Below are 57,671 nucleotides of genomic sequence, written 5' to 3'. Positions count from 1 at the left end.
TCGGCTTCCAGTGCTTTAGTTTCATCCCAGGTGGTAGGTACCTGCGTAATAAACTCCGTACAATCCAGATTTCTGTAATATAAAGTCGGGTTATCTGCAAGCATTTGGATCCCACTTTCAAAAACCACAAACAAAGCCATTTGATAAGCACGGGTTCCAATACTTGCCGCATTAGGCCTTTCCGCCTTATATACTTCCGGCTGCATGCTCAGCATGGCGCCAGGTGTATAATCCATTGGGCCAACCGCATTTCGCATAAAAGGCAAATACAAACTGTTGTCAGGAAGCGTACCGCCCATCTGTTCCATTCCCCTCACCCCTTCGTAAGAAATCACATTTGGATACTTGTATTCTAAACCCGAAGGCTTAAAGGCACCATGAAAATCGACCAGCAACTGGTGTTTTGCCGCTTCCTTAGCTACACTTTCATAGTAATTCACCATCCACTGGTCGCTTCTGTCCATAAAATCGATTTTCACCCCTTTAATTCCCCACTCCTGGAAAGTCTTAAATACATCCATATGGTTGTGGACGGTGAGCCAGGTTAGCCACAATACAATTCCCACACCTTTTTCTTTTCCATAACGGATCAGCTCATGGACATCAACCTTTGGATTAGGGGTAAAAGGATCTGTTGTACTTTTAGCCCAACCTTCGTCCATAACGATATATTTCAATCCAAATTTGGCCGCAAAATCTATATAATATTTATAGGTCTCCAGGTTATATCCCGATACAAAATTCACATCAGGACCATAAGGAGCGGCATCATTCCACCATTCCCAGCTGGCTTGTCCTGGCTTGATCCAGCTTGGATCTTTAATCTGAGACGCGGAGGCCAGTTTAAACGTCATTGTATTCTCTATTAATTGTTTGTCGCTAGAGGTAATCACAAAATATCTCCATGGAAAACTCCTTGTGCCTGTTGTTTTGGCAATATAACCAGCTTCCTTCAGGATCTTTTGACTACGGTCTCCATCTTCACCAAACTCCAAAGGTACTTTTGGAAAGGCAGACAGTAAGCCGTTATTTCCAGTCCCTTTAAGGAACATTCCTGGATAGTCAGAAAGATCTGATTCACTGATCAGGATCTTATAGGCTTTCCTTGTGTCTACCAGCATTGGTAAATTCGACATCTTGTCTGTGGCTTTCCAATCTTTTGAATTCACCTGGCTGTAAGCTTCTTCATAGGAGGTTTTAAAACCTCCCGGCTGCTGTACATGGAGTAAATAATCCTCAGAGAAATTCACCACGAAATCTTCGTTTATAACATCAATTTGTCCTTTTTTACGCGTTAAAAACCGATACGCAAGCCCATCATCAAAGGCACGAAATTCTACAGAATAGTCGCCCTTAAAATTCAACACCAGAGAATTGTAAGAATTATTGACCGCATTGAATTTCAAAGGCACATCCGGTTTCAAGACATCTGTTCCATTGCCTTTTTTGATGCTCTGTAGCTTGGGGTTTTGTCCAAGTGTGCCCTCATTTAGTTTTAAGCTCAGATAATTCTTCTGCATCAGGCTTTCCTTATTGATGGCTACAGAATAATAGATTTTATCTGAAAGTGACACTGAAACCTGGATCGTTCCACCAGGAGATTGCAAAGCAATTTGCTTTTCCTGTGCCTGTACGGCAACAGACAGCGAGAGTAAGGTAAACAGGATTAATCTTAATTTGTTCATAAAGTGTTATAGGTTATCATTTATATGTGAGTGTTAAATTACTATTCTTCAGTCCGATCTGGAAATGGAATAGATTGGTAATGTTTAAGTGTTTTAGAAGGCGGCTTCAATCCGCTTGGTATGGCCCCTTTGGAGAAACTCTGAAAATACAATACCGAACCGTCACGCCACCAGGCAGCTTCCCTCTCTTGTTCTGCCAAAAGTTGTTTAATCTGTCCAAAGCGCTCCTGATCAATTTTTCCGGATAGCTGGTCCCATGTCCGCTGCATCTTTTGTACAGAATCTACACCAGAATAGTATTCATGTACCAGCTCCTCCCAAAGTATCCTCCCTGATGGCATTTTATAATTCCAGGGTACATGATGAAACCAAAGCAAAAAATCAGATGGACAAGTTTTAAGGTCATTGAACCTCTGTGCAACGGATGGAAAATATTGACTAACAGCATTACTCCCCATACTTGTTCTGTCTACGCCGATTCCAATGGCATCAGCCTGGTGATAGTCGTGGGCATTCCATCCTGGTATTTTATCCCATGGCCCGGGTCCATAATGGGTTCCCAGGTTCATAATATGATTTAAACCTAAAGGCATCATATACTTCACCGTATTCTGCCTGGAGTTGAGCATATATTGCAAGGTCGGGGCAATAAATGACCGGTCCAAGGTAAATGTCATTTTTAACCAGTCTATTGCAATACTGGCAGAACTCTGGTCAGAATTCCATGCCAGACGTCCAAAAGCATACCAGTTGGCCTGTGCAAAAGGGTGCCCGGTCCAGTTCAGGTCGCTACCTATATTTGCTACACCTGCAATTCCCGACAATTGATGTTGCTCTTGCGTACCTTCTACAATTTTAGCTACAGTGGTACCTTTGCCCGCAGCATAAGTATCTGAAGTAAGTGTCTCTTTGAATAATGGTGCAAGATAAACCAGGTGCGTTGCAAAACCAAGGTATTCCTGAGTAATCTGGAACTCCATCATGAGCTGTGTTTTTGGCATAGCACCAAACAACGGGTGAAAAGGTTCACGAGGTTGGAAATCAATCGGGCCATTTTTTGGCTGCAGAAGTACATTCTTTTTGAACATCCCATCCAGTTTTTTAAATTCAGTATACGCTTGTTTAGACCTGTCCTCACCTTTTATGTTCTCATAAACAAAGGCACGCCACATCACAACCCCCCCATGAGGTGCCAGGGCATCAGCAAGTAAATTTGCCCCGTCTGCATGTGTTCTTTTATAATCTTGCGGACCAGGCTGGCCTTCTGAATTGGCTTTCACAAGGAACCCTCCAAAATCAGGAATATACTGGTAAATCTCGTCTGCTTTGTCTCTCCACCACTTGATCACTGCTGCATCCAGAGGATCTGCTGTTTTAAGACCACCTATTTCAATTGGAGCACTAAACCTCGCTGTAAGATAAACCTTGATTCCGTAGGGTCTGAATACATCAGCCAGTGCCGCTGCTTTTATCAGATATTCTCTGGTTAGGCTTTTGGCACTTGCATTCACATTATTCAACACAGTCCCATTAATTCCTATAGACGCATTTGCACGCGCATAATCCGTATAACGCTGGTCAAGGTAGCCAGGCAAACGTTGCCAATCCCAAATGGTATAGCCTGCATAACCTCTCTCAATCGTACCATTCAGATTGTCCCAGTGGTTAAGTACCCGCAGTTTAATCTTAGGTTGCTCCCTGAGCTTAAGATTACGGATGTCTTGCTGCGTCTGCATGAGCCTTAAAAAATGATAAACTCCGTAAAGCACGCCCACATCCGTATTTCCGGAAATACGGATGCAATTTTTGTTATGGATCTGTATAGATGTAATTTTATAGCCTTCGGTTCCAACGTCCATTGCAGACTCCGTTCCTATAACCAGGCTTCCACCTTTAGTTACTGAAGATTCCCTTTTCAGGTTTAGTCCAAGCATGCCATGGATGCCAATATTTAACTCCTGATAAGCTGCCTTTAAAGTAGCGGAGTTGTTAAGTACGACCAGGTGCTTCAATTCAGACAGGTATCTCTGTTTTATAACGGGGTTCTCGATGAATTTATACCTGAGCCACAGATCGTAGCCGCTCTCTGCATAACTGCAAAAGCAAAAGGAAATAAAAAATAAGGAGAATAAGTATTTCTTCATATTCATTCAATTAAAGCAACAGCACTCCATAAGACCGGAGCCTGTCCATGCATATCACCTGTGATTCTTTTTCTGTTTAAGTAGTAATCTCTGCTGTTTTCCTTATTTGTTCCCTGGCAAACCTCTTTAACATCGCCGTTCGCATCAATGTAGGATGTTAAGGCAATCCAGGCTTTCCTGGCTATAGGCCCATAGATTTTTCCATCCAGCCAACCACGTTTTACTCCTGTGATCAATGCATAGGTAAACATTCCGCTACCAGAAGTTTCCGGCCATGCCTCTTTATCGTCAATCAGTTGCCGCCACATTCCATCGCCGGTTTGATACTTTTTCAGACTGTTCATCATTTTCTGATAGGCCAAAAGTATCGTCCTGTAATCCGGATTATTTTCAGGTAATGACTTTAGTAATTCCGTCATTCCAGCAGCCATCCAGCCATTTCCCCTTCCCCAAAAAAAAGGTACATCAGGTGCATGGTAAAACAAACCATTTGGACGTTGCAGTTGCCGGAGATAAACCACCATTTCATGCGCCGCCCGGTTAATGTATTTCACATCTCCTGTGGAACGGTAGGCTTGTGCCTGCAGATTGGTGATCATATACATGTCATCAATCCACATCCTAGTTTGCCAGCTAAGGCCACTGTCCAACAAGTTTTGATAGGTTTGTTTAGGATTCTGTGGCATTGTCCATTGCTGGTCCGCAAACCATCTGCCCATATCCATATATACCGGATTTTTAAATTGCATATACAGTTCCAAAGGGATAGAACCGAAGATGGAAGGATCAACATGGTCGGGACGCGGTTGAAGATTCTTCTTTTCATAGAGAAGTGGTCTGAACCTCAGATCCAGCAGCTGGCTCAATTTAGTTTCCTTTGCAACACCTGTAAATTTCAAGGCTCCATACCAGGTGCAAACTTCAGAATATGTGATAGCACCGGGCGGTGTTGATAATCCAAAATTGCTAAACTGGCTCTCCAGGTAATGATTTGTTAAGACCATTCCAACCTTACGGGGATCACTATGCTCTGGCATGTCCCTGAAAAAATCTTTCTGCGCCCTGGCAACATAAGCCATACCACAAAAAATGAAAGTCAAAATGATTGTATATTGTAGTTTAAACATGTCTGATAATTATATTTTACCGGTTATTGCTTAAGGTGAAATGCTGATGTTTTCTGCAAATGAAATGTCTGTGATGTTCATCTCTTTAAGACTTGAAGCTGAATTCGGGTTGCCAGGCATCCTGATGTGCTCAAAATGTATATCCCTGAATTGATGAGCTGAGTTGAGTCCTTTAAGCTTTCCAGGAGACTGACCTGCATCCCTGATGTTAACATTTTTGACCTGAACGCCCGAAACAGGGCCACTTCCCTTATGGTCTCCATTTTGCATAAAGAAAACTGCCCAGGTACGGTGATCGTCGTTCTGGTAACTTAAATGCTCTACATCTATATCATCAAAGATAACATTGTTCACCCCTGCCGTGCCCCATTTATGATGGATACCTATCGCAACGGCAGCATCATAGACTACGCAGTTCTTAAAAGTAATGTTACTTTGGTCCTGCATCACACCCTGGCCAATTTTATAAGCATAACAATAGGTCCAGGACAACAGATTGTCAAATGTAATATTGGTTTGAGGCTTAGCCGTACCTGGCCAATTACGGCACAGATCTGTATTTTGGGTCCAGGTCTTAGTAGAAAATGGATCGTCCAAGGCAATGCCTATGGCATGTTCTACCTTCACATGATCAGATTCCATGACGTCAATACCATCGTTCTCACCCATATCAAAACGGTTAAAAAGCTTGAAATTCCTAAAAACAAGATTTTTAGATCTTGTTGGAATAATGGCCCAGGATCCCGAATCCCTGATCAGCAGACCGTCCAGAACAACATTTTCTGAATGCATAACAGCGAGAATATTACTTCCGATATTCAGATGCTCGGTAGCATATTTCCCATTACCATCCAGGGTGCCTCGTCCGTATATTTTAACATCATGCGTACCACTGCCTGTATAGATCCACCAGGTGAGATCTCGTTTCTGAGAAGCCTTATAAGCATTTACCGTAAAATCTTCCTTTTTTCCACTAAATAACAAAACCGCACCACCTTCAAGGTATAAAGAAGTATTACTTTTCAATTGCAGGTTTCCAATAGGATAAACTCCGGCCGGAACATATACAGTTCCCTTTCCACCCGGTGCCTTTGAAGCATCATCTATTGCCTTCTGGATTTCTTTCGTAGCCAGCCCTTCCTGATTTGGTTTAACACCATAAGGTTTGCTGGTAATATTAAAGATTGTTTTTCCTGACGAAGCTGGTCGATCTTTCTCAACAGCATCAGCTGCAATAACCAACTCCCTTAAATTGTTAATTTTAACGATCAAATAATCTCCTTCTTTCAAGTAAAACTTCAGTTGATTTCCAGATAGAATACCTTTGATTTCCTTTTTTTCAGGGCTAATGCGATAACTGATCACTACCTGCCCTGGTTCTAAGGCCACCAAGGCTTCTGCCTTCCCAGCCGACAGAGAAAAATGAGCATAATCATATTTACTGTTATAGTTTACTACAGGTATTTTTTTGCCATTGACCTCCAATGTAAAAAAACTGGAGGCATGGTAAATGCCAGGCATGGGATAACTATAAATTTCAGCTGTACCCGGAGGTGCAGCTGAAATTTGAAAGGGCGTCAGGAAGAGTAAAAAGCTCAATAATTCTAAAATTTTCATACTTTCTAAACTTGATTACCAACCTAAGTTCTGTGGATATGGAGCACCGGCGGTTACTGCATTGATTTGGGACAACGGAATTGGCCTTAACACATGGAAATCCTTAATATTGTTTTTAGCCTCAAAATCATCATATTTTCGTACCCTTTCCAATAGTTTTCCTGTTCTCACTAAATCAAACCATCTCACGTTCTCTGCAAACAATTCCCTTGATCTTTCGTCGAGTATAAAATCAATGTTGATGTCTGATGCAGAGATCTGCATTTGTGCCTGTTTTCCAGCGGCCGACGCCCTTGTTCTTAAGGTATTGACATAACCGGCCGCCGCTTCATTTTGACCAAGTTTAAAGGCTGCTTCTGCCGCCACCAGATAGGTCTCTGCAAGTCTGAAAACCATAATCGGACGGTGCGAATTTTCGTTTACAGTGAGACGGTTAGGATCCAGATATTTCGTCATTGTTGGAAATATACGGCTGTCGCTGTAGTTCTCCGGGGTAAATACATAGAACTTTTTCTTCTTGATTTCTTCTATCGTCATATTGTAACCAGGCATAAACAAAGCTGTATCACCAGTTTTAACTACAGGGTTAGGTAAAGTATATGAAACACCGTTTACTTTAACTACATAGGTCCCCGTCCCGTTTGGGTTTATTGGCTTAGAAGCTTTCCAGACAGACTGGAAGGTCTTATAATAACGTACGTCATTTACTTTATCGGCAAAGGCAGTTTCATAAACCCATTTGGTTGCTCTGAACCAGGCATAAGAACGGCCGTCATTCAGGTTACGTTCACCTAAATAAGCATCATATGGACACACATATAGGTGGTTCCAGGTATGGCTACCGCCGTAGGTGAGATCACGGGAATATTGTACATTAAATAGCACTTCTTTATTGTTCTCATTGGTCGGTTTAAAAACATCCCCGAAATCAGGAAGCAGTCCTAGGTTTAGAGCAGAAGACTGGTCTATTAAACCCTTAGCCATATCCAGTGCATCCTGAAAATCCGTTGCAACAGCCGCACTGGAATATCCCCTGGTCAAATAAACTTTAGCCAAAAGATGTTTTGCCGCGGCTACGGAGGCCCTACCCTGCTGTAATGCATTAAGCTGCGGGCTCGGCGAAAGGTCGGTGATACAAGATTTTAAATCTGAAATGATAAAGTTGTATACATCAGCTTTGCTGTTACGAACTGCTGCACTGGTTGGGCCGCTGGAATAGTTTTTATTGAGTGTTACATCACCAAACAACTGAACCAACGTAAAATAATAGAAAGAGCGCAGGAACTTTGCTTCTGCAATCTTTTGCTTTTTTGCCGCCTCAGTTATTCCGGTAAGATTGGCACCAAAGTCTACCAATCCATTACAGGTATTGATCCACTGATAGCAATTGTTCCAAATAGAATTGGAGAATTCATTGGCAGAATTAAAAGATACGTTGTAATTGGCCACATTAGTGGTCCTGTTACCATTGGCAATCCTCAGTTCATCTGTACCAATGTTGGTAAAAGCTTCTAACCCTTCTTCTGGACCATATAAACCTCTTAATCCTCCATACGCAGCATTTAAGCCACTCTCAATACCCTGCGGGGTAGAGAAAAAATCTTCTGTTAATTTGGAGTGATTTTCTTCTATAAGTTCTTTTTTACAACCTGCATAAACCAAAATAACGATGATTGCGGCTATACTATATATTATCTTTTTCATGATCTATCTGTATTAAAATGAAACATTGATTCCGAATAACACGGAATACAAGGATGGGGTAATCTCATCGATGGCATTATTTGTTTCCGGATCCAGGCCATGTGCATCTTTCTTATAGGGAGAAAAGAATGTAAAAGGGTTAGATGCCGTGGCATATATCCTGGCCGATCTCGCACCAATCTTCTTTAACACATCCGGTTGGAGCGTATACCCAAGGGTAATGGTTCTGATTTTTAGATAGGAAGCGTCAAACAAGTCTAATGTAGACCGGTATGCCGGGGTTTGCAGAGATGAATTGGGCTTAGGCCAATAGTTAACCACGTTGTCTGGCGTCCAATAGTCTACATTAAGATTATTATAACCACCTTGCAAGGTATTTGACCAGCCCCCATGAATTCCTGATTTTAATTTTCCTCCTGATTTGAAATAGGTTACAAAAGAAAAATCAAAATTTTTGTAGGCAAATCTGTTGGTTACTCCCCCTTCAAAATTAGGTTGTCTGGCACCTAAGATCACCCTGTCATCTGCCGTTATTTTTCCGTCGCCATTCGTATCCGCTACTTTGACAGTACCCACCAGTGAATTGGTGCCTTTTAAATAAGCATCTGCACTACCCACCAGACCATATTTTAAAGCCAAGCCAATATCTTCGGGTGTATTTTGCCATAAACCAACACGCTGATAATCAAAGAAAACTCCATTTGGAGAGCCTACAAACCACGAGTTGGCCAGATCTTTAGTAACCCCTGAAGCTAAAGAAGTGATTTTGTTCCTGTTAAAGAAAACATTCACATCCGTTGTCCAGCTGAACTGTTGATGTCCATCACCTTCAAAATTAACCGTACTAAGGTTAAACTCCATCCCGTTGTTTTGGGTATTGCCTATATTGTTCCGGATTTGTCTGTAACCTGAGGTTCTTGGAAGGCTTTGATAAAGAAGGATGTCACTTGTTTTCTGCTGATAATATTCTATCGATCCAGTAATACGGTTTTTAAACAAGCCATAATCCAGTCCGAAGTTTAGCGTGCTGGTATATTCCCAGCCCAGGCTTGGATTTGCCGGATGATCAGCATCGGGATAGGTACCCTGAACATTCGTGCCTCCATAATTGTAATAGATATTGGTTAGCCAGCCCATAGTTTCATACGCCCCAATGGCCTGATTTCCTACCCTTCCATAGCTCGCCCTGAGTTTAAGTGCAGAAACAGACTTGCTATTTTCCAAAAAGCTTTCACGGCCCAGGTTCCATGCCACAGCTGCCGAAGGAAAGGAATGCCATTTATTTCCGGCAGCAAGTCTGGAAGACCCATCCGAACGCATGGTCACGGTTAACAAATACTTATCTTTATAAGTATAATTCAAACGCCCCATATAAGAAAGAATGGCATTCTTGGTAAAATCACCGCTACTGGTGATGCTGGAAGCATATTTTGGATTATAGTATTGAAGATAATCTGCTGGTATGTCCCGGTAGCTCACGTCGCTCACTTCAGAACGGTTTTTCTGTAAACTATATAAACCAGTAAAATTAATCACATGATCTTCCGCTATAGTTTTATCATAGGTCAAAATATTTTCAATGGTATAATTGTAGCCTGTGTAATGTCTGTTGTAACCATAGTTTTGGGTTCCCAGCTGTTTAGTGGTATTGCTGGCATAAAATTTACCCTGTGTTTCCGGGCTGATCTCTATTCCAGTATTTAATTTGTATTTAAAACCATGTGTAAAGTCAACATCAATATAGGCCGTAGTAAATGTACTCAAGCGTTTCACATCGTCTGCCAATGCACCAGGCACAAAATCAGATAGCGGGTTCCAGACGTTTTGATTACTTCCCGGCAAATAAGTGGAAAGCGTACCATTATCCAGATAAGGTTTAGAGAAAGGGCTGGCCTGTAAGAACTGGCTCACCGGATTTAGATTCGAGCCTTTTGTAAGATTATAACTGTTCAGTGAACTCAAACCAACCTTAACAAAGCGCCCAAGTTTATGGTCAATACTGAGTTTTGCCGTATAGCGGTTCATGCTTTGGCCAGGATAGATCCCTCCTGCACTATAATAGCCCAGAGAAACATCATACTGGGTAAGATCTGTTCCTCCGGAAACTCCAACTTGATGATTGGTCAGTAAGGCAGTCTTATACAATAAATCCTGCCAGTTGGTATTTGTTCCCGCTTTGTAAAGGGCATATTCCGTTTTATCTGAAAAAACCGTTTTATTGGCATCATCAGAAACTAACGCGGGATCATCAATTCCGGTATAGGAACCTGGAGCAGAACCATTGATCTTTGCCCATTTCCTCATTTGTAGAAACTGATTGGCATCCATCACATCGTACTGTCCTAATGATTGGTTAAAACCTACATAACCACTGTAATTAATAACAGGTTTTCCATTCTTACCCCTTCTTGTATTGATCAGTACAACCCCGTTAGCTCCTCTCGAACCATAAATTGCAGTAGAAGAAGCATCCTTTAAAATAGATGCAGAAACGATATCGTCCTGACTGATGTCGTTCAGATTACCATTAAAAGGTATCCCGTCCAAAATAATAAGAGGATCATTTCCCGCGCCCAAGGATCTTTCACCTCTGATCCGTATGGTTGGTGCAGCACCGGGCTGGCTATTTCCTCCACTTTTTTGAATAGACAGACCTGGCGCGCTGCCTTGCAAAGCTGTAGCAATATTCCCCGCAGGGATTTCCCTGAGCTGTTTTTCACTAATAGAAGAAACAGAACCCGTAACATCAGATTTTTTACGGGTACCGTAACCGACCACTACAACATCAGCCAGTATCTGCTCGCTTTGTTTCAGTGAGATATTGATTGTTGTTCTACCATTAACAGCTACCTCTTCCGAAGTATAACCGACATAAGAAACCACCAGAATGGCATTTTCAGATGTCCGGATTGAAAAATTCCCTTCAGTATTTGTAGTAACTGCCTGTTGACTTCCCTTTACTTTAATGCCTGCACCCGGTATGCCCTGTCCCTTTTCATCAGTTACCTTACCAGATACAACAATAACTTGCTTCTCGGCCAGCTCTGCAGCTGTATAGGGCCGGAGTACAACCACATTCTTGTTAATTGAATAAGTAAAAGGCTGCTCGGCAAAACACTTCTTCAAGACCTCCATAAAAGGCTCGTCTTTAACGTCTAAAGTAATGGCCTTTGCTTTTCCAAGGAGAGCATCGTTAAAATAAAAATTATAATCCGTTTGCTTCTTCAAAGATTCGAGAACCTTTTCTATAGGCATACGGTTCGCATTCAGGGTCACTTTTTGGGCAAAAGTACTTGCCCTGCTTTGAAATATGATGACCAGCAGAAACATACAAATAAATTTCATTCTCAGCAGAAATTTAAAACGCAAGGATCCAGATACACCCCATGCAGTTGTGTTAAATAATTTATACATTTGGTTAGTAAGATTTAATGACTTGTTATATGAAATGGGTTGATAATGCTTGCTATTGGCCAATTGGCCTGAAGATCCGGAGGGCTCAATCTCCGGGTCTTTTTTAGCTTTTATTGATTTGGTAAGATTTTAGTCCATAACGTATATCCTCCTTCCCTGAATCTTGAAATGCACTGTTCCAGTCATTTCCATGGTCTTTAATACTTCTGTTACCTCACCGAACTTTGAGATCGTACCGCTATAGCGGTTATCCAGTTGCTGGCTTTGATAAACAATGTCTACGTCATACCATCTGGATATTTTATTTAAAATAGAGTGGATATCTTCATGAACGAACATGAAGAAGCCATTTTTCCAGGCAATCGCTTCCTCAACAGGTACATTTTTTACAATGATATCTCCCCTTTCCTTTTCCAACACAGATTGTTGTCCTGGATGCAGTAAAGATTCTTGTCCGTTGTAGTGAACGCGTACCGCCCCCTCCAGTAAGGTTGTACTGATTGCACTTTCATTTTCATAAGCCATAACGTTAAAATGAGTACCTAGCACTTCAACTTCCTGAAGCACAGTCTTTACTTTAAATGGATGCTTTCTGTCCTTTGCAACCTCGAAATAAGCTTCACCCGCAAGCTCCACACGTCTTTCGTTACCCGAGAACTCGGATGGAAATTTCAGCGAGGACAATGCATTTAGCCAAACCTGTGTACCGTCGGGCAGCAAAATTTTATACTGCCCCCCCCGGGGTGTACTAAGCGTATTTATAAGAGATCTGCTTACAGCTTTTTGGCCACCGGCAGAATAAACCAGTTGCCCATCTTTAGTTTTGATAATTTGTATACCAGAGCCGTTAATAATTTTTCCCGGCTTTGCATTATCCAACACAATTTGTTTTCCATCAGCCAGTGTCAATAAGGCTTTATCCGTGCCAGGTTTTATAAGGTTTGTCCGTTCCTTGTGAGTAGAAGCTGTTAATTCGGTTTTTGTTGATTTGTTCATCATAAACCAGCCAGTTCCAATGGCAATAAAAAGAACAGCAGCAGCAGAAAAGATGCGATATAGATATTTCACCTTGGGATTTTGGACTTGTCCGGCAAAAATTTCCTTTTTGATATTGGTGCGGATTCGTTCTTTAACCAGGTTACTTTCATCCATATGTTCAGCCAACCATTCTGTTTGCTGATTGGATTGGCGATCATATTCTTCCTGAAGTTCCTTACGCTCCGGCTCACTTATGGACCCGTTTAAATACTTTTGTATAAGAGTGTTCAGCTTATCCTCATTCATTATTTATATCTGGCTTATATAATGGAAGTACCATAAAGAGCAGTTATCCCTTAGTCCAGATGAAAAAAAATGATTAATTAATCGTTTTAGCTATAGGCTAAAGTAAAAACAGAAAACCAGCATCTTTAAGTGATCCCTTTAAGGTTTTTAATGCTTTGGTAAGGTGCGCCTCTACCGTTTTTTCAGAGATGTTCATTTCTCTGGCAATTTCAGGATTATTTAAGCCCTGAACCCTGCTGTAGTTAAACACCATCCGGCATTTCTCCGGTAACTGTTCTACCACGCCTCTGAAATATTCTTCAAGAAACCGCACCTCGATCCGTTCATCGTCAGCAATTAAAATATCTTGCTGATAGTTCTCCATTTCTATTTGCTTACGCCGTTGCTCCCGCTGTTTATACTTATACACTGAAAATTTAACTGCAATAGCAAAGTAGCCAGAAAGGGAGTGAATAGAAATATCCTTCCTTCTCTTCCACACACTAATAAAGACATCCTGAACAATACCTTCAGCAACTTCTTTATTTTTAACATGGCTATAAGCAAGAGACAGGAGTTTCAACCAGTAATGATCGTAAATCTTCGTAAAGGCAGATTCACTTCCCGAAATTAATGCGGAAATGAGTTCTTGTTCCTGCTCGTCCTTCTCTGAAGAAGACATATTATACCTGGTTTAGCTGCATACGAATATATAAAATTATAATACAAGTGTGACCAAACGCACATTAATTTTGTGATCTGAATCCTTGAATAAATAGGATTCAATTAGGGAAATTTGCATAAAAAAATGAAAAATGAAAAGATGGTGAATACCTAATTAAAGATAAAATTGTTGCCGGTTTTACAAATAGCGAAGAAGAGGCAGGTCAATCTACTAATTTGGTTCCCTTTTCGCTAGAGAATATGCTCAAAGATAGAGGAGCTAAATACGTAAAAGGTAAGAATTGGGAACCTTTTGTCGTACAGGATGGCCTTTTGATTACAGGTCAAAATCCCACTTCTGCTGAAGTCGTTGCCAAAAAAAATAATTTCCATACTATCGAAATAAATAGAGCGTTTTCTTCTAACAAAAGTAAATCCGTCGGTTATTGAATTACCTACGGATTTACTCTGTTGACCAAATGAACCATACACCAACGGGAACCACCCGCTGGCATACCAAACTTAATTTTCAATCATAGATCGCATCTGAATGCTTTTCTTCCTAAAAACCATAGGCGCTGATTTCACCAAGAGTCATATACTGGTTATTACCCGCAAGGCCCACAAATTTTAAATACCGGCCCACTGGGGCACTTGGCATCTGAAAAATCTGCTCTCCATTAATTAAGTTATTGAAGTTAAATTCGCCCAGGCTGGTCCAGTTTTGATTGTCTGTACTGAGAAGAAACTGAATCCGTGTAGGCGCCCGGTCATCTCCATTAGGAGTATCAAAAAGTGTTCTCCATACACCAAAACGCGAGATAGTCCTAACTACCCCCATATCAATAGTAACGTAATGAGGATAAGGTGACCCATTAGTATGCCAGCGCGTCGCATCAGTACCGTCAATAACATTTTTAGCGGCATTACTTCCGTCTGAATATTGATCTGAATAACTAATTACGCTCCAATCCTTTTTATCAAAATTGAAGAAGCCACTTTCAGAATACCCAGTATAAAAATTATCAATACTTAATGAATCTGGCTTAAACATTGTCCTAAACTGATAACCCGTTCTGGGCTTAATATCTGTAATTTCAGAGGTGGGTAAATTTGTAGGGAACGATTTAATTTTGACATTCCCGTTAACATCCAAGTATTTAACTTCTGATGCAAATGCACCATTTGAAATATCTGCACTGCCCCAATTGATGATGATCTTACCTTTTGCATCTACCAGAGTAGAATTCACAGGTCGCGTTAGCAACTGTGACTGGTAATTTTCGCCATAAGCCCCACCAACAACCTCTACCGGTATAGAAGAATTGCCTCTTGTATTATAAGTCCTTATCACAAAAGAATAGCTTCTTTCAGCTAAATGATCTATAATTACACCAATCGTATCACCAATAGGTGGAATAGCAACCACTACAGAATCCATAAAATTATTCCAGAATATTTTGGCTTTAACCACGTCAGGATCGGCCCCCCTGAGCCAAGTAACCTTTACCCTGTTCAGCCCTGGATAAACTCTAGGTGAAGTTGCCTTTCCAGCATAGACCAAACCTCCCGGAACCACAAATTCTTTATAAGTATCATCCATTTTTGTACAGGCTGATAAAACAGTGGTTATTATAAACAATAACATCACATTGTACAATATTTTTTTCATCATATTTGTTTTTACACTGAATAACTGGTTTTAATTTATTCGACGATCTGCCCCCATAGAGTGAGCTCCATAATCACTACCTGCCCCGAACTGCTATAGGTTTCCAAAGATTTCAAGCGAAGGTAGCGTACGGGAGGAGGTTGTGTTTCGAAGTTAAAATCTGCACCAAGATTAACAGCATAATTGATATCCTCTGCCGTTTTCTGGCCCAAAGGCAGGCCAGAGGGTTTTAATGTATTAAACGTTCCCAACTTCGTCCATTGCGTCCAGCCCCCATCCGGATCCGGAGAATTAGACCCCCAGAGTTCAAAAGTTTTTAACCCTGATCCGATATAACAGTGAAAATTCTGTTCCATATATTGTTTAAACCTGCTCAATAAGACTTTTTTTCCAAGATCAATCGTAATCCACTGAGGTAAAGACGATGCATTCGACGAAGCATAAAGCCTTTTGTCAGCTAAACCATTCCAGAGGTTTGGTATACTATAACCAGGGTCTGCTATTGCAGTCTGATCCGTTGGGAGAACCAATGGCTTCCAAGTTGACTTTGGAATCTCGATCTCAAACTTAGGCGTGAGCGACTTGACCAAAGTATCCGACTTGTTATTCCATCGGTCTCTGATAAATAAGGCAAATTTTTGTGGTTTTGATTCAAAACCACGTGCTGCAAAATTACCCGAAACAGCTGCAGTATAAAAAGTTGCAACGGTAACCAATTTGCCATTACCCGTTGTATCTCTCATCACTACAATAGCCAGATCTGCCTTATCCGGATTTTTAAATGAAACGTTTACCCCCCCAAAAGTTGCTGTAAAATCTGCAGTTTTAAACACAGACCTTACAGGTGGTGTTTTGGGCGCTACACCCACCAGAATGGGTTCTGAACTTTTTTCATTCTTGCCAATGCTAAACAGCTGAACTGTATGATTTAAGGTATCACCAAAGCCAACCAATCGAAGTGTATCTGTATATCTTGATGATTTAGCCTCTCTAAACACCCCTGGCTGTATTTCATATACTGCTTTTACATAAGCAAGGTTCTGGTCTGCAGGAAGTTTATAGGTCAGTATTGCTCCCCCAGGTGTTGGATCAACCTTCACGCCACTAATTTGAGCAGGTGCAGGTAAATTGGAATCAACAAAATCCAACCTTCCTTCTTTCGAACAGCTGTACCAGAAAAAGGCCAGCAGTAAACCTCCGATAAAATATATTCTTTTCATTTTCTATTTTAAATAAATGATCAATGTTTAAATGATATAACTACCACCCCAGGTTTTGAACCAGATTTCTGTTTGTTGTGATATTGCTTTCGGCTATAGGCCAGAAATAGTCTTTCGTTCCAAAGCTCTGGTTGAAAACTACAGTAGTCCGGTAAAATGCATCAGCTGTAGTTTGCGACAAGTCCCAACCCTTAATAGGACTGTTGAGTTCTTTCACTGATTCCTTCCAGCGGCGTAAGTCCCACAAACGCTGAGATTCAAAGGCCAGTTCAATCAGTCTTTCCTGATGTATAATGGCTCGCATTCCTTCCTGATTTGTATACTTTGAAGGATTAGTAGAGTAATTGGACCAGGATACAGCAACACCATTTAAACCGGCACGTTTTCTAACCAGATCAATATATTTATTAACTTCAGGACCAGGTCCCTGCGCTTCATTTAGCGCTTCTGAATATAAAAGATACAAATCAGACAGGCGAAATAAAGGATATGGATAATCGGTTACAGAGTAATCATTAGAGGAGGTTACCACATTTTGAAAATGGATCAATTTCTTAAGGTAGTATCCCGTTACAGTATTAAAGCCGTACTTCCCTTTTCCATTTTTCTGTTTGAACTTTCCTTCAAGAAAAAACAAATTCATATTGTCTTTGTCATCATAACGTCCCTGTCCGTAGTAAATCCCGCCATCAAAACCGAGATCGGCATAAAATCTGGGTTCCCTGTTAAAATGAAGTCCTGCAGTCACATACCCGTTGTGGATATATAATTTATCACTATTCCCAGCTGTTTTTAAGGCATACCTCCCTGCATAATCCCAGGTTTTATCTTCATTAATAGGTACTCCTTTATCGGTATAAAACATTTCTGCGATTTTTAGAGGAGGTGAAAGCTCCCCTCCGGTAACTACCCCGTCAAGATACCTGGCATCCCACCAAGTGGAGATCAATTTTTGCAAATTGGCAGTATTAGATTGTGTATTAGCCCAAATAATTTCTTTGTTCCACTTTTCAGTAACACTATTTCTAATGCTCAATTGCGTTCTGATGGTATCAGTAAGGTTATATTGCTGAAAAGATGGATTGTAAACATACAGCATCATCCCTTGTGATTCACAGAGATCTATAGCTGTTTTGCAAGCCCTTGCTGCAAGCTCCCATTTGGTTTTGGAATAGGTTAAATTAAAGAGTGCCGTTCCATTCGAATTTTTCAAACCCGTCTGATCCATATTGCCGTTGAATAATGGACTCGCAGCGGTAACAAGCACCTTGGCCTTTAAAGCCATGGCAATTGGCCTGGTAATGCGCCCTGCTTCGGTTGAAGGACTAATAATCGTATTGGGAAGTCCTGGACCAGCCTCATCAAGAAGCTGTGCGATGTAATTAAAACAAGAATCCACAGGATCGCGGAATACTTTAACCTCATTTACATTGGCTGATATGGGCAAGTTATTTTTGATTAAAGGAATTGGGCCATACATCCGTACCAAACTAAAATGATAAAATGCTTTAAGAAATTTGACCTCTGCAATCCAACGCTCTCTTTCTGTTTCCTGCATATCAGGTACCTGTCTAATATTCTCCAGGAAAATATTACAGTCTCTGATCCCTTGGTAAAACGGCGTCCAGCGATCTCCCAATGGCCCTACTTTACTTTGAAAACCTTTAGCCATATTCAGATATGCACCACGTTCAGGAATCTCCCAAAGCTCATCACCACCTACCATAGCTGGATCATCACTTAACTGCCCACTTTTAGGCATAAAGGAGTAACAGGTAAATAAAAATTTCATCGCCTGAGAACGCATTGTAAAAGCATTATCAATGGTGGCTACGTTGTCTGGCACAACATCCAGGAATTTTTTACAGGAACTAAACCCAGCTGCAAAGGCTAGAAATAAGGTCCAGAATAGAATATATTTTCTCATAAATATCTGATTTACTTCAATGAAACACTTAAACCAATGTTAAATACCCGCTGGATAGGATAGCCAAGACCATCTCCACCCATTTCCACATCCCACAACTTAAACTTGCTAAAATTGAGCAGGTTGCTAGCGTTCACATAAATCCTAAAACTTGAGGTGCGGAGCCTTTTTTGAATTCTATCTGGAATTCTGTATCCCAGTTCAACCTGCTTCAAACGTAAAAAAGAACCATCACGCATAAACCAGGTACTGGTTTGACTATTGTTACTATTGATGTCTGGGCTTAACCTTGGCCAAAGGGCATAAACATCCCTCGAGTCTTCCGACCAATGGCTATCGGCATAAGCCTTAAGCAATTGGGTTTGATTGTTGAAGGGCGATGTAGCCACCGGGTCTATCCAAAATGATTCGTTAGCCAGGCCCTGAAAAAAAGCAGAAAGATCAAAATTTTTATAGCCAGCAGAGAAACCAAAACCATATACAATTTCCGGTAATCTAGGATTTCCGATTGGTACTTTATCTGCTTCTGTAATCTGTCCGTCACCATTAACATCAGTATATTTGATATCACCACCGCCATAAGGTCCGAAATTCTGTTTAGGGGAGTTCAAAGCTTCTGCATTATCTACAAAAAGACGTTCTGCGATATATCCGTATTCCTGATAAATTGAGTGGCCAATACGGCTGCGGTATTTTTCATCAAATACGGGCTCCTCGTAAACCGTGAATTTACTTTTTGCATAGGTAAAATTTCCCGTCGCAGAAAACCATAAATCCTTATTAATATTCTGTTGATAATCAATGGAAACATCTATTCCCTTGCCCGAAGCTTCACCTACATTTGACCTCACATCGGCAGTTAAACCCATAGTAACAGGAATAGAGGCCCGAGACATGAGAATATTTTTACGCTGCTCAGAATACACATCAGCCGTTAGTTTCAATTTATTGAACAAGCCCAGTTCAAGAGCAAGGTTCGTTTTAGTTGACCTTTCCCAGGTGATATCGTTATTTGCATATCGAGATATATTTACACCGTTTAGTCCAAATGATTCTCCCTGCCCGTTTCCAAAAACAGCGTATCTTCCTCCTGCGTTCATGTTCACATTAGAGAGGTAGAAAAACCGATCCGATGGCGACCCAATAGCATCATTTCCAACAAAACCATACGTTGCCCTTAGCCTGAGGTTATTAACAACCGGTTTAATTTTTTCAAAGAATTTCTCATTAGATATACTCCAGGCCAGCCCCACTGAAGGAAAGAACCCAAAGCGGTTTTTCGCCGCGAATCTTTCTGAACCATTGTAACCAAAGTTATACTCAAGATAATAACGACTGTCGAAGTTATAGGTAGCCCTACCAGACACACCAATGTTTCTGAATGGAAGTGATTGCTGGAGGTCACCAGCATTTGCATTGATATTGTTTTGCAACATATAAACCAGCAAGCCACTAAATCCATGCTTTTTATAGCTGGTACTGTAATTTAACATCGATTCCATATAAAAAGTAGAATTGAGCGTTTTTCCTCCTTCCGAGTAATCCAGGTATTCTGTAGCAGAATTTTCATTTATGTTAGTTATAGAATAGGTGTTAGCAGCTGGATCATATCCTGAAAGTGTATAGAAATAAGGATTGTAGGCTCGTCTTACATCAAAATAAGAGGAGCGATTGGTGTTCATCATGGTCCGAAAAGAGAGACCTTTAGCAAAGAAAGATAAGTCCTGTTTCAGTTCTAATTGTGCCAACATTAAAGACCTTGAAGAATTCATATAACCACGGGTCAGATCGGCATAAGGATTGGTGTATCCCCCGCCCTCATAATTACCATACATGATGTGTTTCACATAAGAATGAGCTGCATCCACAGGATAATACTCGGGAAATAATACTGGATTAGTACGCATCACTTTGCGGTACATTTCTGCTCCCCCGTCTAGTGGACCAGTGTAGTCGTCAAAATTTCCGCTCAACCGAACAATCATCTCTGTTGATTTGGTTAGATTGATAGTTACATTGGAACGAAGCGAATAACTGGTCAGGTCAATATTATTGTTAAAATTATTCCTCCCATCTACCTTTAACATTCCGTTGTCTTTGTTTAAGGAGCCCGAAACAAAATATTTGGCTACTTCACCCCCTCCAGTTACGTTCAGGTTTGCACGCTGATTCATCGTATAATCCTTAAAAACCAGTTTTCTCCAATCGTTGGCCGGATAAATAATTGGATTAATGCCAGCTGCTGTATTTGCTATTTTTTCATCACTATACAATGTGGTCCCCAAAGGATTACGCGTCAGAATAGCTTCATTCGACTGCCTCATATAAGTAATTGGATCTGCAAGTTCAATATCTTTTGCCGAAGTGGAAATTGAATTTTCCAAGCGCAAAGTAATTTCAGCTTTACCTACTTTCCCCTGTTTGGTGGTCACAAGGATCACCCCATTGGCCCCTCGTGCGCCATATAAAGCGGTTGAGGTTGCATCTTTCATGATGGAGAAACTGGCAATATCATCGGGTTGTAAACGCGCAAGGTCTGTAGTCGTCAACTCCATCCCGTCAATCAGGATCAATGGCGAATTCTTATAACCAAAAGTAGTTACCCCGCGAATAAAAAAGTCTGCATTATCTCTCCCTGGTTCTCCACTACGTTGGAAAGCAATTAACCCTGCTACTCGTCCTGCCAAAGCAGTAGTCAAATTACTGGATGGAATTTTAAGCTCTGAGATCTTAACAGAAGTAACTGCACCAACAAGATCCGTTTTCTTTTGAGTTCCAAAAGCAACTACAGCAACTTCATCGAGCGCATTTTTAGGATCTGGCAGAAGCTTAATGTCCAGTACACTTCTCTCTCCAATAACAACCTTATGACTAATATAACCAATAAAGGAAAAAAGGAGTACATCCGTATTTTTATCAATCTTGATGGTATACTTTCCATCCGAATTTGTGATCGTTCCCCTTTCTGTACCCTGTATCTTAATTGTTACTCCAGGCAATACACCTCCTGATTCGTCGAAGACAACACCGGTAATTACCCTTTGCTGTTGTTTTATATCAATACCCTCCGTTTTCCCATTCTCTCTCTCTGCAAACACTGCAGTACTGAAGACCAAGGAAAAGAAGAGCATAAGCATTTTTTTCATACTTTTACTCCTGTTTAAATGTGAATAGACCGCAGTCACAGAATTCCTGGTACCATCCGCGTTTTCTGTACTGCTATAAAATTATCTGCATTTGAATAGATCTTTTTATAGTTCCCCTTACCCAAAATAAGGGGAGCATAAAAAGACATTCTTTCTAGGTAGGTGATTATTTCATATACACCCTCCTTTCAACTTGTTTTTTTGAACATTTTCTGGATTTCGAGAAATAAAAAGAATAGAGTATTCGAGCCATAATTGAGAAGCCTGATTCACTGGCTTTGAGCGATCAAAAGGGTTAAATATTTGGTTGGTTATAACAATAATAAAGCAAACTATTTGCAGTGGCAACCTGCTCTGTCCTGTTCAACTTATAACTTGTACAACAATCACTTAGACAGAAACCACTATCAAATTCTTACAAAGAATAAAGAGATAGCAACTACGTTACTATCTCTTTGAAAAACACCTGATTTTATTAGGTGTATATGATTAAGTTTAGACGGAGCGTTTGTTTACGCACTCTTATACTTAACAAGATATTACAGCTTATTCTTTTCAGCTAGTTTCTCTGCCGCTTCTATACTAAATTTATGATCAACAAGCAATTGCAAAATCTCTTCGTTTAAGTTGTCCGGCGAGGTCATCCAAACCAATGTATTATTTTGAACAATAAAAGTTCTTGGAATGCCAAATGTACCAGATGGCTTAATCCAGTTTTTATGGAAATCGCTTGTCACTTTACCTCCTGAATATCCAATGCGGAAATCCATCATTTTTTCATTTTCGGCAATGAATTCCTTCACTTTATCAAGGTCATCTTCCCACACGTCTTGAGCAATAAAAATAATCTTATTTTTAAATTTGGAGTTCAGTTCACTCAAATGCGGCATGGCTGCAATACAGGGCTTGCACCAAGTAGCCCAAAGCTCAATTAAATAAATCTTATCCTTTTCAAATTTCGTAACAGGCGCTCCCTTAAGCCACTCCACCGTTGGATACTGGTCCACTTTTTCATTCACATCCAAATAGGCAACCTGGGCAGAACTATTAAAGGCACAGAATAAAAGAAAGAGCACTGTTCCAGTCACTTTAGTTATTGTTTTCATGTTTAATTTTTTAGTTTTCATTTTTTCAATATCTGGCAGCCAATTTTAAAGCCTCATAAGCATTCACAATTCCACCACTTATACATACCTCCGTAAACGGCACAATCACGCTAACCTTTTTCTTTTTCACTTGAACATCATGACCAACCTTAACCACAGATTTCATAATGATTTCCTTCACCTGAACGGCGGTTAATTTTGGATAATAAGATCTGATCAGTGCAGCAAGTCCGCTAACCACAGGCGCAGCCATACTTGTGCCATCAAGCGCTTTATAATTTGATCCAGGCATTGTAGAATAAATACCAACACCCGGAGCAAATACATCCACCCTCGTCTTTCCAAAATTAGAAAATGAGGCAACAAGCTTTTCATCATCTTGAGCATTACTTGCGCCAACATTTAACCAAGCCTGTGCAGTGTCCCTGCTATTGGAATAAAATTTATTAGGAAAATAATCACCCTCATTATCTAAATCCAATCCATCATTACCGGCTGCATGGATCAATAAAACATCCTTAGACATCGCATACCGTACCGCCTCATCCACCCGGTCCTTATTTGGAGAGTAACGCTTCCCAAAGCTCATGTTAATAATCCTCGCTCCCTGGTCTACCGCATAGATAATTGCATTCGCCACGTCTTTATCTCTTTCATCTCCATTTGGAATTGCCCTTACATTAATGATTTTAACATGATCAGCTACCCCATCAATCCCGATACCATTATGCCTTACCGCACCAATAATTCCAGAAACATGCGAACCATGACTTGCATCAGGCCCCATCACATCCGTACTCCCATAGGTATTTTCTTTAATATCGCTAATGTGGTCTCCAACCAAATCTCTTGGATCAAAAGACAAATTTAAAGCATAGTCGTACTGCTCTTTCTGGTGTTTTATAACATCACTCAATTGAGTTCTAAAACCTTCCAGGGTAAGCGTAGAATCTTTTTTAAATTCATTCAAAATCATCGCTTTAATAGAGCTTTGAAGTTCTGTTAGTGGAACATAGGACTTTAAATCATGGAGCGTTGGCTTAGATTTTCCAATCTCTTCAAATATCGTATCGTATAAACCGTTTCCTGATGTATTAAAAATTTTGTTTTGCTGGTACCGGTCAGAACCACTTTAATTTCAACCTTATCTGGAGATAATTGGTTCGATTTTACATCATCCGTCTTCCACTTGATTTCTTTAAGACCATTTTTCTCCCAGATTTCATCAGCCCACATATCATCAATACGATGCGGCGCCCTCCATAAGTGAAGTCTTGGGCCGCCATCCTTTGCAGGATATTAACATGGTCTTTATCGAGTTTTGAAAAAGTACCAATTTCCTTGTCAAATTCAATCTTAAAACTATTACCACCTATTGTGATTGTTTTTTCTGCGTCCACATAATTCATCGGTTGCAATTCATCCGGATCCGCAGCAAGAGCTGGTGATTTAACAGGCAATTGTAATTGTTTATTAGCCATTTCAAAACCTTTTTTAGCCCACAACTCATCAGTCGTCGTAGCAAAAGCAACCCTAAGAAAATACTCTGCCCCTGCCTTCGGACGGCCCACATTATAAGGCAGTTTAACATTCGCTTCCTCCCCTGGTTTCAACCTAACTGAGCCAAGCAAACCCGAAGAAATGATATTCCCATTTTCATAAAGTTTCCAATTGCCCTGAAAACCACTAAGATCAATAAACTGATACCCTAAATCCGATTCATTTCAGTTAAACTATCATTATTATAATACAAAAATATCATTTAAATTATTATAATAATAATTACTTTTTGAAGATTTTTGCCCTCACAATAACGACTAAAAAAATGGAATACAGAAAATTAGGAAATACAGAATTAGAACTATCAGCAATTGCTTATGGTGCATTTGCTATTGGCGGTACCATGTGGGGTGGCAACGAAAAAAAAGATTCTATTGAAGCCATTCATGCCTCTCTAGATCATGGAGTAACAACACTTGATACCGCACCTTTCTATGGCTTTGGCTTAAGCGAGGAAATAATTGGCGAAGCCCTAAAAGGAAAAGACAGAACCAAAGTACAAATACTTACCAAGTTCGGGCTAGTCTGGGATAAAAGTAATCAGGATAAAGGAGAGCATTTCTTCGACATAGAGGACAATGGAATAAATATCAAAATCTATAAATATTCATCTAAAGCCAATATCATCAAAGAAGTAGAAGAAAGTTTAAAGAGATTAAACACAGACTATATTGATCTTTTACAACAGCATTGGCCTGAAGCAACCACTCATATCTGTGAAACAATGGAAGCCATGGAAATATTGATCCAGCAGGGTAAGATCCGTGCGGCCGGAGTTTGCAATTATAACCTTAATCAATTAAAAGAAGCTTCAAAAACCTTAATCCCAGCCTCTAACCAACTCTATTATAGCATGCTAAACCGAAGTATCGAAAATGAGATGCTTCCTTACACAATTGAGAATAACATAGGTGTTATTGCGTATAGCCCAATGGAAAGAGGACTTCTTTCCGGTAAATATTTCCAAAACGAAAAATTACAAGTTGATGACCACGGAAATGATTATTTCGGTCAGTTTGATCTGGATAAAGTAAAAACATTTTTGGAAGCCATCACACCAATTACAAAAGACAAAAATGTATCCCTTTCGCAACTTGTACTACGATGGACCAGCTTACAACCAGGAATCTCAACGGTTCTTGCGGGAGCTAGAAACGCAGATCAGGCCATTGCCAATGCACAGGCTTTAAATATAAACCTTACAGCCGATGAAATACAGATGATCAATTATCATCTTTCAAAAATTTAGCAGCGACAATAAAAACAGGAATATCCAGTAATAAATTAAAAAAATCTATGTTATTTACACCATATAAACTAGGAAACCTAAATTTAAAAAACAGAATTGTTATGCCACCTATGACCCGTTCCCGTGCTGGAAACGGTGAAGTAGCAACAGAACTGATGGCAGAATATTATAGCCAAAGGGCGTCTGCAGGATTGATCATTTCTGAAGGAACCCAGATCAGCAGGCAAGGACAAGGTTATGCCTGGACCCCGGGAATCTATTCCTCAGTACAAATTGAAGGATGGAAGAAAGTTACTGATGCTGTTCATGCAAAAGGCGGAGTAATATTCGCCCAACTATGGCATGTAGGTCGCGTCTCACATACATCTCTTCAACAAAACGGCCAGTCGCCGGTTGCACCATCGGCCATCATAGCAGAAGGCGTAAAAGTATTTGTTGATCCTAAAGGGAAAGGTCCTGAAGGTGGTGCAGGAGAAATGATACAACATTCAGCTCCAAGAGAACTCACCATTCCTGAAATCGAGGAAATTATACAAGACTTTACAAAAGCAGCTAAAAATGCAATTCAGGCAGGATTTGATGGAATTGAACTTCACGGAGCAAATGGCTATCTTATAGAACAATTTACCGATTCACAGACCAACAAGCGCACAGATCAATATGGAGGCTCCCTTGAAAACCGTCTACGCTTCTTGAAGGAAGTTGTAACCGCAGTGGCCGGCGCAATAGGAAAAGACAAAGTGGGCGTACGTCAGGCACCACTCACCACATTAATGGGGGCAACGGATGACAATCCCGAAGAAACCTATATTGCTGCTGCCAAAATTCTGAACGAGATCGGCATTGCGTACATCCATATTGCAGAAGCCGATTGGGAAAATGCACCAGTAATGCCTATAACTTTTAAAGAGGCCTATCGAAAAACTTTTAACGGAACCTTAATCTACGCCGGAAAATATACAAAAGATCGTGCCGAGGAAGCAAGAAAAAATGATTGGGCAGATTTAATTGCTTTTGGCCGACCTTTTATAGCAAACCCCGATCTTCCGTATAGATTGGCAAACGACCTTCCCTTAAATATCCCCGATAACAGTAAGTATTTTGGAGGAACTTCTCAAGGCTACACAGATTATCCCTTCGCAAAAAAGAATTGATTTAGTAATTTAATCCAGGGCAGCAAACACTGCCCTTTTCTAGTTGCCAAAAACCATTAATGAAACCTATTATGAGAAAGAAAAATGAAATACCAGTTCTTACTTCGCATTCTTTTCGAGATGCTTATTTCCAGGGGAGCACTGAAATTGATCGTCAGGCAGCAATACGGGAAAGCGTATCTCATTTTGAAATTCACAGAAGAGATGATTTCCGTTATAAATGTAAAGAAACAATCGCCTCTAACCGATTGGATTTTTACCTGGTTTTTATCGTCACTGGTGGCGAAGGCATCCATACTTTCGGAGACCAGGAATATTACTTAAAACCTGGAATGCTATGTTTTGTCTCCCCAGGACTAATCACATCGTGGCAAACGACAGTAGACGATCATGCCGGTTATTTTTGTGCATTTACCTCCGATTTCTTCCAGGTTGGTCTAATTGATCAGGAAGCACTTTCCCATTATCCATTCTTTCAAAGCAATGGCAGTGCAGTGCTCAATCTAGATCAGGAACAAACCCAATATTTTAACAACCTATTTATTGAAATTGAAACTGAGTACACTGCAAACAACACCTATAAAGCAGATTTATTAAGAGCGTTAATAAATGTACTATTTCAAAAAACATTAAAACTAGTTGATCACGACAATGGCCGTTGTCTGGTAGAAGCAGGAAATGCAGCCCAGCGAATCACAAAGGATTTCATCCGGTTGTTAAACAAGGATTTTACTCCTATCCTTTCCCGCAATTTAACCACAGTTAAAAGCCTGGCAGAATACGCCGACCAACTTTTCATGACACAGAACCATCTAAATGATTCGGTCAAAGTAATTACCGGAAAAACACCCGGAGAACTGATCCGGGAAAGAATACTGAAAGAAGCAAGGTTATTGTTATGCCATACTACCCTTAGCATCACCGAAATTGCATTTCTGCTTCAGTTTGAAGATCCTTCTTATTTCGCCAGGTTCTATAGAAAAAATTCAGGAATCAGCCCTAAGGAGCAGAGAAATCAAGAAAACCCCATGTAAAGTACCGGTTTCTCCGAAATCTATCCTAGCCTACCCCCTGCTGCTGAAAGTACCTTTGTGTTGTCGATTTAAATAAAAGAAATCAATAAGATAACATAAAAACAAAAAGGTATGAATACAGTAACTAAATCCATTCCGGCCACTGAAAGTCAAGCCGTTTATGATCAAAAAAAGAAAGGACTACCTGCAGCCTTATGGGCATTAACCATTAGTGCCTTTGGCATCGGAACCACAGAATTCGTTATTGTCGGCTTACTGCCAACAGTAGCAACCGATTTAAGCATCACCATTCCTTCGGCAGGGCTACTGGTCAGTCTATATGCCATTGGTGTTGCCATCGGTGCACCAATCCTAACTGCACTAACCAGCGGTATTCCACGTAAAAGACTCTTAATAGGAATTATGATCTTATTTATCGTAGGAAATGCCCTTGCCTCATTTGCACCAGGTTTCTACACACTGGTTATCGCCAGAATCGTTACAGGTTTTGCGCATGGGGTATTCTTCTCTATTGGATCTACAATTGCAGCGGCGCTGGTGCCTGTAGAAAAAAGAGCATCCGCAATCTCCATTATGTTTGCAGGACTAACAGTCGCCATCGTTACAGGAGTTCCTTTAGGCACTTTTATAGGTCAACATTTTGGCTGGAGAGCAACATTTATTGGAGTTGCATTACTAGGCATTGTCGGCCTTATTTCAAGTATGATCCTTGTACCTTCAAATCTAAAAAATGAAAAAGCGGCTTCACTAAAAACGCAGTTAAAAGTTGTAACAAATAAACGTTTATTGTTGGTATACTTAATGACCGCATTGGGTTATGGCGGTACTTTTGTTGTCTTCACCTACCTATCTCCTATTCTTCAGGAAATCACAGGCCTAACACAATCTATGGTAAGTCTCATTCTACTACTATATGGAATCGCCATTGCAATTGGCAATCTTGTAGGAGGAAAAGTGGCCAACAAAAATCCACTAAAAGTGCTGCTCTGGATGTTTGCATTAGAAGCTATCGTGCTGTTAATCTTTACCTTTTCTGTCCACAACACCATTTTTGGTCTCATTACTCTATTTATCATGGGGGCACTTTCCTTCGCAACTGTACCCGGGTTACAGTTACTCGTAGTTCAAACTGCAGAAAAACACCTACCAGGAACAGAAGATGTTGCCTCAGCATTCAACATCGCAGCATTCAATATAGGCATTGCTATAGGTGCCTACATTGGTGGACTTATTGTATCCTCATCACTAGGCCTTGGCGCAACACCCTGGGTAGGAGCCATATTTGTTCTGCTAGCTATCCTTGTTACGCTATACAGTTCCAGAATCAGCCGTAAATAATCGAGGGTCTTACCACCAGCCCCATGAATCTAAATCTTGTAAACAATTTCGATATCTATAAATAATAATTACACCATGAAAAAATTAGCATTAACATTTGCTGCCATACTAGGTTTATTGCAAGCCACAAACACTTTCGCACAATCAAAAGCCAAACTGGAAATTGTCTCAACATTTCCTTCCGAACGCCCAGGTAATGTTGCCGTTTCCCCCGAAGGCAGGGTATTTGTAACCATGAGTGCCCTGGGTGAAAACAAATACATGGTAAAAGAAATCCTGTCAAGCGGAGAAGCTGTAAACTTTCCAGATACCACATGGATCAAAAAACCAACAGGTCAATCTTACAAAGGGATCAACTCCACCATAGGTATCAATGTTTCTTCAGACAACATTCTGTGGGTATTGGATATGGGGAACAAGGGTGCAACCCCTAAACAAGCACCCAAACTAGTAGGCTGGTATATCAAAACGCGTAAACTTGCCCACGCCTTTCCATTACCAGATGCTGTACTTCGTCCAACCTCATTTCTTCAGGATTTTGTGATTGATGAGAAAAATAATGTGGCAGTAATTGCCGACATGTCCCTCGATGGACTTATAACTCCCCCATTCCCGGCTTTCGTAGTTATTGATCTAAAGACAGGTTACGGCAGAAGGGTGCTAGAAAACCATACCACATTCCAGTCACTAGATGAACCAGCCATCATCAACGGCCGCAAAGTAAGCCATACCTATCCTGATGGAAGTATATATGAGCCAAAGTATCCACTAAACCCAATATCTATCGACAAGGAAATGAAATGGATTTACTATGGCGCTATGGGAGGTCATCAGATCTACCGCATTCCGGCAGCAGCTGTTGCAGACGAAAGATTAAACAATGAACTATTGGCCGCACAAATTGAATCTTACGCAAAAAAGCCAAAAACAGATGGATTCAAGGTAGGCAATAACGGAGAAGTCTACGTAACAGACATTGAGCAAAATGCGGTTGGTATTGCTACGCCTAAAGGCTACACCATTCTTGCACAGGACGAAAAATTACTATCATGGCCCGATGGCCTGGCATTATCCAAAGATGGATACCTGTATATAGTAGCAAATCAACTCCACAACACAGCCTGGTTAAACAACAACAAGGACGTTAGTAATCCTCCCTACTATGTATTGCGAATCAAAATAAAATAAAATGTCATTAAGGTTCACCATATCCACACGGCGTGGTGAACCTTTAAAATATTAAAATCATGAAAATCAAATTACAGGCAATTATTCTTCTGTTTGTTCTTTCACAACTCACATTTAAGGCATCTGCGCAATCAAGAGATACCACTTACAAACCTATTGAAACACATCTGCAGATTAAAAGCATGCATCTGTGGAGAGGTCTTGAAATTACTACATCACCCTATTTACTAGGCATTGTTAATTTTACAGACAAAAGCGGAAATTTTAAAATTGGAGCACGTGGAAGCTCGGGCTGGAATGGTGAATATAGACAGATAGATTATTTTACCTCTTATCAATACAAAAATGCAAGAATAGTAATTTATGACATTTATAATTATTCGAAAAACCTACCTCTCAGCACCAATTTATTCGATTACAATTCAACCACAACAAGGCACTTTATAGATGCAACAATTGGATATACAGTTTCAAAGAGATTTCCGCTAGATATTGCATGGAGCACCATTGTAGCTGGTAGAGATAGAGATGTATTATCTGGAGATTCCATAGCAGTTGGTGGAAAAGACCCCTTAAGAAAAGGAAAAAACCGTTATTCAACTTACGTACAACTAACCTACCCAGTAGCTTTAAATGATATACGCCTGGATTTCTTTGTTGGAGGTGTCTTTACACTCATTGGACAACAAAACAGTTTCTACGCCAATAAACCTGGAATCGCCACATTAGGAGTGGCCGCAAATAAGAAAATAAACATAGGAAAATATGCTTTTCCCATTTCAATGGCACCAACCTGGAATCCACTCAGAAAAACTGGAGGCATTGTTATAGGCGCAACCTTATTTTAAAAACAAGAATCACATGAACAGAATAGATAAAATAGGTCGGCAGGGTAAGCTGACTCTCGGTTTAGAGCTTCCATTAGATAATGATTGGTCTGCAAAAGGAGATGCAAAACGCAAACAAGACGGAAGGCCATTTGGTGTACCCGATATCACCAATCATAAAAAGTATGCGCAAATAGCAGACCAACTGAGATTTGCCGCATTATGGATACGAGATGTACCCATTTATGATCCAGCCTTTGGAGATGCGGCCCAACAATTTGAAGCCTTTTCCTATTTAGGTTACCTCTCAGGCATAACAAAAGATATCCTACTGGGTACAGCAGCCATTGTGCTCCCATTAAGAGAGCCAATACTTGTTGCCAAATCCGCAGCAAGCATCGATATATTGTCGGAAGGCAGATTATTACTGGGCTTAGGCTTAGGTGATAGGGCAATAGAATTTCCTTTGTTTGGCTATGACTATGAAAACCGTAGCCAGCGCTTCAGGGATGGAGTTACTTTAATGAAACATGCCTGGAAAAAAGACAGCTCTTTAAATCAAATATACAAAACAGTAAACACCAACATAGAGATATATCCAAAGCCACCAGAGGAGAACATACCACTTGTTATGGCTGGCCATGGGCAACAAAGCCTCGAGTGGATTGCCACCAATATGCAAGCTTGGTTCAATTACCCAAGAAGTGTAATGGATACAGAAAGACTAACAACAGAATGGAATAAAGAAACGGAAAGGTTAGAACTTGGACATAAACCATACATCACCGCTTTCCATCTTAACCTGGTAGAAGATCCCAATGCCCCCTTTACTCCACACAGATTTGGAGGAACAGTAGGAAGAAATGGATTAGTCACTTTATTACAAGGATACCAAAGAGTAGGCGTAAACCATATGGCACTTCAGCTACGTCATTCATCCAGACCAATTGATGAAGTCATCCAGGAAATCGGAGAGTTTGTTTTACCCCTTTACCAATAAAACAACCATAAACTATCATTTTTATAATACAAATCCATAATTCAAATTATTATGATTATAGAATTTTCTTAATGAAGTTTGTATAGAACAAAGACAATTTTAAGATCTACCACTTTCAACTAACCAAAATAATTAAACCTAAATCACTTTATTATGATAAATGAAATCCGCCTGTATATGTTACAAACAGGTACACTAAAATGCAGGGAGAATAATATAAAAATGAATGCCTCCCTTAATCCATACGAAATACCAGTTCCATGATATCTGATTACCCATCCTAAAGGAAACATTATAATCGACGGTGGTACTGCAATGGAATGCGCCACTGACCCAATTGGACATTGGGGAGAAATCATCACCAATGTATACTGGCCTGTTATGAAGGAAGAAGAAGGATGTGTAAACGTTCTAAAAAACATGCATATAGATCCAGAAAGCATTAAATACGTCATACAAAGCCATTTACACCTTGACCATACAGGAGCCACCGGACGATTTCCAAACGCGGTACATATTGTACAAAGAAAAGAATACGAGTATGCCTATACAGCAGATTGGTTTGCAGCACCAGGTTATATAAAAAAAGACTTTGACAGACCAGGATTAAAATGGCATTTCCTTAACGGAGAGGCAGACGATTTCTATGATGTTTACGGGGATGGAACTATTAAAATCATATCCACACCAGGCCATTCACCAGGACATTGCAGTTTTTTAATCACACTTCCAAATTCAGGCTCTATACTATTGGCAGTAGATGCAGCCTATACCATGGATCATTGGGACCAAAAAGCACTACCCGGATTCCTTGCCTCAGCAGTTGATTCAGTAAGATCAGTAGAAAAACTCCGGTTCATTGCACAACAGCAAAACGCACTTGTAGTAACAGGGCATGACCCATCTGCATGGCCAACATTTAAGAAAGGACCAGAATTATTTTATGATTAACCCAAAAGAACATGAAAACTAGAGTTGCAGTATTAAAAAGCATGGGTTTGCCCCGTCCCTATCAAATATCCAAACCATTACATATTGAAGAAGTTGAACTCGATCCTCCAGGTGTTGAGGAGGTATTAGTAAAAATAAAAGCCGCAGGGCTATGTCACTCAGATTTATCAGTGATCAACGGCGACCGTCCACGTCCTTTACCCATGGCCCTTGGCCATGAAGCCGCGGGAGAAATTGTTCAGATAGGTGATCATGTAAAAAACTTTCAAGTAGGAGACCATGTTGTCTTCGCATTTCTTCCTTCCTGCGGCCATTGTATCTATTGCCAAACTGGGCGCACCGCATTATGCGAACCAGGAGCTAAAGCAAACAGTGATGGAACGCTATTGGGAGGGCACAAAAGAATACATAAGGGAAACCAGTACTACTTCCATCATTTAGGCGTTTCTGGATTTGCAGACTACGCAGTAGCTTCCATCCACTCCCTAGTCAAAATTGATAAGCACTATCCTTTTGAAATTGCAGCATTGTTTGGTTGCGCCGTAATGACAGGTGTAGGAGCCCTTGTAAATACAGCGAAAATGAAATTCGGAGATTCCGTACTTGTTGTAGGTCTTGGTGGGGTTGGTTTATCCGCAATTCTAGGTGCGAAAGCTGCAGGTGCCTCAAAAATCATAGCAGCAGATATCAGTCAATACAAACTTAACACAGCACTAGAATTTGGAGCCACCGATGTCATTGATTCTTCTTCTACCAATGCGTTAGAGCAAATAAAGGACCTTACTGGCGGAGGAGTCGACATTTCGGTTGAATTTGCAGGTGCCATGCCCGCATTAAATTATGCCTTTAACGCTACAAAAAGAGGCGGCACCACTGTAACCGGAGCTTTACCTCCCCCAGATGCAAAATTAAGCCTGGACCCATTAGCATTAGTTGGGCAAGAAAAAACATTAAAAGGATGCTATCTGGGCAGTAGCGTACCATTAAGAGATATACCTGCTTTTCTTGAACTATATCATAATGGCCAATTACCAGTAGATAAACTAATTACTCACAGAATAAAACTTGAAGACATCAATGAAGGTTTTGAACGTCTCGCCACTGGAGAAGCAATAAGGCAGGTAATCATTTTTGATTAAAAAAAATTAATACGTAATGGAAGCATATAAACAACTAATATTTACCAGGTCATACTTAAATGGAGGATGGAAAGGAAACGAGGAAACCTTCGATGTCCTAAATCCAGCAGATGGCAGCATTCTAGCCAGTGTAAGTAACGCGAATAAAGAGGACGTTGAACAAGCCATAAATAGCGCTCATTTGGCATTCAGAACATGGAGTAAAAGTTCAGCGAAAGAAAGGTCAGCTATCTTACTAAAATGGTATTCACTGATTGTCGAAAACAAAGAATCCTTAGCAAGGATCATGACTTTGGAAAGCGGCAAACCTATTAACGAAAGCCGAGGAGAAGTAGACTATGGAGCAGCCTTTATCCAGTGGTTTGCAGAAGAAGCAAAACGACTATATGGAGATGTGATACCCGGCTATACAGTCGATAGAAGAATCATTGTAATTAAACAACCCATTGGCGTTGTTGGCGCCATAACACCATGGAATTTTCCACTTGCAATGATTACAAGAAAAGTATCACCAGCATTGGCAGCCGGCTGTACGGTTGTAGTAAGGCCCAGTGAAGAAACACCTCTCACCGCCTTAGCCATTGCTCATCTTGCCGAAAAAGCTGGATTTCCAAAAGGAGTATTCAATGTCATAGCAGGAACAGATGCTTCATCAATAGGCAAAACACTATGTGAAAGCCCACTAGTATCTAAAATATCCTTTACCGGTTCTACTCGTGTGGGTCAAATTCTAAGTTCACAAAGTGTATCAACATTGAAAAAATTAAGTCTGGAGCTTGGAGGAAATGCACCTTTTATTGTTTTTGAAGATGCAGATATCGACACCGCAGTAAAAGGTGCAATTGCTGGTAAGTTTAGATTCTCTGGTCAAACATGCGTCTGTGTAAACCGCATTCTCGTTCATCAGCGGATATATGAAGAATTCATAGACAAATTTGTATTAGCTGTTTCAAAATTAAAGTTAGGAAATGGAATGGAGGAAGAAGTAAATATTGGACCACTAATTAACAAAAAAGCAATAGAAAGAGTCGAATCATTTATTGACGATGCCCTCAGTAAAGGTGGAACAATTCTAACTGGCGGTAAACGCATTGATCAGCAATTCTTTCCACCAACAGTGATTAGAGACGCTACTAAAGAGATGAATTTCTCTAAAGAAGAGATTTTCGGTCCACTTGCTCCAATTTTCAAATTTTCCTCCGACGAAGAAGCCATACAGTTGGCTAATGATACTATATACGGCTTGGCGGCATACTTTTACACTAACGATTTAACAAGAAGCTGGAAGATCAGCGAAGCGCTGGAATATGGTATAGTCGGAATAAACGAGGGGTTAATTTCTACAGAAGTAGCTCCTTTCGGTGGCATAAAGTACTCGGGTTCTGGCAGAGAAGGCTCCAAATATGGGATAGAAGATTATACTGAAATTAAATATGTGTGCATTGGGAATATTAAATAGTAAATAAGTCCTATCCTAACTAAATGAATCTAGAATCTGGGGGTCCGTAAACAGAACTCCAGATTTTAGAACATCATTATCCAATGCCCCCTAACCTAAAACTGTATCAATTAAATTATCCTAAGCAAGCCCTTTACCATTTGAATTTGCTCCGTTGTAACATTATTTTTATTGTAAGCGAGGTAAATAGTATTCTGAGTAGGTTGTCGTCCCTTCCAGATTTCTTTTAATTGCTTCTTAGCAATAAAATCTTCAGCAAGATAGTCAGCTACAATGGTTACTCCCGAAGTAAAACTAAGTCCTTTAAGAATAGAATTAAAATCAGGAATAATAAACCGAGGTTTAATGGTTGGCCTCTTTTTAAAGTTTTCCAGCCAAAACCGCCTGATGATTGCTAGATCACTGCTATATGCCAACCAGTCCTGATTACACAACCACTTTTCTGCGCTATCATATTCTTTGTTGTCAATCATCTCATCAAATGCAGAAGTATCAAAACCATTATTACCAACCAGTAAAAAATTTTCCTGAAAAATAGGTTCATAAATAATGTCCTGTCCATCGGCACGGTGGGTAGCTATCACAAAATATAACTTCCCATTAATCAGCTTCTGCATAAGCTCCTGAGTCAAATCAAATTCAAAGACCAGGTTTGCAGGCGCTTTGTTGATTCTCGGAGCTAAAACAGTATAAAAAAACTCCTTCGGTGTACCAATGCAAGTAAGTGGAATATTTGAAGAACGGGTATAACGAAACTCTGCTTCGATATATTCCAATTTCTCTACGGCTTCTATGATCTGCGTATAAAACAACTTACCATAGTCAGTAGGTACCATTCTCCGTGGCTTTCGCTCAAATAATTGCTTACCTACATGAGCCTCCAAAGCAGACAAATGCTGGCTCACATTAGGCTGCGAAATGAGTAACTCTTGAGCTGCGCCCGTCAGCGTACCAGCCTGATATATAGCTTTGAAAGTCCTGTACCATTCCATATCTACCATAATTCAAAAATACATGGTTATTTATTTTTCAAAGAGCATTTGACATAAGTTATTTTATAGATAACCATAAATCAAGCTATTTCATTTATCATTTCTCTCTATTCATCTTTGTCCTGTCAAATCTAAAAGATGAACTTCCAATAACTCTACTTATAAGAGAAGTTTCCAGTTCATTAAATATTAACAATTAAATCACAGATATGAAGATTTTTTTAACAGGAGCAACAGGTTATATTGGCAGCTCCGTCGCAAAATTTCTTGCAGCTAAAGGTAATACAGTTTACGGATTACTACGAAACGCAGCTAAAGAAGAAGAAGTAAAACAACTGGGCATTATCCCCGTTATTGGCACGCTCGAAGACAATGAATTGATCTCAGCATACTCCAAAAGTTCTGACATAGTCATACACACAGCAGACGCAGACCATAGATCAGCCATTGAAACCATGCTTGCCGCAATGGAAGGAAGTGGTAAGACATTTATTCATACATCAGGTTCCAGTGTTGTAGGCGACGATGTTATGGGAAATTATGAAAACCAGTTGATATTTAATGAAAAAACCCTGTTCACTCCTATGGATGTACGAGTTGGTCGCGTAGCCATTAACAATATGGTGATCAATGCCAGCACAGAAAAACAGATACGCACTATTGTGATCGTTCCCTCCATGATCTATGGAAACAGTGTAGGGCTTAATGTCCAAAGTGACCAGCTACCAGTAATTTACCGCAAATCAAAAGAATTAAAAAAAGGAGTATATTTAGGAAAAGGAATAAACCGCTGGTCCAATGTACATATTGAGGATTTGGTTGATCTATATTCCCTTGCCTTGGAAAAAGCAGAGCCCGGATCTTACTTCTATGCCGAAAACGGTGAAGAGCCCTATCACAATCTCGCTGCAGCGATCAGTATCTCATTAGGTTTCTCCGGTGAAACCATCTCCTGGAAAGCTGAAGATGCACTGACAGAACTCGGCGATTGGGCACGCTATGCTCTGGGCTCAAATAGTCGTGTCCGGGCCGTAAATGCCAGGGAACAATTAAACTGGACACCTCACAGGCAATCTATCATAAAATGGATTCTATCCAATAAAGAACAGTAAACCAAGATTAGCCACCCTATAAAAGTTATCATTTCTTACCCATTAATTCTAACTAAATCAAATATGTTGAACCATATAAAATTGTTTCAAAAGATAAAAATCCGGCTGCTGATCATAAGCTTTATAATTCTCTTACAAGCCTGTTCACCCAAGCAAGAAAAAGAAAAAACAAATGTACAGGCTGTATCTGTGATCACCATCGAAAAAACCTCCCCTCAAACAGAACAGAAGTATTCTGGTATGCTTGAGGGGATAAATAATATCGAAATCAGACCACAGGCAGAAGGATATCTGGAAAAAATCTTTGTAGATGAAGGAGCTTACATACAAAAAGGACAGCCATTATTTCTAATCAATGACAAGCCCTATACCGAACAACTCAATCAGGCATCCGCATCTCTGCAAACTGCCCAGGCCAATCTGGAAAAAGCACAGATTGAAGTTGAACGTCTGGAAAAGCTGGTAAATGGAAAAGTAATTTCAGAAGTACAGCTCAAAAATGCCAGAGCAGAGCTCAATGCCGTTAAAGCAAGTATACTGCAATCCGAAGCTGCCAAAAAAAGAGCAATTATTAATAAAGATTTCACCTTAATCAAGGCGCCGGTAAGTGGTTATATAGGGAAACTACCATACCGTGTTGGAAGTCTGGTGGGGCATAACGAAACACAACCACTCACTGTCCTTTCAGACATCAGTACCATTTATGCCTATTTTTCCATGAGCGAGGAAGCTTTTCTTCAGTTCAAGCAAAAATACCCAGGTAATACCATTGATGAAAAAATTAAACGAATCCCACCGGTAACCTTGCTGCTTCCAGATAATTCCATCTACAACGAAAAAGGAAAAGTTGATCTTGTTCAGGGACAGTTTGACAAATCTACAGCAGCCATTACATTCCGGGCATCATTTCCTAACCCGGGAGGCCTTTTACGTTCAGGAAACACAGGTAGGATTACACTCTCTCAAAACAATACCGATGTAATTCAAATTCCTCAAGTAGCAACCTTCGAACTACAGAATAAGGTCATGGCTTACCTCATTGGTAAAGACAATAAACTACGGAGCGTTTCTCTAAAAATAGCAGAGAAAGATGCCCTAAACTATATCATTTCAGACGGCTTAAAAGCCGGCGACCGGATCGTTGCAAAAGGCCTGGAGCGACTTCAAGAAGGTATTACAGTTAAGCCGCTGAACCCCTAATTTATCTTATCAAATAGAATTATGCTTAAAAAAATAATTAACAGGCCGGTTACTGCAACTGTTATCTCTCTCATATTGGTTATTCTGGGTTTTCTGGCACTCCAAAAGCTTCCCATGGAAACCTTTCCCGAAATCGCCCCCCCTTCGGTTGTCGTATCAGCACGCTATCCTGGTGCCAGTGCAGAGGCCGTCGCCAGATCGGTAGCCACGCCCTTAGAACAAATGATCAATGGAGTAGAGAACATGATTTACATGACTTCCTCTTCTTCAAATGATGGAGTCTTGAATATTACGGTATATTTCAAACTGGGTACAAATCCAGATCAAGCAGCCATAAATGTTCAGAACAGGGTTTCACAGGCCGTTAACCAATTGCCTCAAGAAGTTGTCCGCACTGGAATTAACACCTCCAAACAGAACAACAGTATGATCATGATCATCGATCTGGAAAGTACCAATCCCAAATACGATGCAGCATTTTTGAATAACTACGATCTGATCAATATCATACCAGCCATCCAGCGCATCCAAGGTGTTGGAAAAGCGCAAGTATTTGGCAGTAAAGATTATGCCATGCGTATATGGCTAAACCCCAGCAAGCTGGCTTCTTATAACATGACACCTCAGGAAGTCATGACTGCAATTAACAACCAGAATCTGGAGGCAGCACCAGGAAAATTAGGAGAAGGCAGCACAACAGCCTTTGAATATACCATTAAATACAAGGGAAAGCTGAATGAAGAACCCGATTACGAAGACATTGTAATCCGGGCCAATCCAGACGGCTCATTATTAAAGCTAAAAGATGTTGCAAAAATAGAACTGGGTTCACTTGACCATGTTTATGCCTCTGCACAAACGCTCAACGGACACCCAGGTATTGGAGTTGCAATTTTTCAGACGCCTGGCTCTAATGCAAACGACATCCAGATTGCAATTCTCGATTTTATGGAGCAGGCTAAAAAGAATTTCCCAGGAGGAATTAATTACAGGGCCACATACAGTACCAAGCGCTTTTTGGACGCTTCAATCAGCCAGGTAGAGCATACACTAATTGAAGCATTTATCCTGGTCTTTATCGTCGTATTTATTTTCCTACAGGATTTCCGTTCCACACTTATTCCGGCAATATCCGTACCCGTCGCAATAATCGGCACGTTCTTTTTTATGAATTTGTTTGGAATTACCATTAACCTGCTCACATTGTTCGCCCTTGTACTGGCAATAGGTGTCGTGGTAGATGATGCAATTGTCGTCGTAGAGGCAGTACATCATAAGCTGCAAAGTCACTCTACCAACGCCAAAAAAGCAACAACAAGTGCAATGAGCGAAATAACCGGTGCCATCCTATCCATTACCTTGGTGATGTCAGCTGTATTCCTGCCCATTGGATTAATTGAAGGGCCAGTTGGAGTATTCTACCGGCAATTCGCCTTTACTTTAGCCATTGCCATCGTTCTTTCTGCAATAAATGCACTTACATTGAGTCCGGCCTTGTGTGCAATACTACTGAAAAACATGCACAACGAGCTCCACGAAAATAAAAATAAAACCGGCATTCAAAGGTTTTATCATCTGTTTAATACAGGATTTAATGCAGCAACTAAAAAATACAAAAACACCATTTATTTCTTAATCAAGCGCAAATGGTTTGCAATTGCCGGACTCATTATCATCACCATCGCCACAGTTTTTTTAGCCAAGCGCACCCCTCAGGCCTTTATCCCTACCGAAGACCAGAGCTTTGTGATGACTGCAATGAGTATGCCTCCCGGAACTTCATTAGAACACACCAAAACATTAACCAAGCAGGCAAGCGAGAAATTGAGAAAATTCGATGGGGTCTACTTCAATGCTATTGTGAATGGCAGCAACCTATTGGCCAACACAGTATCTCCCTCCTATGCAGCGTCTTATACAATTTTAAAACAACCAAAAGACAGAGGAAACATTAAAGACATCAATCAGATTATGGACTCCGTAAAATCAGTCTTTGATGCACTTCCCGAAGGAAACTCTTTTACCTACTCCATGCCAACAGTACCTGGTTTTGGTAATGTCGATGCCTTGGACGTAGTATTAAAGGATAACACAGGTGGTTCCATAAATAAACTGGCGAGTGTTAATGATAACTTTATGGAATCACTCCGAAAGAGAAAAGAGATCGCAGCCACTTTCACTTCTTTTAACGCAAAATTCCCTCAATATATGTTAGAAGTAGATGCCATTAAAGCAAAACAATTAGGCTTGGAAGTTAGCGACGTATTACAAACCATGCAGGCTTATTTTGGAGGTATTTACTCTTCCGATTTCAACAGGTTCGGAAAATACTACCGCGTAGTGGTACAAGCAGAGGCACCGTTCAGAGCAGATGAACAAGCTTTAAACGAGGTATATGCAAAAAACAACTCAGGAAACATGGTTCCATTAAAATCTGTTATCCAGTTAAAGCGGGTTTTTGGCCCCGAAGTAGTTACCCACCTCAATCAAGCAACCTCGATTAACCTTAATGTACAAGCAAAAAAAGGGTTTTCTACCGGAGATGCCATGAAGGCAATCAATGAAGTCGCCAAATCTTTACCTACAGGTTATTCACACGAATATACAGGAATGGCAAGAGAAGAACAGCAATCCGGTAATCAAACCGTATTCATATTTGGCATTTGCATCATTTTCGTATACTTTTTGTTGTCTGCCCAATACGAGAGCTATTTGTTGCCACTTGCCGTCATCCTTTCCTTACCTACCGGGATATTTGGGGTGTTTGCTTTCATCAATATGATGGGTGTAACCAATAACATCTATGTACAGATCGGGATGATCATGCTCATAGGCTTACTTGCAAAAAATGCCATCCTTATTGTTGAGTTCGCTGTTCAGATCAGACACAAAGGAAAATCACTGGTTGAATCGGCTATGCAGGCTGCTGCTTTAAGACTACGCCCCATACTAATGACCTCGTTTGCCTTTATCGCAGGCTTATTGCCATTACTCTTTGCCGGCGGAGCAACAGAACAAGGAAACCGGTCAATCGCATCCAGTGCCATTGGAGGAATGGCCTTTGGTGTTGCTCTGGGCATTTTCATCATACCCGTTCTGTTTATCATATTCCAGTCCATTCATGAAAAACTCTTTGGTATAAAGCATCTCGCTCCAGAAGAAGAATAACCAACTCATCACTTAACCATTAAAGATGAATAAATTAATATACAGCGCAGTTTTTCTATTATTGTTATCCGCTTGCCAGACAGTAAAAGAATACTCTCGTCCAGACTTAGATGTTCCCACCAACTTTAGAGGCGCTAAAGTCCAGGCACAAGATGAAAATGAAAACAACTTAATTTCGTGGAAGACATTCTTTTCAGACAATATCCTTCAAAACATGATCAATATTGTACTACAAAGAAACTACGATCTGGCTCAGGCTATGGATAATATCAGAATAAACCAACAGTACCTTAAACAATCCAGAGCGGCATGGCAACCTTCAATCTCAATGAACATCAATGCCGGCTCAAATTACTTTTCAGATAATTCACTTAACGGAAGTAATGGCTTCAATCTGAACAATACTATAGGTGTTCGGCACATAGATGACTACACCATCGGATCAGAAATAAGCTGGGAAGCAGATATATGGGGAAAATTAAAAAATCAAAAGGCAGAAGCACTTGCAGGATGGCTACAAAGCCAACAAGCAAAAAGAGCGTTACAAACCCGTTTAATTGCCTCTACCGCTATTGCCTACTACAACATTATTATGCTAAAGGAACAGTTGGGAATAACCCGTAAAAACCTGGCTTTAAGTGACAGCATTGTACACCTTATTTGTTTGCAACAAATAAATGGAGCAGCAACGTCTCTCGCACTACAGCAAGCAGAGGTACAACGTAAATCAATTGAAGCCATCATTCCTGATCTGGAAGAAACCCTATTTATTCAGGAAAATGCACTCAACTTTCTCATGGCAAATCAACCCGCTACAATACCAACTCTCCCTATTACAAAAGATTTTGAGGCGCCAGCAGGGTTTTTCAGTGGTGTACCTGCTTCCCTGCTAAGAAACAGACCCGATATCAAGAGCAAAGAATATGAATTACAAGCCGCCAATGCCAGGATTGGTTATCATCAGGCCAGCCTATACCCCAGCCTGAACATAACTGCCGCTGGTGGCTTAAACTCATTTCAATCAGCAAACTGGTTAAATATACCCGCATCTGTTTTTGGAAATCTAACCGGAAACCTGATACAACCACTGATGAACAGGAGAAAATTAAAAACTGCACTTAATGTGAGTAAAATATCTTATGAACAAAAAACGAATGAATTCAGAAACACTGTTTTACAAGCAATAGGAGAAGTTTCAGGTAGTCTGTTTAAGACCCAAAAGCTAAAAGAAAAAATTACTATAGCACAATCAAAAAATAAAATATTACATAAAGCCATATCCGATGCCGGACTATTATTTACCAACGGAATGGCCAATTACCTGGAGGTGATAACCGTTCAACAGAATCTCTTAGAAAATGAACTTAGTCTGGCGCAGCTAAAAAAACAACAAGCAACAGCTTATGTAGAGTTATTCCGAGCACTCGGTGGTGGAGCGGATTAACATCACGATCACATTAGGCCATAAAAGCCATTCCAGAAAAATCTTGGAATGGCTTTTTCAGCCCCATATCTTCTGCTTAAGGATTACTGCAAAGCGATATTCTATCTTGGTGGATCAGGCCCAATGTGGGTCTTCTGGGTTGGAACCTAGTAGAGGATGGCCATTTAGTTACAGGTCAAAACCTTGCATGTGCTCAACTTGTTACTAAAAGACAATTATCATTGATCAATAAGTAAAACAAACTGTGTCGAGGAACAATTCTAAACTATCAATTGCTTCGACACAGCTTGTTTACGCGCTCTTATAATTAAGTTCGATTTTACGGCTTATTATTTTTAGCCAATTTTTCTGCCGCTTCTACGCTAAATTTATGATCAACAAGCAATTGCAGAATCTCTTCATTTAAATTATCTGGTGTAGTCATCCAGACCAGCGTATTATTTTGAATAATAAATGTTCTTGGAATGCCAAATGTACCAGATGGCTTAATCCAGTTTTTATGGAAATCGCTTGTCACTTTACCTCCTGAATATCCAATGCGGAAATCCATCATTTTTTCATTTTCGGCAATGAATTCCTTCACTTTATCAAGGTCATCTTCCCACACGTCTTGAGCAATAAAAATAATCTTATTTTTAAATTTGGAGTTCAGTTCACTCAAATGCGGCATGGCTGCAATACAGGGCTTGCACCAAGTAGCCCAAAGCTCAATTAAATAAATCTTATCCTTTTCAAATTTCGTAACAGGCGCTCCCTTAAGCCACTCCACCGTTGGATACTGGTCCACTTTTTCATTCACATCCAAATAGGCAACCTGGGCAGAACTATTAAAGGCACAGAATAAAAGAAAGAGCACTGTTCCAGTCACTTTAGTTATTGTTTTCATGTTTAATTTTTTAGTTTTCATTTTTTCAATATCTGGCAGCCAATTTTAAAGCCTCATAAGCATTCACAATTCCACCACTTATACATACCTCCGTAAACGGCACAATCACGCTAACCTTTTTCTTTTTCACTTGAACATCATGACCAACCTTAACCACAGATTTCATAATGATTTCCTTCACCTGAACGGCGGTTAATTTTGGATAATAAGATCTGATCAGTGCAGCAAGTCCGCTAACCACAGGCGCAGCCATACTTGTGCCATCAAGCGCTTTATAATTTGATCCAGGCATTGTAGAATAAATACCAACACCCGGAGCAAATACATCCACCCTCGTCTTTCCAAAATTAGAAAATGAGGCAACAAGCTTTTCATCATCTTGAGCATTACTTGCGCCAACATTTAACCAAGCCTGTGCAGTGTCCCTGCTATTGGAATAAAATTTATTAGGAAAATAATCACCCTCATTATCTAAATCCAATCCATCATTACCGGCTGCATGGATCAATAAAACATCCTTAGACATCGCATACCGTACCGCCTCATCCACCCGGTCCTTATTTGGAGAGTAACGCTTCCCAAAGCTCATGTTAATAATCCTCGCTCCCTGGTCTACCGCATAGATAATTGCATTCGCCACGTCTTTATCTCTTTCATCTCCATTTGGAATTGCCCTTACATTAATGATTTTAACATGATCAGCTACCCCATCAATCCCGATACCATTATGCCTTACCGCACCAATAATTCCAGAAACATGCGAACCATGACTTGCATCAGGCCCCATCACATCCGTACTCCCATAGGTATTTTCTTTAATATCGCTAATGTGGTCTCCAACCAAATCTCTTGGATCAAAAGACAAATTTAAAGCATAGTCGTACTGCTCTTTCTGGTGTTTTATAACATCACTCAATTGAGTTCTAAAACCTTCCAGGGTAAGCGTAGAATCTTTTTTAAATTCATTCAAAATCATCGCTTTAATAGAGCTTTGAAGTTCTGTTAGTGGAACATAGGACTTTAAATCATGGAGCGTTGGCTTAGATTTTCCAATCTCTTCAAATATCGTATCTGAAGCCAATTTATAGCCGTTCATATAATTAAAACCATCTCTAGCTTGCTGAAATTGCTTACGAAAAAGAGGCAATAACTTTTTGTATACAGTCAGACCATTAGTATCAGTAGGTAAATTATTCAAATCGGGAAACCGTTTCTGGCCAGACCTGATTATACGAGTAATTTCAAGAGTTTCATTATTCACATTTCCTTTGGCTGAGCCTAGAAAACTCCACCCCCACTTCTTAGATGTACGCCATAAATTCGGTTTAAGATCAACATGATTCGTGTCTACCCCACCGTCAATCACAGCTACAATCACCTCTTTACCTTTCTTGCCTTTCAACAACTCAGTATAGGCGCGTTCGGTACTTATTCCAAAAACACCGTTTGTTTGCAAATCCTGATTTTGCCAATTGATTTTTTGCGCATGGACGGTTCCAAATGCGCTACATAACATGATCAAAAAGGTTATTTTTTTTAGTTTCATTATTCAAATTTTAACTGTCGTTACTAGCAATAATTACCCGGCCAATCCACCACTACCTACCCATGGCCTTCTTAATATCACCAACAGGATCTTTTACCAGATCAACCGCACGGATTAAAATTTTTCCTTCTGGTGAAATCAGGTAAGCATGAGGTCCGGCATCCAGAGACACATCATAAGCTTTCATCAGTGAACTCTTTTCATTAGAATCATAAGGCACCAAAGGCATTGTGTCCTTTACATTTATGATATTGCCAGTTATCAAAGCAGATTCTTCCAATACATCCTTCCATACATATTGTGTATTAGGCGTATCGTAGTAAACAGATAAAATAACCAGATTTTGATCTTTAAACTGCCTGCTGATTTTTGTCATTGCAAAAACAAGCGGGTCAAATGGTATAAAGTTCCTTGACCAAAAGAAGAGGAAAACATGCTTACCTTTTAATGAAGAAAGAGAAACTGGTTTTCCTGATAGATCATTTAAAGTAAAATCAGGAGCCGTATTACCTGGAAGGAGTTTTTTGGCGACAGGCAATCGGCTGGTCATTCTTTTCCCCTCTATGCTATTTTTCAACTTGTTAGAAAAGGAGTTAAACTCCGGCTCTACTACATTCGGGTCTACAATTCCATTCTTTTTCCTTGACCACAAGTTAAAAGCAACATAACTATCCGGATGAGATTTAATAAAAGCAGTCTGAATACTCATTTTTTCAGCCATTAATTGCCTTTGCAAACCACTTAATTCCTTTAACTTAACCTGATCCTCTTCTTCCCTTGCTTTTTTTACAAGTTCATCCAATTCACCTCCTTTCTTGCCGATGGGTTTATACAGCTCCATTAAAGCCATAAAGTCAGCCATCGAAGGCCCACCTTTAATATCGGCAGTTAAAAGCGATGAATTTCCGATAACTGTTATACCCGTTGGATCAAGGAAAATTTCCCTGTATTCACCTTTAATCTCCTTGTTAGAAGGAATAAATGTCAGGGAAGCAAATATAGGTTCAAGTATTTGTCCCTTTAATGAAAATTTACCATCTACAACCTTACAGGAATCTACCATATCTGTATGGCTCATATAATATCTTATCGTCATCATTCCCTGCTGGTCCTTTCCAATCTGGCCAGCAATAGAAAATGGGTTCTGGGCCAAAAGCCCCAAAGATGCAGTTAGAAATACAACGAATAATACGCTGCTTTTTAATAATTGTTTTAAGTTCATCGTTTTATAATAAAAAATTAAATACTAAGGATTATCTGACATTCCAGGATTTGCATCAAGTATAGCTTGAGGCAGTCTGAGGGTAAACCGTACCGGTTTTAAATCATACGATTTGGCTATAGTTACCCCATCAGCAGCATACATATAATGCTTATAGTGCTGAGTAGAAAAAATTGGGTCTGTTGAAAGTCTACGCATGTCAAACCAGCGCTGACCTTCGCCCGCAAATTCGCGGACACGTTCGTCTATAATAAACTTTATTAGATCCACCTGGGTACTAACATTGGCTGGTACCTCAGCATCAGCAGCAGACATTCTGTTGATACGAAGCAATTTCAGATCAGCTTTTGCACCTGCCAGATCCTGGGTACGTGCCCTTGTTTCCGCACGCATGAGTATCAGGTCCGACAACTCTATACCAAGATGTGCATACTGGGTATACTTACGCAATAAGCCCCCCGGTATAGGTGTTAAATCTACATGTGTGTTGCTATAAAGCTGCCTTCTCAAATCTGAGGCAGTATAAAGTGCCATTGTTTCTGGTCTCAACACAATCCCACTATTAATTCCAGCCATACTATTTGTTTTCAGCAATACCGATTCCTTATATTTCAGGTAATTGCTACCCGGATAATCTGGTCCAGAGCGGCCAAATGGCAAAAAGTCACCTCCTGGCGCAAATGCTATATTGTAATCATATAAACTGGCCGCTGAAGGGTCATTACCCAAATCAGTAAAAGCTTCATTAAACTGAGCAAGTGCATCCTGATACTGGCCCATGTAAAGATAGACCTTGCCCAGCAAGCCTTTAGCAGCCGGACGGGACATACGCGTGGCAAAAGCACCTTTAAGCGGTAAATTAACAATTGAGGTTTTCAAATCATTAATGATAGATTCATATACCTCTTTTACCGAACTCCTTTTAAAATTTTTCGCATTAATATTGGCTTCTGTAATGATAGGAAACCCAGGATCCGCCGCCGCAGTCGTTTCTTTATATGGATTTCCAAAATAATTAACCATACCCAAATTGATCCAGGCACGCGTAGCCAAAGCTTCTGCCTGCAAAGCCATCCTTTGAGAAGCGGTGCCATCAGAAACACCATTTACTTCATTGATGATCTTATTGCAGATATAGAGATTCTTTAGCCGGTTATCCACGTACATAACCACATCTCCCGGGTTATAAATCACATCCTCCCAGGCAAAAGCCCTTAGATTTGAAATGTTTGAGTTTTGAAAATAAGACTGTTCAGCCGCCAGCTCATCTCCCATCAACATAGTCAGGTCCCCATCAGTCATCTGGTAGAAACTCGCATTGTTCATTAACAGATCATAGTCTTTCAAACTGCTGGCAATTAACTTCCCTTTGGGAACTACTTCAAGAAAGTTCTTTTTGCAGGAAACAAAGAAAAACACCATTAAGAGTAATCCTGATACCTTATATAAATTTGTTCTCATATTCTTAAGTTTTAAAAAGTAATATTGGTACTAATATTATAAGAATGACGAAATGGAGGTTTGGTAACAATCCCCGAATTCAAATCTATAGCTTCGGGATCAATACCTCTGTCATTTGCCTTCCAGACCATAAAATTGGTAACCTGGAAAGAAAGACTTGCCGATTTTATTTTAACCTTTCTCAATAAGTTTTCTGGCAGGCTATACGATAAAGTTATGTCACGGATCTTAGCATAAGATGCGCTGACAACATTAATATCAGCCTTGGTATAATAGTCCGTATTCCTTCTAAAGGAATCAAAACCTGCTACATAAGAAGGTATATTGGTGAATTTCTCATCTCCTGGTTGTTTCCATCGGTTTAAAAAATCTGTAGTCAGATTCCCACCAAAAGAGCTCAGCGACTGGGTCACCCTACCCGTATAGACTTGATTGACATCTGCACGCATCACATGCCCCAGGTTATAGATCATATTGACCGAAAGGGAAAGAGCTTTATAATTAAATGTATTCCCCAAGCCACCGCTAAAAGATGGAATAGTAGAACCGCTATAGACCAGATCTTCTACTTTCTCAGCGTATGGAGTACTATTAATTGTGCCATTTGCAAGCTTAATCATTGGGTCGCCTTTCTCGTTTAAGCCTGCATACACATAAGAAAATAAAGGCTGGATTTTATATCCAATCAGAAATGGCATACCTAACAGCCAGGAATTAGGGGTATTTGACCGTGGGTCTGCCTGGCTATAAGAAACCAGCATGCTCTTATTATGAGCAAAACTAAAGCTCGATGACCAACTGAAATCCCTCTTTTGCATGTTCACACTGCGAAGTGACAATTCTATTCCCTTATTATCAAGTCTTCCAATGTTACCCTGTGTCCTGTTAAACCCAGTTAGAGGGTCAACATTTACATCGCCAAGCATATCAGTAGTTTTCTTGCTATAAACATCAATACTACCGCTCAGTCTCGACTTTAAAATTGAAAAATCAAGCCCCAGATTTATCGTCGCCGTTGACTCCCAGCTCAGTTTATTATTTTTTGGCAATACATCTAAATAATTACCGGCCAATGGCAACTGATAAAAATAAGGCGATGTAAGAACGTCCCATTGCGTGCCGCTACCGGTAAAAGGAGAATTTCCGGTTATTCCATAGGTTGCTCTTACAGCCAAAGCATCTATCCAACTTGTTTTATTCAGAAAATCTTCTCGATGAAGATTCCATTTCCCCCCCAAACTCCATGTTGGTTTGTTTTGTGCAGATTTATCAGATCCAAACAGTGCACTGTGATCAACTCTCCAGCTACCATCAATACTATATTTCCCGTTCATGGTATAATTAAGCAAAGCAAAATAAGAAGTAAAACGACTTGTATTTTCATAAAAAGCAGTACTATTACCCCCAGAAAGATAGCCGCCACCAGTTACCGTATCAGGTATATATATATTTGTAGTTGGTGGCGTAAAGTAGGTTAGCAAATGCTCATCATATCCAAGAAAAGTAGTAGAAGTACTTCTGCTAACCTGTTCTCTTGCTTCCTGTCCAAACTGTAGGTTCAGCTGATCTTTTCCAGATCTTAAAGAAGTGGTATAAGCCAATTGATTTCGCAATGTCCAGTTTTGGTCCTCATAGTTAGCCTCCACATAAGTTCCACCATCGACAGGGAGATAATAAATTGGTACTGAACCCACAGTAGGCGCAACAGTAAGATTAACAAGGTTTGTCCGTAAGTTATAATTACTGTGATCAGTATAATCTTTAAGACTGCCTGGGGCTTTCTGAAGACCATAGTTCCCAATAAAACTTAGTCCCTTAAACAGTTGCAACTGAACTGAACCTGACAAATTGATGTGAAGGTTACTCAGCTTGATATTTCTAGAATTGAGCTCATCTAACGGATTGTAGTCTAGACTGATCTGGCTTCTTTGCTCATAATCTTTACGTATCGATTCAGAAAGAGACTGAATATAGGGCATAGAGATATTATTACCATTACTATCTTTGAACAACTGATATGGAAGAAAATTGCTGGTTACATTCAAACTATTCAATTCAGTGGATTTACTCGTGCCAAGGGTTGCTGAAAGAGACAGCTTAAGGCGTTTAATCGGGTTATACTCCTGGTTTAGGGTAATACGATAAGTCTTGTCTCCTTTTCCAATGGTAGAAGACTTCGTATCGGCATACGCAGCGGAAGTATAAAAAGAATATAAGTTCGTGCCTCCGGATATAGAAATTGTATGGTTTTGTGTCACCCCGTTCTGGTACAATAAATCAAGAATTTGGCCTGTATTATTTATAGAAGCCAAGCTATCCATACTTTTATTAAACTGGCCCTCCGTAATTTTCCCGTAAAACTTATTATATAAAATCTGTTCATGTGGTGCAATACCAGAATAAGATAAAGATTGAAGGGGGTATTGAACCGGATCAAAAATTTCTTTAACAGATTGTATATATTGTGCACTATTCATCTGTTTTCCAGACTTTAGATCAGGTTTACCCTGAAAATTAAAAGAACCGCTGTAATTGATATTTAGTGTCCCGTTCTTCTTAGCTTTTTTGGTATTGACCACAATAACACCATTAGAAGCTCTCGCACCCCAAATTGCCGCCGCCGCCGCATCCTTCAACACCGTAATATCTTCAATATCATCTGGATTAAACTGGTTGATATTGGTCACAGGTACACCATCTACTACATACAACGGAGAAGTATCCAATGTGATACTTGATTCACCCCTTATCGTACTTTTACGTGTCGTTTTTCCATTTGGCATAAACCCATTTTCACTCAGATCTGAGCCTGGCCCGTTTTTAATCACCAGTCCTGGCACCAAGCCCTCTAAACGGGTAATAATATCCATTGTTCCTGTCCTGCTTTTAAAGGTTTGCATATCCGGCTTAGAAAATGAACCTGTTGCCCGTTCTTTTTCTATATTCTGATAACCAGTGGATACTATTGAAATTTCATCAAGTTTGTTAACTTGTGTTGATAACGTGATTTGAAATTCTCTTTTACCATTTACCGGAACCATTTTTTTCTGATATCCAACATAGGATACAACAAGCCAGCCATCAACTGGAATCCAGCCTAAAGCGAAATTACCATATGCATCAGATCGGGCTTGGATTCCTGTGCCTTCCAAAGAAACAGATGCCCCTGCAACAGGCTTACCTTGATCATCTCTAATACTACCACTAATTTCAATAGAGGAGCTATTTCCGTTACCTGGTATATCAGTAGTTGTTATCTTCCTGGTTATACCCACTGAATTTTTACGAATGGTATAAGTTAATGGCTGCTGCCGAAAAATCAGCGGGAGCACTTCTGTTAAATCGGCATTGGTTACTTTAACCGTCACGGGTTTCGAATCAGCAAGCATACTTGAGGTTACAATAAAGCTTACCCCTGTTTGTGCCTTGATCTTTTTCAAAACCTGCTTTAACGGAGCACTGGTTTCATTAAGCGTGATTTTCTTCTGTTGAGCAAAACTGGCCGTATGGACATGAAGAAAGATCATGAACAATAAAACCTGGATATAGCTCAGTGGTATACGCTTCCTTTTTATGTATTTTGTGTACATTTGAGTTTGGTTTGGTTGATTAATAGTTGTTAGCGTAATAATTTATTGATTTCTCAAACCTTAGTCAGTTCCGATGGCCTTCTGGACTGACTCATTTAAGTCTACAACATTCTTGGTTTATTTTGTTACAATAATTTTCCTCCCTTCTATTTTAAAGTGAACAGCACTCGTTAACTCCAGAAGTTCAAGAACTTCTGTTATATCTTTTTCCTTCAAAACATTTCCTTCAAAACGCTCTTTCGTTATTGGCCCTTGGTACTCAATTTCTACGTTATACCATCTTGACAAAATTCTCATAACTTCTGTTATAGACTCGCCATTAAAAATAAACTCACCGTTTTTCCAGGCCACCGCAGCTTCAAGGTCAGCTTTTGCAAGTTTTATTCTGCTGGCACGAACAATTGCCTGTTCTCCAGGTTTAAGAATCTTTTGCTCATCAGCTGTACCTATACGAACAGAGCCCTCAAGCAAAGTAGTTTTTGCTACTTCTTCATCTGCATAAGAATTCACATTAAAATGTGTACCCAATACTTTTACTTCCTGCCCTTTACTTTCCACAATAAAAGGATGTGCGTTATCCTTTGAAATTTCAAAATAAGCTTCGCCTTCGAGCCTCACCCTGCGTTCTCCACGTGCCATCAGACCAACAGAGTAGGTCAAACTCGAAGCAGCGTTTAAATAAATCAGGGAACCATCGGGCAAATGCACCTGATAATTTTCTCCATTAGCAGTAGATAATGTATTCATTTTATCCAGGTTAAGAGCCGATCCCTTAACTTCATACACCAATTGACCATTTGCAGATTTTGTAATAACTACACCAGCCTCCTGTGCGAGTTTTCCATTTACAACTTCAGATAACTTAATTTTTTTTCCACTGGCAAGCGTAAGGGTTGCTCCAACTTTTCCAGGAGTTACCGCATTGTAGCCCTCCATCGATGACGGATTAGCCAGCTTATATTTGAAAAATATCAAACCGACACTGATCACCAGAAGAATCGCAGCTGCTACAGCAATACGGCGAGGCCAAAGCTTTTTAATAATTTTCCTTGATTGACTTTTTTGATGATCAAAAATATGATTGAGGATATTTTGTTTTCTTACCAGGTTAAGCTCGTCATTAGGAATAAGAATCTCACTATCATAGGCATTCGGAAATGATCGCTCCAGTTCAATTTGATAAGCTGGGTCCAAAACATAAGACCATAGCTCTTCGTTCTCCTCTTTTGTAATAGATTGATCGAAATAACCCAGAAGTAATATTTCCAGCCTTTCCTTTGATTTTCCCATCAGTGTTAATTTTTAATTAAGATTTTCCTAACTATTTAATCACATTGACACCAATAAAAAAGAATACGCTTAGTTCAATTCTTATTAAATACCAAAATAAAACTAAAGCACTGATAATCAACAATATTATTTAAACAAAACTGAAAATAAAATTGGATAAGCCAATGCATTTTTCTTAAAATGCTCCCTGATATTTTTTAAAGCCTGTCCCATATGCGCTTGAACAGTACGGCTCGATATATTTAATTTAGCAGCAGCCTCCTCATATTTCATCCCCTCAACATGACACAAGGTGTATACCATACGCTGCTGAGGTGGAAGATTTTCTATGGCCTGATTTAATATTCTGTTACTGTCATTATAATCCAAAAGTTCAGTCGTAGATTCATCCGATTCTCTAGCATGAACTTTAAGCTCATGAGTTGATTTTGCATCCTGCGCAAGTTTTCTGATCACATTTAAGGAATGATTGCGGACAACCCGATTAAGATAAGCTCCAAAACTCTCTATTTCACTCAGCTTTTCCCGCCCAATCCAAATCTTTAAAAAAACATCCTGAACAATTTCTCCGGCAAGATCATCTGATCTAGTAAGTTTCTTTCCATATAAATAAACATACCGCTGATAAAAATCAAAAATTTCAGTAAAAGCACGCTGATCCCCCCCGGCAATTTCAACCAACAATCTATTTTCATGTTCAATGGGCTTTGGTGCCATAGCAATATAGTCTTACGCTATAAATTTATAGATATATAAACGACAAAACCAAATTTCCTTTTTTTCAAAGCCATCCCCTCTATTATAAAATTCATCAGTCTTTTTCTACCAGCCGCTCCCATTGAATGCAATCAACAAAATCATTGGGGTTCTTTTAAAAATGAACCCCAATGATTTTCTATCGTTTTCCTTCTATTGAAGACAATTGAATCAGATAAGTAAAAACTGTAGGCTTAGCATAAACAATGTATTGCTCAAGTGGCTTAGGACCACAGCCCCAGGAGCCTACACCTAAAGTTTTATCACTAATGCACAATACAGTACCCTTACTTTTAGGTAAGTCAATCCGATATTCAACATTTTGCATCTCTTCATCACTATAAGGAAGCGCCGAAACCTGGAGTAAACCAGTATCCCTTTTGATGGTCAGCATTGTATTGTTTTTTGTCCTTAGTTCAGCCCAACGGATATCCTCATGATTCCCACATTCCATTGGTTTTTCATAAGGAGTAAGCTGCTCTTTAACCGTGCTGGAATAATAACCAATATCAAAAGCACTCTTTCTATCCGCATAGTTTTCCATAGGCCCACGTCCAAAGTACTTAAGCTGATCAAAACTCTCATCAAGAAACATCCTTACGCCCATTCTGGCAAGCACAACACTGGGATCACTAAACGAAACACTGTTTATCGCTTTGATTGATCCATTACCAGAAATTGTATAAACCGTTTCCTGATGTATTAAAAATTTTGTTTTGCTGGTACCGGTCAGAACCACTTTAATTTCAATCTTGCCTGGAGATAATTGTTTAGATTTTACATCATCCGTCTTCCACTTGATTTCTTTAAGACCATTTTTCTCCCAGATTTCATCAGCCCACATATCATCAATTCGATGCGGCGCCCTCCATAAGTGAAGTCTTGGGCCCCCATCCTTTTGCAGGATATTAACATGGTCTTTTTCGAGTTTTGAAAAAGTACCAATTTCCTTGTCAAATTCAATCTTAAAATTATTACCACCTATTGTGATTGTTTTTTCTGCATCCACATAATTCACCGGCTGTAATTCAGACGGATCCGCAGCAAGAACTGGTGATTTAACAGGCAATTGCAATTGTTTATCAGCAATTTCAAAACCTTTTTTAGCCCATAACTCATCAGTCGTTGTAGCAAAAGCAACCCTAAGAAAATACTCTGCCCCTGCCTTCGGACGGCCCACATGATAAGGCAGTTTAACATTAGCTTCCTCCCCTGGTTTCAACCTAATTGAGCCAAGCAAACCCGAAGAAATGATATTTCCATTTTCGTAAAGTTTCCAGTTGCCCTGAAAACCACTGAGATCAATAAACTGATATCTGTTTTTTATACTGATAATCCCCTTTTCAAGATCAACACCTTTAATCGTAATCCATTGATAAGCATGCTTCAACTGAACAAAATTTGGCTTGGGAGAGCGATCAGAAAAAATAACCCCTTTATGAATAAAATACTTATCATTAGGAACCTCACCAAAACCACCCCCGTATGCAATGATCGGATGACTAGGATCACGCCTGTTCCATAAACCCTGATCCTGCCACTCCCAGATACACCCACCCAAAAGTGAAGGATATTTATCGAATAGATCATTATACTCATCTACCGCCCCCATCGAGTTAAACATAGCATGTGCATATTCACAAAGGTAAAATGGTTTGGTTAAGCTCTGATCTTTCGCATTGTTCTCCAATTCATAGATATCAGTATACATCCGACTGTCAATATCAGCAGGATTATCATTTCCTATACCAAATCCTTCATAATGAACGGGACGACTGGAATCAATAGACCTAACCGTTTGCAATGCGGCCCTAAAGTTAGACCCACCACTTCCACATTCGTTTCCTAAAGACCAGATGATTACAGAAGGATGGTTTTTAAAACTCTCCACATTCGCAACATTCCTGTCAATAATAGCGGCTTTCATTCTAGGTTCTTCATTAAACTGATCCCAGGCGCCGTGACACTCTAAATTGGCTTCTGCAAGTACATAAAGGCCGTATTGGTCACATAGCTCATACCAAAGCGGATCATCCGAATAATGGCAGGTACGCACATGATTACAATTCGCCTGTTTAATCAGTTCAATATCTCTGATCATTTGCTCTTTGGTAATCGCATGGCCAACCTCTGGCCAATGCTCATGACGGTTCACCCCTTTTAACTTAACAGCTACACCATTTATAGTGAATAAACGACCTTTAATTTCAATGTTTCGAAACCCTGTACGGGAAGAAATAGTTTCCAGCACCTCACCATTTCCTTTAATGTTCACAACAGTTGTATAAAGCTTCGGCGTTTCGGCAGTCCATTTCACTGGATTGCTAACTGGAAAATTCACATGCACAGTAACTTCTTCCCCAGGTTGTAAGGCCGGAATCACTCCCATGCCTTCTGATCCACCAACCGCAGCAGTTCCATTGTAAAGCGTAGCAACCAATTGTCTCGCTTTAATGGCAGTGCTGCCATAATTTTTAATTTTAGCAGCAACAGACACCTGTGCATTCTTAAAATTTTTATCCAGGTCTGCTTTGATAAAATAGTCGCGAATATGTTCATCGGGGCTGCTCCAAAGCGTAACATTACGGAAAATACCGCTCAAACGCCACATGTCCTGGTCCTCCAAGTAACTGCCTGTTGTAAAACGGTATACCTCTACGGCCACCATATTTTTTCCAGGCTTTACATATTTAGTAATGTCAAATTCTGCGGCATTACGGCTGTTCACACTATATCCCACCTTCACTCCATTTACCCAAATAAAGAAACCAGCATCAACTCCATCAAAAGTGATGAACACCCTTCTTCCCTTCCAATCATCAGGCACTATAAAATCCCTGCGGTAACTCCCAACAGGATTCCTCTCATTATAAGCCGTATACCTTACCGGTGGCGTGCTCATTACCTTAGGAAAGTCCTTTTTGAAGATATAGGTATAATTACTATAGTAAGGCGTACCATACCCTTCCACCTGCCAGTTAGATGGAACTGGAATATCTTTCCATCCGGAAACATCATAAGAAGGTTTATAAAAATCTTCAGGACGTTGCTGTGGCCATGATACCCAATTAAATTTCCAGGGCCCATTCAGACTTTTACTCCATGTCGAAGCATAACGGTTACCAGTCAATGCTTCTTTTAAGTCGCCATATGGCATTAAGGTAGCATGTGCCTTTTCTTTGTTGATGCCCAAACATTCCGGATCTTCTATCTCACGGGGTACCGCAGCACCTTTTAAGGTATCATTAATCCCATTCCTTTTCAGTCCGGCTGCACCAGCCGGACTGAAAAAAGAAGATAATAAGAGCAAAAGCAATAAAAATTTGGGCACCGGTTTCTTTAAATTAAAATAATTCATGTTTTATTTGTGTGTGTTAAAAATACATTTTATGCTATAAGGAATATCCTGTCAATCAA

The 57,671-nt window shown here is 40.0% G+C and carries 38 protein-coding genes (1 of these 38 running past the window's edge); 14 read left to right on the top strand and 24 right to left on the bottom strand.

What is annotated here, in order from left to right; translation table 11 throughout:
• The 15 genes from R2S08_RS18620 to R2S08_RS18550 form a co-directional block, all read right to left on the bottom strand.
• On the bottom strand, nt 1-1,685 hold the 5' portion of the coding sequence (locus R2S08_RS18620; RefSeq protein WP_316836540.1) for a glycoside hydrolase family 97 protein. 271 nt of this gene lie to the left of the window's left edge; only the first 1,685 of its 1,956 coding nucleotides appear in the window; it begins with the start codon at nt 1,683-1,685; its stop codon lies off the left edge, out of view.
• 41 nt (nt 1,686-1,726) lie between these two features.
• Nucleotides 1,727-3,829, bottom strand: a complete 2,103-nt coding sequence (locus R2S08_RS18615) for an alpha-glucuronidase family glycosyl hydrolase (protein ID WP_316836539.1) — start codon at nt 3,827-3,829, stop codon at nt 1,727-1,729.
• A 2-nt stretch (nt 3,830-3,831) separates the two neighbouring features.
• Nucleotides 3,832-4,956, bottom strand: a complete 1,125-nt coding sequence (locus tag R2S08_RS18610) for a glycoside hydrolase family 105 protein (protein WP_316836538.1) — start codon at nt 4,954-4,956, stop codon at nt 3,832-3,834.
• Between the two features lie 30 nt (nt 4,957-4,986).
• The gene (locus R2S08_RS18605; protein ID WP_316836537.1) at nt 4,987-6,573 is read right to left on the bottom strand and encodes a glycoside hydrolase family 28 protein; all 1,587 of its coding nucleotides are present in this window, start codon (nt 6,571-6,573) and stop codon (nt 4,987-4,989) included.
• Between the two features lie 15 nt (nt 6,574-6,588).
• Nucleotides 6,589-8,277 (bottom strand): RagB/SusD family nutrient uptake outer membrane protein, encoded by a 1,689-nt coding sequence (locus R2S08_RS18600; protein WP_316836536.1) that lies wholly within the window; start codon nt 8,275-8,277, stop codon nt 6,589-6,591.
• Between the two features lie 12 nt (nt 8,278-8,289).
• Complete coding sequence (locus R2S08_RS18595) at nt 8,290-11,691, bottom strand: TonB-dependent receptor (RefSeq protein ID WP_316836535.1); 3,402 nt, start codon at nt 11,689-11,691, stop codon at nt 8,290-8,292.
• 129 nt (nt 11,692-11,820) lie between these two features.
• On the bottom strand, nt 11,821-12,975 hold the full coding sequence (locus tag R2S08_RS18590) for a FecR family protein (RefSeq protein ID WP_316836534.1): 1,155 nt from the start codon (nt 12,973-12,975) through the stop codon (nt 11,821-11,823).
• A gap of 97 nt (nt 12,976-13,072) precedes the next feature.
• Complete coding sequence (locus R2S08_RS18585; RefSeq protein WP_316836533.1) at nt 13,073-13,636, bottom strand: RNA polymerase sigma-70 factor; 564 nt, start codon at nt 13,634-13,636, stop codon at nt 13,073-13,075.
• 543 nt (nt 13,637-14,179) lie between these two features.
• The gene (locus tag R2S08_RS18580) at nt 14,180-15,292 is read right to left on the bottom strand and encodes a DUF4998 domain-containing protein (RefSeq protein ID WP_316836532.1); all 1,113 of its coding nucleotides are present in this window, start codon (nt 15,290-15,292) and stop codon (nt 14,180-14,182) included.
• Nucleotides 15,293-15,324: 32 nt separating this feature from the next.
• Nucleotides 15,325-16,509, bottom strand: coding sequence for a DUF5000 domain-containing lipoprotein (locus R2S08_RS18575; RefSeq protein WP_316836531.1), 1,185 nt, complete (start codon nt 16,507-16,509; stop codon nt 15,325-15,327).
• Nucleotides 16,510-16,549: 40 nt separating this feature from the next.
• Nucleotides 16,550-18,436, bottom strand: coding sequence for a RagB/SusD family nutrient uptake outer membrane protein (locus R2S08_RS18570; RefSeq protein WP_316836530.1), 1,887 nt, complete (start codon nt 18,434-18,436; stop codon nt 16,550-16,552).
• 11 nt (nt 18,437-18,447) lie between these two features.
• Nucleotides 18,448-21,582, bottom strand: coding sequence for a TonB-dependent receptor (locus tag R2S08_RS18565; protein ID WP_316836529.1), 3,135 nt, complete (start codon nt 21,580-21,582; stop codon nt 18,448-18,450).
• Nucleotides 21,583-22,121: 539 nt separating this feature from the next.
• Nucleotides 22,122-22,688: a TlpA disulfide reductase family protein gene (locus R2S08_RS18560; RefSeq protein ID WP_316836528.1), complete on the bottom strand. Its 567-nt coding sequence runs from the start codon at nt 22,686-22,688 to the stop codon at nt 22,122-22,124.
• Nucleotides 22,689-22,713: 25 nt separating this feature from the next.
• Nucleotides 22,714-23,658 (bottom strand): S8 family serine peptidase, encoded by a 945-nt coding sequence (locus R2S08_RS18555; protein ID WP_316836527.1) that lies wholly within the window; start codon nt 23,656-23,658, stop codon nt 22,714-22,716.
• Nucleotides 23,659-23,857: 199 nt separating this feature from the next.
• Nucleotides 23,858-24,385: a DUF4981 domain-containing protein gene (locus R2S08_RS18550; protein WP_316836799.1), complete on the bottom strand. Its 528-nt coding sequence runs from the start codon at nt 24,383-24,385 to the stop codon at nt 23,858-23,860.
• A gap of 128 nt (nt 24,386-24,513) precedes the next feature.
• Between R2S08_RS18550 and R2S08_RS18545 the strand changes: the two genes are divergently transcribed.
• From R2S08_RS18545 to R2S08_RS18500, 10 genes are all read left to right on the top strand, one after another.
• Nucleotides 24,514-25,497 carry an aldo/keto reductase gene (locus R2S08_RS18545; protein WP_316836526.1) on the top strand — a complete coding sequence of 328 codons (984 nt, stop codon included), beginning with the start codon at nt 24,514-24,516 and terminating at the stop codon, nt 25,495-25,497.
• 47 nt (nt 25,498-25,544) lie between these two features.
• Nucleotides 25,545-26,651, top strand: a complete 1,107-nt coding sequence (locus R2S08_RS18540; RefSeq protein WP_316836525.1) for an alkene reductase — start codon at nt 25,545-25,547, stop codon at nt 26,649-26,651.
• A 71-nt stretch (nt 26,652-26,722) separates the two neighbouring features.
• Entirely contained in the window at nt 26,723-27,685 is a 963-nt protein-coding gene (locus tag R2S08_RS18535) for an AraC family transcriptional regulator (RefSeq protein ID WP_316836524.1), read from the top strand.
• Between the two features lie 111 nt (nt 27,686-27,796).
• Complete coding sequence (locus tag R2S08_RS18530; protein WP_316836523.1) at nt 27,797-29,023, top strand: MFS transporter; 1,227 nt, start codon at nt 27,797-27,799, stop codon at nt 29,021-29,023.
• 75 nt (nt 29,024-29,098) lie between these two features.
• Nucleotides 29,099-30,211, top strand: coding sequence for an L-dopachrome tautomerase-related protein (locus tag R2S08_RS18525; protein WP_316836522.1), 1,113 nt, complete (start codon nt 29,099-29,101; stop codon nt 30,209-30,211).
• Nucleotides 30,212-30,270: 59 nt separating this feature from the next.
• Nucleotides 30,271-31,059, top strand: a complete 789-nt coding sequence (locus R2S08_RS18520; protein ID WP_316836521.1) for a hypothetical protein — start codon at nt 30,271-30,273, stop codon at nt 31,057-31,059.
• Between the two features lie 13 nt (nt 31,060-31,072).
• Nucleotides 31,073-32,038 carry a TIGR03571 family LLM class oxidoreductase gene (locus R2S08_RS18515; RefSeq protein WP_316836520.1) on the top strand — a complete coding sequence of 322 codons (966 nt, stop codon included), beginning with the start codon at nt 31,073-31,075 and terminating at the stop codon, nt 32,036-32,038.
• 267 nt (nt 32,039-32,305) lie between these two features.
• Nucleotides 32,306-32,989, top strand: a complete 684-nt coding sequence (attM, locus tag R2S08_RS18510; protein WP_316836798.1) for an N-acyl homoserine lactonase AttM — start codon at nt 32,306-32,308, stop codon at nt 32,987-32,989.
• Between the two features lie 11 nt (nt 32,990-33,000).
• Nucleotides 33,001-34,128: a zinc-dependent alcohol dehydrogenase family protein gene (locus R2S08_RS18505; protein ID WP_316836519.1), complete on the top strand. Its 1,128-nt coding sequence runs from the start codon at nt 33,001-33,003 to the stop codon at nt 34,126-34,128.
• A 16-nt stretch (nt 34,129-34,144) separates the two neighbouring features.
• The gene (locus tag R2S08_RS18500) at nt 34,145-35,587 is read left to right on the top strand and encodes an NAD-dependent succinate-semialdehyde dehydrogenase (RefSeq protein WP_316836518.1); all 1,443 of its coding nucleotides are present in this window, start codon (nt 34,145-34,147) and stop codon (nt 35,585-35,587) included.
• 110 nt (nt 35,588-35,697) lie between these two features.
• Here R2S08_RS18500 and R2S08_RS18495 read toward each other — a convergent pair whose 3' ends face one another.
• The gene (locus R2S08_RS18495) at nt 35,698-36,579 is read right to left on the bottom strand and encodes a LysR family transcriptional regulator (RefSeq protein ID WP_316836517.1); all 882 of its coding nucleotides are present in this window, start codon (nt 36,577-36,579) and stop codon (nt 35,698-35,700) included.
• Between the two features lie 209 nt (nt 36,580-36,788).
• Here R2S08_RS18495 and R2S08_RS18490 point away from each other — a divergent pair, with 209 nt between their 5' ends.
• From R2S08_RS18490 to R2S08_RS18475, 4 genes are all read left to right on the top strand, one after another.
• Entirely contained in the window at nt 36,789-37,691 is a 903-nt protein-coding gene (locus tag R2S08_RS18490) for an NAD-dependent epimerase/dehydratase family protein (RefSeq protein ID WP_316836516.1), read from the top strand.
• A 63-nt stretch (nt 37,692-37,754) separates the two neighbouring features.
• Entirely contained in the window at nt 37,755-38,891 is a 1,137-nt protein-coding gene (locus R2S08_RS18485; protein ID WP_316836514.1) for an efflux RND transporter periplasmic adaptor subunit, read from the top strand.
• 21 nt (nt 38,892-38,912) lie between these two features.
• Nucleotides 38,913-42,059, top strand: coding sequence for an efflux RND transporter permease subunit (locus tag R2S08_RS18480; RefSeq protein ID WP_316836513.1), 3,147 nt, complete (start codon nt 38,913-38,915; stop codon nt 42,057-42,059).
• 25 nt (nt 42,060-42,084) lie between these two features.
• Nucleotides 42,085-43,503, top strand: coding sequence for an efflux transporter outer membrane subunit (locus tag R2S08_RS18475; protein WP_316836512.1), 1,419 nt, complete (start codon nt 42,085-42,087; stop codon nt 43,501-43,503).
• A gap of 319 nt (nt 43,504-43,822) precedes the next feature.
• Here R2S08_RS18475 and R2S08_RS18470 read toward each other — a convergent pair whose 3' ends face one another.
• From R2S08_RS18470 to R2S08_RS18435, 8 genes are all read right to left on the bottom strand, one after another.
• Nucleotides 43,823-44,389, bottom strand: coding sequence for a TlpA disulfide reductase family protein (locus R2S08_RS18470; protein WP_316836511.1), 567 nt, complete (start codon nt 44,387-44,389; stop codon nt 43,823-43,825).
• Between the two features lie 25 nt (nt 44,390-44,414).
• Nucleotides 44,415-45,935, bottom strand: coding sequence for a S8 family serine peptidase (locus tag R2S08_RS18465; protein WP_316836510.1), 1,521 nt, complete (start codon nt 45,933-45,935; stop codon nt 44,415-44,417).
• A gap of 52 nt (nt 45,936-45,987) precedes the next feature.
• Nucleotides 45,988-47,157: a redoxin domain-containing protein gene (locus R2S08_RS18460; protein ID WP_316836509.1), complete on the bottom strand. Its 1,170-nt coding sequence runs from the start codon at nt 47,155-47,157 to the stop codon at nt 45,988-45,990.
• A gap of 24 nt (nt 47,158-47,181) precedes the next feature.
• Nucleotides 47,182-48,618, bottom strand: coding sequence for a RagB/SusD family nutrient uptake outer membrane protein (locus R2S08_RS18455; protein ID WP_316836508.1), 1,437 nt, complete (start codon nt 48,616-48,618; stop codon nt 47,182-47,184).
• Between the two features lie 11 nt (nt 48,619-48,629).
• Nucleotides 48,630-52,208, bottom strand: a complete 3,579-nt coding sequence (locus tag R2S08_RS18450) for a SusC/RagA family TonB-linked outer membrane protein (RefSeq protein ID WP_316836507.1) — start codon at nt 52,206-52,208, stop codon at nt 48,630-48,632.
• Nucleotides 52,209-52,325: 117 nt separating this feature from the next.
• The gene (locus tag R2S08_RS18445; protein ID WP_316836506.1) at nt 52,326-53,498 is read right to left on the bottom strand and encodes a FecR family protein; all 1,173 of its coding nucleotides are present in this window, start codon (nt 53,496-53,498) and stop codon (nt 52,326-52,328) included.
• A gap of 126 nt (nt 53,499-53,624) precedes the next feature.
• Nucleotides 53,625-54,215 carry an RNA polymerase sigma-70 factor gene (locus R2S08_RS18440; RefSeq protein WP_316836505.1) on the bottom strand — a complete coding sequence of 197 codons (591 nt, stop codon included), beginning with the start codon at nt 54,213-54,215 and terminating at the stop codon, nt 53,625-53,627.
• A 178-nt stretch (nt 54,216-54,393) separates the two neighbouring features.
• Nucleotides 54,394-57,612 carry a glycoside hydrolase family 2 TIM barrel-domain containing protein gene (locus R2S08_RS18435; RefSeq protein WP_316836504.1) on the bottom strand — a complete coding sequence of 1,073 codons (3,219 nt, stop codon included), beginning with the start codon at nt 57,610-57,612 and terminating at the stop codon, nt 54,394-54,396.
• Nucleotides 57,613-57,671 lie beyond the last annotated feature (59 nt).

The sequence above is a fragment of the Pedobacter nutrimenti genome, from assembly GCF_032678445.1.
In the GTDB taxonomy this organism is placed as follows: domain Bacteria; phylum Bacteroidota; class Bacteroidia; order Sphingobacteriales; family Sphingobacteriaceae; genus Pedobacter; species Pedobacter nutrimenti_A.
The sequence above is the reverse complement of the archived record's forward strand: the minus strand, read 5'-3'. Positions and strand labels throughout refer to the sequence as shown.

Bases quoted from the DNA above. Each gene is read 5' to 3' on its own strand.
- R2S08_RS18615 (WP_316836539.1), bottom strand. From the start codon at position 3,829: ATGAAGAAATACTTATTCTCCTTATTTTTTATTTCCTTTTGCTTTTGC.
- R2S08_RS18610 (WP_316836538.1), bottom strand. From the start codon at position 4,956: ATGTTTAAACTACAATATACAATCATTTTGACTTTCATTTTTTGTGGT.
- R2S08_RS18605 (WP_316836537.1), bottom strand. From the start codon at position 6,573: ATGAAAATTTTAGAATTATTGAGCTTTTTACTCTTCCTGACGCCCTTT.
- R2S08_RS18600 (WP_316836536.1), bottom strand. From the start codon at position 8,277: ATGAAAAAGATAATATATAGTATAGCCGCAATCATCGTTATTTTGGTT.
- R2S08_RS18595 (WP_316836535.1), bottom strand. From the start codon at position 11,691: ATGTATAAATTATTTAACACAACTGCATGGGGTGTATCTGGATCCTTG.
- R2S08_RS18590 (WP_316836534.1), bottom strand. From the start codon at position 12,975: ATGAATGAGGATAAGCTGAACACTCTTATACAAAAGTATTTAAACGGG.
- R2S08_RS18585 (WP_316836533.1), bottom strand. From the start codon at position 13,636: ATGTCTTCTTCAGAGAAGGACGAGCAGGAACAAGAACTCATTTCCGCA.
- R2S08_RS18580 (WP_316836532.1), bottom strand. From the start codon at position 15,292: ATGATGAAAAAAATATTGTACAATGTGATGTTATTGTTTATAATAACC.
- R2S08_RS18575 (WP_316836531.1), bottom strand. From the start codon at position 16,509: ATGAAAAGAATATATTTTATCGGAGGTTTACTGCTGGCCTTTTTCTGG.
- R2S08_RS18570 (WP_316836530.1), bottom strand. From the start codon at position 18,436: ATGAGAAAATATATTCTATTCTGGACCTTATTTCTAGCCTTTGCAGCT.
- R2S08_RS18565 (WP_316836529.1), bottom strand. From the start codon at position 21,582: ATGAAAAAAATGCTTATGCTCTTCTTTTCCTTGGTCTTCAGTACTGCA.
- R2S08_RS18560 (WP_316836528.1), bottom strand. From the start codon at position 22,688: ATGAAAACAATAACTAAAGTGACTGGAACAGTGCTCTTTCTTTTATTC.
- R2S08_RS18545 (WP_316836526.1), top strand. From the start codon at position 24,514: ATGGAATACAGAAAATTAGGAAATACAGAATTAGAACTATCAGCAATT.
- R2S08_RS18540 (WP_316836525.1), top strand. From the start codon at position 25,545: ATGTTATTTACACCATATAAACTAGGAAACCTAAATTTAAAAAACAGA.
- R2S08_RS18535 (WP_316836524.1), top strand. From the start codon at position 26,723: ATGAGAAAGAAAAATGAAATACCAGTTCTTACTTCGCATTCTTTTCGA.
- R2S08_RS18530 (WP_316836523.1), top strand. From the start codon at position 27,797: ATGAATACAGTAACTAAATCCATTCCGGCCACTGAAAGTCAAGCCGTT.
- R2S08_RS18525 (WP_316836522.1), top strand. From the start codon at position 29,099: ATGAAAAAATTAGCATTAACATTTGCTGCCATACTAGGTTTATTGCAA.
- R2S08_RS18520 (WP_316836521.1), top strand. From the start codon at position 30,271: ATGAAAATCAAATTACAGGCAATTATTCTTCTGTTTGTTCTTTCACAA.
- R2S08_RS18515 (WP_316836520.1), top strand. From the start codon at position 31,073: ATGAACAGAATAGATAAAATAGGTCGGCAGGGTAAGCTGACTCTCGGT.
- R2S08_RS18505 (WP_316836519.1), top strand. From the start codon at position 33,001: ATGAAAACTAGAGTTGCAGTATTAAAAAGCATGGGTTTGCCCCGTCCC.
- R2S08_RS18500 (WP_316836518.1), top strand. From the start codon at position 34,145: ATGGAAGCATATAAACAACTAATATTTACCAGGTCATACTTAAATGGA.
- R2S08_RS18495 (WP_316836517.1), bottom strand. From the start codon at position 36,579: ATGGAATGGTACAGGACTTTCAAAGCTATATATCAGGCTGGTACGCTG.
- R2S08_RS18490 (WP_316836516.1), top strand. From the start codon at position 36,789: ATGAAGATTTTTTTAACAGGAGCAACAGGTTATATTGGCAGCTCCGTC.
- R2S08_RS18485 (WP_316836514.1), top strand. From the start codon at position 37,755: ATGTTGAACCATATAAAATTGTTTCAAAAGATAAAAATCCGGCTGCTG.
- R2S08_RS18480 (WP_316836513.1), top strand. From the start codon at position 38,913: ATGCTTAAAAAAATAATTAACAGGCCGGTTACTGCAACTGTTATCTCT.
- R2S08_RS18475 (WP_316836512.1), top strand. From the start codon at position 42,085: ATGAATAAATTAATATACAGCGCAGTTTTTCTATTATTGTTATCCGCT.
- R2S08_RS18470 (WP_316836511.1), bottom strand. From the start codon at position 44,389: ATGAAAACAATAACTAAAGTGACTGGAACAGTGCTCTTTCTTTTATTC.
- R2S08_RS18465 (WP_316836510.1), bottom strand. From the start codon at position 45,935: ATGAAACTAAAAAAAATAACCTTTTTGATCATGTTATGTAGCGCATTT.
- R2S08_RS18460 (WP_316836509.1), bottom strand. From the start codon at position 47,157: ATGAACTTAAAACAATTATTAAAAAGCAGCGTATTATTCGTTGTATTT.
- R2S08_RS18455 (WP_316836508.1), bottom strand. From the start codon at position 48,618: ATGAGAACAAATTTATATAAGGTATCAGGATTACTCTTAATGGTGTTT.
- R2S08_RS18450 (WP_316836507.1), bottom strand. From the start codon at position 52,208: ATGTACACAAAATACATAAAAAGGAAGCGTATACCACTGAGCTATATC.
- R2S08_RS18445 (WP_316836506.1), bottom strand. From the start codon at position 53,498: ATGGGAAAATCAAAGGAAAGGCTGGAAATATTACTTCTGGGTTATTTC.
- R2S08_RS18440 (WP_316836505.1), bottom strand. From the start codon at position 54,215: ATGGCACCAAAGCCCATTGAACATGAAAATAGATTGTTGGTTGAAATT.
- R2S08_RS18435 (WP_316836504.1), bottom strand. From the start codon at position 57,612: ATGAATTATTTTAATTTAAAGAAACCGGTGCCCAAATTTTTATTGCTT.